The organism is Agrobacterium sp. S7/73, assembly GCF_019355535.1.
Classification (GTDB): domain Bacteria; phylum Pseudomonadota; class Alphaproteobacteria; order Rhizobiales; family Rhizobiaceae; genus Agrobacterium; species Agrobacterium tumefaciens.
In genome coordinates this window covers 1,846,393-1,903,031 of the sequence record NZ_CP072136.1, presented here as the reverse complement: position 1 = coordinate 1,903,031, position 56,639 = coordinate 1,846,393, and the positions used below count along the sequence as shown (strand labels likewise).

General features: G+C 58.9%; 55 protein-coding genes (1 of these 55 running past the window's edge). 25 read left to right on the top strand and 30 right to left on the bottom strand.

From position 1 onward, the window contains the following. The 3 genes from radA to alr all read right to left on the bottom strand — a co-directional run. Positions 1-899: the 5' portion of a DNA repair protein RadA gene (gene radA, locus J5276_RS09400; protein ID WP_003512347.1), read on the bottom strand. It extends 502 nt beyond the left edge of the window; only the first 899 of its 1,401 coding nucleotides appear in the window; the start codon lies at positions 897-899; its stop codon lies beyond the left edge, outside the window. Between the two features lie 197 nt (positions 900-1,096). Further along, positions 1,097-1,270 (bottom strand): hypothetical protein, encoded by a 174-nt coding sequence (locus tag J5276_RS09395; protein WP_174005625.1) that lies wholly within the window; start codon positions 1,268-1,270, stop codon positions 1,097-1,099. 69 nt (positions 1,271-1,339) lie between these two features. Next, entirely contained in the window at positions 1,340-2,515 is a 1,176-nt protein-coding gene (gene alr, locus J5276_RS09390; RefSeq protein ID WP_112154967.1) for an alanine racemase, read from the bottom strand. An 86-nt stretch (positions 2,516-2,601) separates the two neighbouring features. Here alr and J5276_RS09385 point away from each other — a divergent pair, with 86 nt between their 5' ends. The 3 genes from J5276_RS09385 to J5276_RS09375 all read left to right on the top strand — a co-directional run bounded on the left by J5276_RS09385 (position 2,602) and on the right by J5276_RS09375 (position 4,555). Then, complete coding sequence (locus J5276_RS09385; protein ID WP_162632956.1) at positions 2,602-3,459, top strand: AraC family transcriptional regulator; 858 nt, start codon at positions 2,602-2,604, stop codon at positions 3,457-3,459. A gap of 92 nt (positions 3,460-3,551) precedes the next feature. After that, complete coding sequence (locus J5276_RS09380) at positions 3,552-4,256, top strand: AzlC family ABC transporter permease (RefSeq protein WP_112154966.1); 705 nt, start codon at positions 3,552-3,554, stop codon at positions 4,254-4,256. After that, on the top strand, positions 4,253-4,555 hold the full coding sequence (locus J5276_RS09375; RefSeq protein WP_003512357.1) for an AzlD family protein: 303 nt from the start codon (positions 4,253-4,255) through the stop codon (positions 4,553-4,555). The genes J5276_RS09380 and J5276_RS09375 overlap by 4 nt, the downstream gene beginning before the upstream one ends. Before the next feature lie 91 nt (positions 4,556-4,646). Here J5276_RS09375 and J5276_RS09370 read toward each other — a convergent pair whose 3' ends face one another. Beyond that, on the bottom strand, positions 4,647-6,143 hold the full coding sequence (locus J5276_RS09370; protein WP_003512358.1) for a replicative DNA helicase: 1,497 nt from the start codon (positions 6,141-6,143) through the stop codon (positions 4,647-4,649). Between the two features lie 57 nt (positions 6,144-6,200). Here J5276_RS09370 and J5276_RS09365 point away from each other — a divergent pair, with 57 nt between their 5' ends. The 4 genes from J5276_RS09365 to J5276_RS09350 are packed head-to-tail and all read left to right on the top strand — an operon-like array spanning position 6,201 to position 9,692. Then, complete coding sequence (locus J5276_RS09365; protein WP_127966030.1) at positions 6,201-6,413, top strand: hypothetical protein; 213 nt, start codon at positions 6,201-6,203, stop codon at positions 6,411-6,413. A 40-nt stretch (positions 6,414-6,453) separates the two neighbouring features. Beyond that, positions 6,454-6,909, top strand: a complete 456-nt coding sequence (locus J5276_RS09360; protein WP_003512359.1) for a MarR family winged helix-turn-helix transcriptional regulator — start codon at positions 6,454-6,456, stop codon at positions 6,907-6,909. Further along, the gene (locus J5276_RS09355; RefSeq protein ID WP_162632957.1) at positions 6,906-8,606 is read left to right on the top strand and encodes an MFS transporter; all 1,701 of its coding nucleotides are present in this window, start codon (positions 6,906-6,908) and stop codon (positions 8,604-8,606) included. The genes J5276_RS09360 and J5276_RS09355 overlap by 4 nt, the downstream gene beginning before the upstream one ends. An 18-nt stretch (positions 8,607-8,624) precedes the next feature. Beyond that, the gene (locus tag J5276_RS09350; protein ID WP_003512361.1) at positions 8,625-9,692 is read left to right on the top strand and encodes an HlyD family secretion protein; all 1,068 of its coding nucleotides are present in this window, start codon (positions 8,625-8,627) and stop codon (positions 9,690-9,692) included. A gap of 270 nt (positions 9,693-9,962) precedes the next feature. On the opposite strand, the gene rplI is transcribed toward J5276_RS09350, so the two are convergent. From rplI to J5276_RS09325, 5 genes are all read right to left on the bottom strand, one after another. Continuing rightward, positions 9,963-10,538: a 50S ribosomal protein L9 gene (gene rplI, locus J5276_RS09345; RefSeq protein WP_003512362.1), complete on the bottom strand. Its 576-nt coding sequence runs from the start codon at positions 10,536-10,538 to the stop codon at positions 9,963-9,965. 14 nt (positions 10,539-10,552) lie between these two features. Beyond that, positions 10,553-11,527 carry a hypothetical protein gene (locus J5276_RS09340; RefSeq protein WP_025592960.1) on the bottom strand — a complete coding sequence of 325 codons (975 nt, stop codon included), beginning with the start codon at positions 11,525-11,527 and terminating at the stop codon, positions 10,553-10,555. 188 nt (positions 11,528-11,715) lie between these two features. Beyond that, positions 11,716-11,964 carry a 30S ribosomal protein S18 gene (gene rpsR, locus J5276_RS09335; RefSeq protein ID WP_003496832.1) on the bottom strand — a complete coding sequence of 83 codons (249 nt, stop codon included), beginning with the start codon at positions 11,962-11,964 and terminating at the stop codon, positions 11,716-11,718. Positions 11,965-11,977: 13 nt separating this feature from the next. Continuing rightward, positions 11,978-12,439, bottom strand: a complete 462-nt coding sequence (gene rpsF / locus J5276_RS09330; protein WP_003512373.1) for a 30S ribosomal protein S6 — start codon at positions 12,437-12,439, stop codon at positions 11,978-11,980. Between the two features lie 291 nt (positions 12,440-12,730). Next, a complete protein-coding gene (locus tag J5276_RS09325) occupies positions 12,731-13,774 on the bottom strand; it encodes an aldo/keto reductase (RefSeq protein WP_112154965.1) in 1,044 nt (347 codons plus the stop codon). A 223-nt stretch (positions 13,775-13,997) separates the two neighbouring features. Between J5276_RS09325 and fabD the strand changes: the two genes are divergently transcribed. The 7 genes from fabD to gmk all read left to right on the top strand — a co-directional run bounded on the left by fabD (position 13,998) and on the right by gmk (position 21,084). After that, positions 13,998-14,942, top strand: a complete 945-nt coding sequence (gene fabD / locus J5276_RS09320; RefSeq protein ID WP_111783178.1) for an ACP S-malonyltransferase — start codon at positions 13,998-14,000, stop codon at positions 14,940-14,942. 99 nt (positions 14,943-15,041) lie between these two features. Further along, positions 15,042-15,779, top strand: a complete 738-nt coding sequence (gene fabG / locus J5276_RS09315) for a 3-oxoacyl-[acyl-carrier-protein] reductase (protein ID WP_003512379.1) — start codon at positions 15,042-15,044, stop codon at positions 15,777-15,779. 350 nt (positions 15,780-16,129) lie between these two features. Beyond that, a complete protein-coding gene (locus J5276_RS09310) occupies positions 16,130-16,366 on the top strand; it encodes an acyl carrier protein (protein ID WP_003502080.1) in 237 nt (78 codons plus the stop codon). Between the two features lie 246 nt (positions 16,367-16,612). Beyond that, positions 16,613-17,875 (top strand): beta-ketoacyl-ACP synthase II, encoded by a 1,263-nt coding sequence (gene fabF, locus J5276_RS09305; protein WP_065661575.1) that lies wholly within the window; start codon positions 16,613-16,615, stop codon positions 17,873-17,875. A gap of 365 nt (positions 17,876-18,240) precedes the next feature. Further along, positions 18,241-19,461 (top strand): endolytic transglycosylase MltG, encoded by a 1,221-nt coding sequence (mltG, locus tag J5276_RS09300; protein WP_003512383.1) that lies wholly within the window; start codon positions 18,241-18,243, stop codon positions 19,459-19,461. A 68-nt stretch (positions 19,462-19,529) separates the two neighbouring features. Then, positions 19,530-20,417, top strand: coding sequence for a YicC/YloC family endoribonuclease (locus J5276_RS09295; protein WP_065688184.1), 888 nt, complete (start codon positions 19,530-19,532; stop codon positions 20,415-20,417). A 4-nt stretch (positions 20,418-20,421) separates the two neighbouring features. Then, entirely contained in the window at positions 20,422-21,084 is a 663-nt protein-coding gene (gene gmk / locus J5276_RS09290) for a guanylate kinase (RefSeq protein ID WP_003512388.1), read from the top strand. Positions 21,085-21,111: 27 nt separating this feature from the next. Here the strand turns inward: gmk and J5276_RS09285 are convergent, their stop codons facing one another. The 7 genes from J5276_RS09285 to J5276_RS09255 form a co-directional block, all read right to left on the bottom strand. Beyond that, entirely contained in the window at positions 21,112-21,726 is a 615-nt protein-coding gene (locus J5276_RS09285; RefSeq protein WP_065704790.1) for an alpha/beta hydrolase, read from the bottom strand. Between the two features lie 56 nt (positions 21,727-21,782). Beyond that, a complete protein-coding gene (gene rsmA, locus J5276_RS09280; RefSeq protein ID WP_065661160.1) occupies positions 21,783-22,613 on the bottom strand; it encodes a 16S rRNA (adenine(1518)-N(6)/adenine(1519)-N(6))-dimethyltransferase RsmA in 831 nt (276 codons plus the stop codon). Continuing rightward, positions 22,613-23,635: a 4-hydroxythreonine-4-phosphate dehydrogenase PdxA gene (gene pdxA / locus J5276_RS09275; RefSeq protein ID WP_065661159.1), complete on the bottom strand. Its 1,023-nt coding sequence runs from the start codon at positions 23,633-23,635 to the stop codon at positions 22,613-22,615. Before pdxA ends, rsmA begins: the two co-directional genes overlap by 1 nt. Before the next feature lie 19 nt (positions 23,636-23,654). Then, positions 23,655-24,602 carry a peptidylprolyl isomerase gene (locus J5276_RS09270; RefSeq protein WP_065704785.1) on the bottom strand — a complete coding sequence of 316 codons (948 nt, stop codon included), beginning with the start codon at positions 24,600-24,602 and terminating at the stop codon, positions 23,655-23,657. A gap of 297 nt (positions 24,603-24,899) precedes the next feature. Further along, a complete protein-coding gene (locus J5276_RS09265; protein WP_003512398.1) occupies positions 24,900-27,281 on the bottom strand; it encodes an LPS-assembly protein LptD in 2,382 nt (793 codons plus the stop codon). Further along, positions 27,281-28,369, bottom strand: coding sequence for an LPS export ABC transporter permease LptG (gene lptG, locus J5276_RS09260; protein ID WP_003512400.1), 1,089 nt, complete (start codon positions 28,367-28,369; stop codon positions 27,281-27,283). Before lptG ends, J5276_RS09265 begins: the two co-directional genes overlap by 1 nt. Next, positions 28,366-29,535 carry an LptF/LptG family permease gene (locus J5276_RS09255; protein ID WP_003512402.1) on the bottom strand — a complete coding sequence of 390 codons (1,170 nt, stop codon included), beginning with the start codon at positions 29,533-29,535 and terminating at the stop codon, positions 28,366-28,368. Before J5276_RS09255 ends, lptG begins: the two co-directional genes overlap by 4 nt. Positions 29,536-29,848: 313 nt before the next feature. On the opposite strand from J5276_RS09255, the gene J5276_RS09250 reads away from it, so the two are divergent. From J5276_RS09250 to J5276_RS09240, 3 genes are all read left to right on the top strand, one after another. Next, complete coding sequence (locus J5276_RS09250) at positions 29,849-31,342, top strand: leucyl aminopeptidase (RefSeq protein WP_065704783.1); 1,494 nt, start codon at positions 29,849-29,851, stop codon at positions 31,340-31,342. 25 nt (positions 31,343-31,367) lie between these two features. Next, positions 31,368-31,817, top strand: a complete 450-nt coding sequence (locus J5276_RS09245) for a DNA polymerase III subunit chi (RefSeq protein ID WP_003512404.1) — start codon at positions 31,368-31,370, stop codon at positions 31,815-31,817. 157 nt (positions 31,818-31,974) lie between these two features. Then, the gene (locus J5276_RS09240) at positions 31,975-33,003 is read left to right on the top strand and encodes a sensor domain-containing diguanylate cyclase (RefSeq protein ID WP_003512406.1); all 1,029 of its coding nucleotides are present in this window, start codon (positions 31,975-31,977) and stop codon (positions 33,001-33,003) included. A gap of 42 nt (positions 33,004-33,045) precedes the next feature. On the opposite strand, the gene J5276_RS09235 is transcribed toward J5276_RS09240, so the two are convergent. Next, positions 33,046-33,972 (bottom strand): Gfo/Idh/MocA family protein, encoded by a 927-nt coding sequence (locus J5276_RS09235; protein WP_003512408.1) that lies wholly within the window; start codon positions 33,970-33,972, stop codon positions 33,046-33,048. A 749-nt stretch (positions 33,973-34,721) separates the two neighbouring features. On the opposite strand from J5276_RS09235, the gene J5276_RS09230 reads away from it, so the two are divergent. Next, positions 34,722-36,659 carry a GGDEF domain-containing phosphodiesterase gene (locus tag J5276_RS09230; protein ID WP_112154981.1) on the top strand — a complete coding sequence of 646 codons (1,938 nt, stop codon included), beginning with the start codon at positions 34,722-34,724 and terminating at the stop codon, positions 36,657-36,659. A 25-nt stretch (positions 36,660-36,684) separates the two neighbouring features. Here J5276_RS09230 and abc-f read toward each other — a convergent pair whose 3' ends face one another. Both abc-f and J5276_RS09220 read right to left on the bottom strand, forming a co-directional pair. Next, the gene (gene abc-f, locus J5276_RS09225; protein WP_112154980.1) at positions 36,685-38,568 is read right to left on the bottom strand and encodes a ribosomal protection-like ABC-F family protein; all 1,884 of its coding nucleotides are present in this window, start codon (positions 38,566-38,568) and stop codon (positions 36,685-36,687) included. 70 nt (positions 38,569-38,638) lie between these two features. Then, entirely contained in the window at positions 38,639-39,685 is a 1,047-nt protein-coding gene (locus J5276_RS09220; RefSeq protein ID WP_003512413.1) for a GGDEF domain-containing protein, read from the bottom strand. 256 nt (positions 39,686-39,941) lie between these two features. Here J5276_RS09220 and J5276_RS09215 point away from each other — a divergent pair, with 256 nt between their 5' ends. Together J5276_RS09215 and ndk are read left to right on the top strand one after the other, a co-directional pair. After that, positions 39,942-40,637 carry a glutathione S-transferase family protein gene (locus J5276_RS09215; RefSeq protein ID WP_038490568.1) on the top strand — a complete coding sequence of 232 codons (696 nt, stop codon included), beginning with the start codon at positions 39,942-39,944 and terminating at the stop codon, positions 40,635-40,637. Positions 40,638-40,740: 103 nt separating this feature from the next. Further along, positions 40,741-41,163, top strand: coding sequence for a nucleoside-diphosphate kinase (gene ndk / locus J5276_RS09210; protein WP_003502118.1), 423 nt, complete (start codon positions 40,741-40,743; stop codon positions 41,161-41,163). 293 nt (positions 41,164-41,456) lie between these two features. Here ndk and J5276_RS09205 read toward each other — a convergent pair whose 3' ends face one another. Continuing rightward, positions 41,457-41,969 carry a hypothetical protein gene (locus J5276_RS09205; protein ID WP_065704779.1) on the bottom strand — a complete coding sequence of 171 codons (513 nt, stop codon included), beginning with the start codon at positions 41,967-41,969 and terminating at the stop codon, positions 41,457-41,459. Further along, positions 41,966-42,517: a CGNR zinc finger domain-containing protein gene (locus J5276_RS09200; RefSeq protein WP_065704776.1), complete on the bottom strand. Its 552-nt coding sequence runs from the start codon at positions 42,515-42,517 to the stop codon at positions 41,966-41,968. The genes J5276_RS09205 and J5276_RS09200 overlap by 4 nt, the downstream gene beginning before the upstream one ends. A 59-nt stretch (positions 42,518-42,576) precedes the next feature. Here J5276_RS09200 and J5276_RS09195 point away from each other — a divergent pair, with 59 nt between their 5' ends. Next, entirely contained in the window at positions 42,577-43,473 is an 897-nt protein-coding gene (locus J5276_RS09195; protein ID WP_112154963.1) for a branched-chain amino acid ABC transporter permease, read from the top strand. Positions 43,474-43,533: 60 nt separating this feature from the next. Here the strand turns inward: J5276_RS09195 and J5276_RS09190 are convergent, their stop codons facing one another. The 5 genes from J5276_RS09190 to J5276_RS09170 all read right to left on the bottom strand — a co-directional run bounded on the left by J5276_RS09190 (position 43,534) and on the right by J5276_RS09170 (position 47,774). Continuing rightward, complete coding sequence (locus J5276_RS09190) at positions 43,534-43,989, bottom strand: molybdenum cofactor biosynthesis protein MoaE (RefSeq protein ID WP_013635855.1); 456 nt, start codon at positions 43,987-43,989, stop codon at positions 43,534-43,536. Between the two features lie 4 nt (positions 43,990-43,993). After that, positions 43,994-44,248 carry a molybdopterin converting factor subunit 1 gene (gene moaD, locus J5276_RS09185; protein WP_019565410.1) on the bottom strand — a complete coding sequence of 85 codons (255 nt, stop codon included), beginning with the start codon at positions 44,246-44,248 and terminating at the stop codon, positions 43,994-43,996. After that, positions 44,248-44,835: a CDP-diacylglycerol--glycerol-3-phosphate 3-phosphatidyltransferase gene (pgsA, locus tag J5276_RS09180; protein WP_003512433.1), complete on the bottom strand. Its 588-nt coding sequence runs from the start codon at positions 44,833-44,835 to the stop codon at positions 44,248-44,250. Before pgsA ends, moaD begins: the two co-directional genes overlap by 1 nt. A 102-nt stretch (positions 44,836-44,937) precedes the next feature. Then, the gene (gene uvrC / locus J5276_RS09175) at positions 44,938-46,989 is read right to left on the bottom strand and encodes an excinuclease ABC subunit UvrC (RefSeq protein ID WP_013635857.1); all 2,052 of its coding nucleotides are present in this window, start codon (positions 46,987-46,989) and stop codon (positions 44,938-44,940) included. Further along, entirely contained in the window at positions 46,986-47,774 is a 789-nt protein-coding gene (locus tag J5276_RS09170; protein WP_013635858.1) for an SDR family oxidoreductase, read from the bottom strand. The genes uvrC and J5276_RS09170 overlap by 4 nt, the downstream gene beginning before the upstream one ends. A gap of 347 nt (positions 47,775-48,121) precedes the next feature. Between J5276_RS09170 and J5276_RS09165 the strand changes: the two genes are divergently transcribed. Beyond that, the gene (locus J5276_RS09165; protein ID WP_003512439.1) at positions 48,122-48,778 is read left to right on the top strand and encodes an outer membrane protein; all 657 of its coding nucleotides are present in this window, start codon (positions 48,122-48,124) and stop codon (positions 48,776-48,778) included. A 115-nt stretch (positions 48,779-48,893) separates the two neighbouring features. Here the strand turns inward: J5276_RS09165 and J5276_RS09160 are convergent, their stop codons facing one another. Next, positions 48,894-49,490 (bottom strand): glutathione S-transferase, encoded by a 597-nt coding sequence (locus J5276_RS09160; RefSeq protein WP_003512441.1) that lies wholly within the window; start codon positions 49,488-49,490, stop codon positions 48,894-48,896. Positions 49,491-49,523: 33 nt separating this feature from the next. Further along, the gene (locus J5276_RS09155) at positions 49,524-50,297 is read right to left on the bottom strand and encodes a ribonuclease (RefSeq protein ID WP_019565411.1); all 774 of its coding nucleotides are present in this window, start codon (positions 50,295-50,297) and stop codon (positions 49,524-49,526) included. Positions 50,298-50,496: 199 nt separating this feature from the next. Between J5276_RS09155 and J5276_RS09150 the strand changes: the two genes are divergently transcribed. After that, entirely contained in the window at positions 50,497-51,432 is a 936-nt protein-coding gene (locus tag J5276_RS09150) for a lysylphosphatidylglycerol synthase domain-containing protein (RefSeq protein ID WP_019565412.1), read from the top strand. A 9-nt stretch (positions 51,433-51,441) separates the two neighbouring features. On the opposite strand, the gene J5276_RS09145 is transcribed toward J5276_RS09150, so the two are convergent. Beyond that, entirely contained in the window at positions 51,442-52,305 is an 864-nt protein-coding gene (locus tag J5276_RS09145) for a 23S rRNA (adenine(2030)-N(6))-methyltransferase RlmJ (RefSeq protein WP_038490589.1), read from the bottom strand. A gap of 29 nt (positions 52,306-52,334) precedes the next feature. Between J5276_RS09145 and J5276_RS09140 the strand changes: the two genes are divergently transcribed. Together J5276_RS09140 and J5276_RS09135 are read left to right on the top strand one after the other, a co-directional pair. Further along, positions 52,335-54,554, top strand: coding sequence for a molybdopterin-dependent oxidoreductase (locus tag J5276_RS09140; RefSeq protein ID WP_162647873.1), 2,220 nt, complete (start codon positions 52,335-52,337; stop codon positions 54,552-54,554). A 66-nt stretch (positions 54,555-54,620) separates the two neighbouring features. Beyond that, positions 54,621-55,247, top strand: a complete 627-nt coding sequence (locus J5276_RS09135) for an NUDIX domain-containing protein (RefSeq protein ID WP_025593009.1) — start codon at positions 54,621-54,623, stop codon at positions 55,245-55,247. A gap of 412 nt (positions 55,248-55,659) precedes the next feature. On the opposite strand, the gene J5276_RS09130 is transcribed toward J5276_RS09135, so the two are convergent. After that, complete coding sequence (locus J5276_RS09130) at positions 55,660-56,595, bottom strand: omptin family outer membrane protease (RefSeq protein WP_112154962.1); 936 nt, start codon at positions 56,593-56,595, stop codon at positions 55,660-55,662. Positions 56,596-56,639: the final 44 nt, after the last annotated feature.

The following is a 56,639-nucleotide window of genomic DNA, read 5'->3' as shown; positions in this document are numbered from 1 at the left end:
ATGCCGGCAAAGACCGCGGCACCGGGAGATTTCTCGTTGCGCTCGCCAAGGAACAGTTCGGACGGGTTGGAGACCTCGCGCAATCCGCGGTCGGACATTTCAAACACGCCGATCTCGTCCGTCGGCCCGAAGCGGTTCTTGACGGTGCGCAGAATGCGGTAATGGTGGCCGCGGTCGCCTTCGAAATAAAGCACGGCGTCGACCATGTGCTCCACCACGCGCGGACCGGCGATCTGGCCTTCCTTGGTCACATGGCCCACCAGCACCATGGTCGCGCCCGTCTGCTTGGCGTAACGGATCATTGCCTGCACGCCGGTGCGCACCTGCGTTACCGTGCCGGGAGCGGAATCGGCTGTGTCACTCCATAGCGTCTGGATGGAATCGATGATGACGAGATCGGGGCGTTTGCCCTCGGAAATCGTCGCCAGAATATCCTCGACATTGGTTTCTGCCGCCAGCAGCACGTCGGTTTCCGCCGCACCCAGCCGCTGGGCGCGCAGACGCACCTGCGCTACCGCTTCTTCGCCAGAAACATAGATGACGCGATGTCCGCGCCGCGAAAGGGCAGCTGCCGCCTGCATCAGCAGGGTCGATTTGCCGATGCCGGGATCGCCGCCGATCAACACCGCCGAACCGCGCACGAAACCGCCACCGGTTGCCCGGTCCAGTTCGCTGATGCCGGTCGGAATGCGCGGCGCCTCCTCGATCTCGCCCGAAAGCGCCGTGAGCGCGACCGCCCGGCCTTTTTTCGGCGTCTTGCCGGGGCCGGAGCCGATACCGCCCATTGGGTCTTCTTCGACGATGGTATTCCATTCGCCGCAGCCTTCGCATTTTCCCGCCCAGCGGGTATGAACCGTGCCGCAGTTCTGGCACACGAATTGGGTCTTGGCTTTGGCCATCTATGTCAGTTTTCTTCTTGTTTGAAATCTTTGGCGGAATTGTCCTGGTGGCCGTGCAGCAAGCGCAGAACGGTTAGATCGGCCTCGTCAACACGAAAGAAGATGACGCGCTCACGATAGGCAATACTTCGAAGCCCGGCCCATGGTCTTCGGCAAGATCGCGCCTTGCCCGCGTGGTCCAGATTGGGGTCCGGATTTTAATGACCGGTCCCCGTTTTTTGCTGCACGGAAACGCGTTTGATATCGCTCAGGAAGACGTCTTGTGAGGCATAGCGGTGAACCCGGCCTGCTTCAGCGTCGCTATAGACACCCTCAGCCACCTGCTCTCCGATGAAATTTTCGTCCTGCTCGCTCAAATGGATTTCGGGCATTTCGATCTCCTTTTGTTCTCTTTTAGCACAGGTCGCTTCCGCTTTCCAAGAGCTAAAGACAGACGTGGTTCAGTCGTCAGCCATCAGATATTGCCGCTCGTAGCGCAAACCAAGCCCCGTCAGCATTTCGTAACCGATGGTGCCGGCGGCGCGCGCCACCTCATCGAGCGGCACTTTCGGGCCGAAAAGCTCGATATAATCGCCGGTGCGGACAGCGTTTGCCGGTATGTCCGTGATATCGAAAATAGTGAGATCCATGGTTACACGACCGGCGACCGGCGCCTTGTGGCCGTTGACTACGCCGTAAGCACCGCCATGGCCCATTTCGCGCAATGGAATGCCGGAACCGGAAAGCGACCGCTGGTATCCGTCCGCGTAACCAACGGAAGCGATGGCAAGGCGGCTCGCCCGTTTCAGCAAATAGGTGCCGCCATAGCTGACTGTCTGGCCTTCGCCGGCCTCGCGAATCTGGATGATCCGCGCTTCGGCCCTTGCGACGGGCCGCATCGGGTTTGCCACATCGTTGATTGCCTCGCCGCCGTAAAGGGCAATGCCGGGGCGGGTGAGATCGAAATGATAATCCGGTCCCAGAAAGATCCCGGCAGAGGCGGAAAGGCTTGATTCGATTCCTTCGAAAGCGGCGCTAACCTTGCGGAATGATTCGAGCTGGACCTTATTCATGGGCGAAGACGGCGTGTCGGCGCAGGCGAGGTGGGAGAGCACCAGAACCGGATCGAAACTCGCAGGCCGGGTCACGTCGTCTGCCAGAAACAGCGCGTCGTCCAGCGGCAGGCCAAGCCGGTTGAAGCCGGTATCCACATGCAGCGCGCAGGGGTGTTCGCCGCGTTCGGCAACTGTCGCCATCCAGAAGGAGAGCTGTTCCTCCGAGGCCAGAACCGGCACGAGATCATTGTCGAAGACCTGACGCTCCTGGCCCTGCCAGATGCCTGACAGCACGAAGATGCGCGCTTCCGGTGCATAGGATCGCAAGGTCGCACCTTCGGACACCGTTGCCACGAAGAAGTCGCGTGCGCCGGCATGGTAGAGCGTCGCGCCGCAATCCTCGATACCGAGCCCGTAGGCATCTGCTTTCACGACAGCCGCCGTCCGCGCCTTGCCGGACCGCTTTTTCATGTCGCGCCAATTGTCGGCAAGCGCGCCGAGATCGACGGTCAGCCTCAGCGGCGCATGTTCGAAAGCGTCGGTTTCGTGTTCGGAAAATGTGTCTTCGAAGTCGTCTGTCATGCCATGCGTCCGGTTGATTTGGAACCGGTTCGGACCCTAGCACTTTTGTTCAAGACGGTAATGACCGATTGGTTTAAAGTCGTTCTATGCACAATGTTTCGCAGGAACAGGCCATAGACGTCATGCCGGTTGCAGCGGCGGAAACGACGCGTTTCTGGCGCGACCCGCGTTTTGGCGGCATGGAATGTCTGAGCGCGACGTTCCTGACACATGAATATTCGCCGCACGCGCATGATACCTTCTCGATCGGCGCGATCGAAAGCGGCTCGCAGATTTCCACCATTCAGGGCACCAGGGAACAGACCGGGCCGGGGCATCTCTATCTCATCAATCCGGACGAGATTCACGATGGTGCGCCGGGTGGCGGCGGTTATCGTTATCGGATGATCTATCCCGACGCAGCGCTGCTGCGTGATATTATCGAGGATGTGACGGGCAGGGCTTTCCACGGAATGCCGTCCTTTCCAAAGTTTCTGCCGCGTGATCCGCAGATGGCCGCTGCTTTTCAGATAGCGCATCGCAGGCTGGAGGCCAAGTCCGGCGCTCTTGAGGCAGACGAGGGCATGTTCTCGGTTCTGACGGCACTGTTCGGCAGGCATGGCAGCGCCATTATCCTGGCCGTTGAAACCCGCGCGAAGACGGCGGTCCATACCGCCCGCGACTATCTCTCCGATAATTACGAGACCGATATCGGCCTTGAGGAATTGGCGTCCATCGCTGGTCTCAGCCGCGCCCATCTCATCCGGGCCTTCCGTAAGGAGTTCCACATCACCCCGCATGCCTATCTGACGGATGTGCGCATAAGGCGCGCGCGCCGTCTTCTGCGTTCCGGCGAAATGCCGGCCGAGGTGGCTGCGCTGTGCGGTTTTGCCGATCAGGCGCATTTTACGCGGCATTTCAAGGCGCGCACCGGCGTCACGCCGGGACAATTCCGGACGGCGTGATTTTGGTGGCCATTCCGAAGCGCAACGTCACTTTCATTCAAGACTGGAAAAACTTGCAGGCGTAATCGCATGTCTCTGAAAAGGAGAATGCAATGTCCGTGCTGGAAAAACGTGCAGAGCTTGGCGCAGGCCTGAGAGCTGCGGCACCCCTGCTGGTCGCCATGGTGCCGATCGGCGCCGTGTTCGGTGCAGTCGCGGTCGGCAAGGGATTGTCGCCGCTGGAAGCCTCGCTGATGTCGATTCTCGTCTTTGCAGGTGGCTCGCAATTCGTCGCCCTGGATCTGTGGACCCATCCGGCAAGCTGGAGCGCGCTCGGTTTTGCCGCGCTGCTGGTCAATCTTCGCCATGTGCTGATGAGCGCTTCCATCGCTGGCAAGCTCGATGATTTTACCGGCTGGCGAAAATATGCGGCCATGCTGGTGCTGACGGACGAATCCTGGGCGCTATCGGAATTCAGGGCAGTTGCCGGCAGGCTGACGGCCGCATTTTTCACCGGCGCTGCGCTGCCAATCTACCTCGTCTGGAACATCGCCACGCTCACGGGCGCGCTTTTAGGCTCGGTGATGGGCGACATGACGGTCATCGGTCTGGACTTCGCTTTTCCGGCCGTGTTCATCGTGCTGCTGATGGGGTTCTGGAAGGGCAGGGAAACGGGCCTGGTGCTGCTGGCAAGCGCTGCCGCCGCCTTTGTCACGCACGCGCTGGTCCCAGGCGCCTGGTACATAGCCGCCGGTGCGCTTGCGGGGCTTTCCGTCGCAGCCTTCGGCTGCGAGGACGAGGCGGAGCAGCCTGCATGACGCTTGATACGAACACCCTGCTGGCGATCCTCGCCATGATGGCGGCCACCGTCGCTACGCGTCTTGGGGGTCTGCTGCTGGTCAACCATTTCACCCTGACGCCGCGTCTGAAAAAAGCGCTCGGCGTGGTTCCGCCTGCGGTCTTGATGGCTGTGGTGACGCCAACGGCATTCTCAAGCGGAATGGCGGAAACAATCGCCTGCGCGGTGACGGCAGTCGCGGCACTCCGCCTCAGCCTGCTCCCAGCCGCAACGCTCGGCGTCGTCACCGTGGCGCTTTTGCGCGGAATCGGATTGTGAGGCAATCCCGCCAAAGTTCTGAAAAGATTCCTCAGTTTCGATTTAGAGCAGGCAGGGCGAAACGCTGACCCGGTTCCGCCCTCGGTTTAGATCAATGCTCTTCGTACTGGCTGAAGCTCGGGTCGGCCAGATCCGCGAAGCGGGTGAATTCGGACTGGAAGGCGAGTTTCACCGTGCCGGTGGGTCCGTGACGCTGCTTGGCGATGATGACGTCCGCGGTGCCTTTCACCTTGTCGAACAGGGCCTCCCACTCGGCATATTTCGGATCGGAAATATCGCGCGGCTCCATGTTCTTGACGTAATACTCTTCACGGAACACGAACAGCACCACGTCGGCGTCCTGCTCGATCGAGCCCGATTCACGCAGGTCGGAAAGCTGCGGGCGCTTGTCTTCACGGCTTTCCACCGCACGGGAGAGCTGTGAAAGCGCGATGATGGGAACATTGAGTTCCTTGCCGAGCGCCTTAAGGCCCGTGGTGATCTGGGTGATTTCCTGCACGCGGTTCTCACCGCTTTTGCCGGCGCCGGTCATCAGCTGAATATAGTCGACCACCAGGACGTCAAGACCACGCTGGCGCTTCAGTCGACGTGCACGGGCGGAAAGCTGGGCGATGGAGATACCACCGGTCTGGTCGATGTAAAGCGGCACCTTCTGCATCATCTGGGAGCAGGCGACGAGCTTCTCGAAATCGGCCTCGGTAATGTCACCGCGGCGGATTTTCGAGGAAGACACTTCCGTCTGCTCTGAAATGATACGGGTTGCCAGCTGTTCGGACGACATTTCGAGCGAGTAGAAGCCGACGACGCCGCCGTTTTTCGCCTTGAACGAACCATCAGGCTGTACTTCCTGATCGTAGGTCGCGGCGATGTTATAGGCGATGTTGGTGGCAAGCGAGGTCTTGCCCATACCCGGACGACCGGCAAGTACGATAAGGTCGGAACGCTGCAGGCCGCCCATGCGGGCGTCGAGCGAGTGGATGCCGGTGGAAATGCCGGAAAGATTGCCGTCACGCTCGAAGGCGGCGCCCGCCATGTCGATCGCCAGCGCCACCGCATCGTTGAACGACTGGAAGCCGCCATCGTAGCGGCCGGTTTCCGCCAGTTCGAACAGGCGGCGCTCGGTGTCTTCGATCTGCGCCTGCGGCGGCATGTCCAGCGGCGCATCATAGGCGATGTTGACGACATCCTCGCCGATCTGGATCAGCGCGCGGCGCAGCGCCAGATCGTAAATCGCCCGGCCGTAATCTTCCGCATTGATGATCGAAACGGCTTCTGCCGCCAGACGCGCCAGATATTGCGCCACCGTCAGGTCGCCGACCTTATCGTCTGCGGGCAGGAAGGTCTTGATGGTTACCGGATTTGCGGTCTTGCCCATGCGGATGATGTCGCCCGCCACTTCGAAAATCTTGCGGTGCAGCGGTTCGTAAAGATGCACGGGCTTCAAGAAGTCCGACACGCGGTAATAGGCGTCGTTGTTAACGAGGATGGCGCCCAGCAGCGCCTGTTCGGCCTCGATATTGTTCGGCGCCTCGCGGTAATGCGGTTCCGCCGGTTGCGCGGGGGTGATCTTTCTCACAGCGTCGTTCATGGTTTGCACGATCTCCCTTTGCCTTGCCACTACACTTCGGGTTTGGCTTCCTTGGCCATGGCAGTCAATGATATTGTTGCAACACTCTATGGCAGCCTGACGTCCTGTCTGCGAAGCTGGATCACATCTTCAGTTGTCCCCAGCAATCCACAGGCGGGTGGGGACAAGGTGCGGGAAATTCCCGGCAACGTGATTCGCTGCCATGAGTTTATCGCATGGCAGACCCGACGTGAAAGAAACTTGAAAATCGGCAGGCTTCCAAATAAATAGGCAGAAAATAAGTAGTGTGCTAATTATAAGGCTTGCTGACATGTCCCGCGAAACCGACAAGGAACAGCTTCTGGACGAGGTGTCCGCCTTCACCCGCAAGCTGCGCGCATTTTTTGACGCGCGGGTAGGGGAAAGCGGCCTGACTCTGGCGCGTGCGCGTGCGCTTTTCGCGCTGTCGCGACGTGGGCCGCTGACCCAGACGGAGCTTGCCGAGGAAATGGAAATCGAAACGCCGACGCTGGTGCGCGTGCTTGACGGCATGGAGAAACAGAACCTCATCGAGCGCCGCTCCGACGAAACCGACCGCCGTGCCAAACGCATCCACATGACGGAGGAGGGCGAGAAAACCTCCGAAACGGTGCAGGCGGTGGCAAAATCGCTCCGTTCTGAAATCGCCGCCGATGTTTCCTCGCAGGATCTGGCGATGGCGCTGGATGTCATGCGCAGGCTTTCGGCCAATCTGCAAAATCTGGCAAGCGGGAGGGCGCAATCGTGAGTACCGTGGTGCCGCAAACGGCAGATGAGACCGCCTCTGAAAATGCCGACGTGACGGTAAAGCCGGCGGGCGCGCCGGAATCTGCTGCTGCGGCCGCCGCGCCGCAACCGGTGGAGCGGCCAGTGTGGCTGCGGCTGTGTTTCATCTTCGCGGGCCTGGCGTTCTTCATCACCCAAGGATTGGGCATGAACCTCGTCATGGCCAATCTATACCAGTTGCAGGGCGAATTTTCCGCCACGGTGGCCGAGGTCGCCTGGCTTTCCGCCGCCTATATGGCCCCCTATGCCACGTTTTCCATCGCGCTGTTCAAGGTGCGAACGCAATATGGCCTGCGGCCCTTTGCCGAACTTTCGATCATCGTCTTCGTCGTCGCCTCATGCCTCAACCTGTTCGTGACAGATTTGCATTCGGCGATCGTCATCCGCTTCCTCAGCGGCATGGCGGCGGCACCTCTTTCTTCGCTCGGCTTTCTCTACATTCTGGAGGCCTTTCCGCCGGCACGGAAATTCTCGCTGGGCTTCAGCATCGCGCTCACCGGAACCTTGCTGTCTGCACCGCTCGCGCGCATCGTCTCGCCTTCCTTGCTGCAAATCGGCGGCTGGAATGCCCTCTACACGATGGAAATGGGCTTCGCGCTGATCTCGCTCGCCTTGATCTACCTGTTGAAAGTCACGCCGCCGCCGCGGGCGAAAGTCATCGAGCGCACGGATATTCTGAGCTACCTTCTGTTTGCGGGTGGCCTTGGCTGTCTTGCGGTCATGCTCACGCTTGGCCGGTTTTACTGGTGGTTCGAAACATGGTGGCTGGGCGTGCTTCTGGCCACGTCGATCACGCTTCTCACGCTGATGGTCGTCATCGAGTTGCCGCGCAAGAACCCGCTGCTTGACCTGCGCTGGATTTTTTCGAAAACCAACCTGCATGTCATAGCGGTCCTTCTCATCTACCGTGCAGTTTCCTCCGAGCAATCCTCGACGGCGGTGAGTTTCTACCAGCAGCTTGGCCTTTTGAACGACCAGACGATCACGCTTTATGCTCTGGTGCTTTTGGCGACGGTTCTCGGCGGTGCGGCCTGTGCTTGGCTGATGCTGACGAAATATGTCGATACCGCTCATGTGATTGCGCTTACCCTGATTGCGGCCGGCGCTTTTCTGGACAGCCAGTCCAACAATCTGACGCGGCCAGCGCAGATGTATCTGAGCCAGATGATGATCGCCTTCGGTGCGGCCATGTTCCTGCCGCCCGTTATGGCAAAGGGGTTCGCTGCCGCACTTGCGCGCGGAGCGCCCTATCTGGTGAATTTCATCACCATCTTCCTGTTCACCCAGATCACCGGATCGATGTTGATGACCGGGCTGCTCGGCAGTTTCGTGACGCTGCGCGAAAAATTCCATTCCAATATTCTGGTGGAAAATATCCTGCTCACCAACCCATTGGTCGCCCAGCGCGTGTCGCAACTTTCCGGCGCCTACAGCCACGTCATCACCGATCCGGCGCTGCTGAAGGCCGAGGGGCTTTCCCTCCTTGGCCAGCAGGTTACCAAGGAAGCCTATGTGCTCGCCTATAACGATACGTTCCTGTTGATTTCCACCGTTGCGGCGCTGGCGCTCATGGCGCTTTTGCTCCACCTTGCATGGCTGCGCATCCGTCCCCGCTTTTTCCGGGACAATGTCGATGCCGCGCCGGCGCCACAGTCTTGAACCTCCAAGAGTGATAATATGCTGAAGAAGATTTTTACCCCCGTTTCCATTCTCGTTCTGCTCGGTGGCCTCGCCGGCGTCGCGCTGGTGCTCTATGCATGGCGCCTGCCGCCATTCCTTTCCACCGTCGAAATGACCGACAACGCCTTCGTGCGTGGTTACGTGACGACGATGAGCCCGCAGGTGAGCGGTTATGTCGTGGATGTGCCGGTGAAGGACTATCAGGAGGTCAAACAGGGCACGTTGCTGGCGAAGATAGACGACCGCATCTACCGCCAGAAGCAGGCGCAGGCGGGAGCCGCGCTGGATACGCAAAAGGCGGCATTGGACAATTCCCGCCAGCAGGAAAACGCCGCCAACGCCAATATCCGTTCCAGCGAGGCGGCTGTCGATAGCGCGCAGGCATCTCTGAAACAGGCGCAACTGGCATCAGACCGTCAGGACAACCTCATCAAAAGCGGTGCCGGCACCTCCAGCCTGCAGGAAGAGGCGCATGCTGCGCTTGAAAAGGCGAGGGCATCGCTCTCGCAGGCGAAAGCGGCACTTGAGGTCTCGCGGCAGGATTTGCAGACGATCATCGTTAACCGCAGTTCCCTGCAGGCCGCTGTCGCCAATGCCGAGGCTGCGGTCGAACTCGCCAGGATCGATCTCGACAATACCGAAATTCACGCGCCGGTGGACGGCAGGCTCGGCGAAATCGGCGTGCGCACCGGTCAGTATGTGACGGCCGGAACGCAGTTGATGGCGGTTGTGCCGCATGATGTCTGGGTCATCGCCAATTTCAAGGAAACCCAGCTCGCGGGCATGCAGGTCGGCCAGCCGGTGACGATCTCGGTGGATGCCCTGCATCGCCGCAAGCTCAACGGCCGCGTCGAGCGGTTCTCGCCCGCAACGGGATCGGAATTCGCTGTCATCAAGCCCGACAATGCCACCGGCAATTTCGTGAAGATCGCCCAGCGTCTCGGCGTGCGTATCGCAATCGACGCCGATCAGCCGCTGGCAGCGGATCTGTCGCCGGGCATGTCGGTGGTCGTGCATGTGGACAAGAGCGTGGCGCCTGAGGGGGCGGAGACGGCGGCGAGGTAGTCTGGCTATTGGAGTATGCCGAGAGGCGCCCCCTCTGTCCTCCCGGACATCTCCCCCACAAGGGTGGAGATCGAATTGTGGCTTGCGCTCGACAACCTCAACGTTGCGGCTATTAGCGATGTGGGATCGCCCTGCTGATCTCCCTCCTTGTGGGGGAGATGCCCGGCAGGGCAGAGGGGGGGGTAACCTCTCCGCACACTCCAGTCACAAAACCAAAAAAACCCCGGATGTCGCCATCCGGGGTTTTCCTTATGACCACAAGGCCAAATCTTATTCGTCGTCGTCGTTGCCGTCAGCTTCCGGATCGAAGAAGTCTTCCGGACGCAGGGCGTCTTCGTCAACGCCGTAGATGGCGTCGGCGGAGGTGAGGCTTTCGCCCTTGGACTGACGCTCGGCTTCTTCGGCAGAACGGGCAACGTTCAGCTCGACCTGAAGCTCGACTTCGGCGTGCAGGTGCAGGGTAACGTTGTGCAGGCCGATGGTCTTGATCGGCGTGTTCAGTTCAACCTGGTTGCGGCCGATGTTGAAGCCTTCGGCGCCGAGGATTTCAACGACGTCGCGAGCAGCAACAGAACCGTAAAGCTGACCGGTTTCGCCAGCCGAGCGAACGACGATGAAGGACTTGCCTTCGAGTGCTTCGGCAACCTTCTGGGCTTCCGACTTGCGCTCCAGGTTACGGGCTTCAAGCGTTGCGCGCTCGGTTTCGAAACGGGTCTTGTTGGCGGCGTTGGCGCGCAGCGCCTTGCCCTGCGGCAGCAGGAAGTTACGTGCGTAACCGTCGCGAACCTTTACGGTTTCGCCCATCTGGCCGAGCTTGTTGATGCGTTCGAGAAGAATAACGTCCATCTTCTTGATCCTTTCTATGTGTTGGTTTCGTTCGTATTGTCAGTTTTCCGCGTTGGGGTGAGGGAGATCGTGCTGCGCACGTCGCTCAATCCCAAAACGAGAATGATAAGCAGCGGGAAGACAAAGACCGCCGAGAGATAGGCGAGGATGAGAACCGGCAGACGCCAGTCCTTTCCACGCGCGCGTTTGTGCAGCGAGGCGTAACCCGCCATCAGGAAGCCCGCACCGAAGGTGCCGCAGACGACTGCGCCGACCATCGCGGCGACGCCCCCGAAGAACATGGCGACGATGCCACAGAGAAAAACGAAGATGGCGTTGCGGTGCATGCGCAGTGCGGAAGGAATGTCCTCGCGTGGGCGAAGACCCTTGCCGAAGGAACCGACCAGCCGGGCCGCGAAATAATAGGCAGCAAACAAAAGGATGACCCACAGGCCGCCCTGAACGATCGGCAGCATCAGAACCAGCAGCGACTTCGTCTGCGCCAGTGCCTCGACATTGGGTTCGAACAGCGGTTCGCGGCTCTGCACGGAGGTCATCATCAGATCGACCATGCGCGCGACGAGATCGGGACCGTAACCGATCATCCAGCCGAGAATGACGACGGCAACCGAAACCAGAAGGCAGAGATGCAGGACGATGCCGGACAGCGGATACCAGGCAAGCAGGTCATCCGGGCCGCCGAGTTCCGAGGCCGGGCGCGCCAGATTGGCAAGATGCGAAAGCCAGCCCGCCGGGATCAGCGTGAAGATCGCAATGGTCAGCGAGAAAAGCGGCGATATGACGAGCGCGCCGATGATAGCCGTGGTGATGATCGCAACGACGGCTGCGCGATTGCCCCAGCCCATGCCGGCGATGAAGATGGGCATGGCGGAACCGGCGTAAAGCAGGAAGGAAAAGGACGACTGTGCCGTTGCGCCAAGCGTTAGAAACGCGGCGCATATGCCGGCGAGAACGCCGGTGATCAGCACTGTCTGGTTCAACTTTTGCACTTCGCTGTCCTGCTGGAAACTTGAGCAGTTAGAGGACCGGTCCAATCAGGATCGTCGTCCCCAACATGGGTTTTATGGTATCGATCCGCGCCCAACGCGGAAGGATTTGAACTCGCAACCTACTGATTAAAAGTCAGTTGCATCGTGGAAGACGAGGCCGCGCCAAAGCGCGGCCTCGTTTCAAATCATTACGCTACGACGTAAGGCAGCAGGCCGAGGAAACGGGCGCGCTTGATCGCCTGGGCGAGTTCGCGCTGCTTCTTCTGGGAAACGGCCGTGATGCGGGAAGGAACGATCTTGCCGCGCTCGGAAATGTAGCGCTGCAGGAGACGAACGTCCTTGTAGTCGATCTTCGGAGCGTTTGCGCCGGAGAAGGGGCACGTCTTGCGACGGCGGTGGAACGGGCGGCGTGCCTGGGAAGAGGATGTATCAGCCATTGGTCAATTCTCCTTATGCACGGTCTTCGCGCGGACGGCGCGGACGGTCTTCGCGGTCGCCGAAGCCACCTTCGCGCGGTGCGCGGGGACCACGATCTTCACGCGGGCCACGATCCGGACGGTCGCCATCGCGGCGCGGACGGTCGTCACGGTCGCGCTTCTGCATCATCGCGGACGGGCCTTCTTCGTGGGCTTCGACGGCGATGGTCATGTAGCGAAGAACGTCTTCGTTGATGCGCATCTGGCGCTCGATTTCGTGGATCGCAGGCGCCGGAGCGTCGATGTCCATGAGAGCGTAGTGAGCCTTGCGGTTCTTCTTGATGCGGTAGGTGAGGGACTTCAGACCCCAGTTCTCGACGCGTCCGACTTTACCGCCGAACGATTCGATAACGCCCTTGTACTGCTCGACAAGTGCGTCGACCTGCTGGGCAGAAATATCCTGCCGGGCAAGGAAGATGTGTTCGTAAAGAGCCATTTAAGCTTTGCCTTTCTTGCGTTTCGTCCTTCACCCGGCAACGGCGCTAAGCCTCAACGACTGCTCCTGGTTAGGCTGCGAAGCCTTAAAGCAAGAAAAGCGTTGTTCGAGACGGTCGAGAGCGGAGACACGGGAGGCCGGAAAAACCTTATGGTTCCTGCTGTTTCGTTACCGAAACCAGCCCTCCGTTCAGCCACCAGCCAATTGGACCGGGTGTTGTGAACAGCGCGCTTATACCCATTTTTGCCCGGAATGCAAGGACCGGAGGCGAAAAAGCGCGCTGCGCTGTCGTCAGATCGGCATCGGATATTGCCGATGGATCGCCGCAATACCCTTCAGCACCTCTTCCGATAGCGCCACATCGGCTGCTGCGATATCCACCTTCAGCTGCTCCATGGTCGTTGCGCCGATGATGGCGGAGGCCATGAAGGGGCGTGTCAGGCAGAACGCGATGGCGAGCTGTGCCGGATCGATGCCGTGTTGTGCGGCTAGCTCCAGATAGGCCTTGACCGGCGCTTCCTGATGCGGCTGCAGGCGACCGCCGAGGTCCTTGTTGATGGTGCCGCGCGAGCCCGCAGGGCGTGCGCCGTTCTGATACTTGCCGGTGAGCAGCCCCGCCGCCAGCGGCGAGTAGGCCAGCAGGCCGACATCTTCGTGATGCGCGACTTCCGCCATGTCGAGATCGAAGCTGCGATAGAGCAGGTTATATTCGTTCTGGATGGTTGCGACGCGCGGCAGGCCACGGGCCTCGGCAATATCGATGTATTTCTGCGTACCCCATGCGCTTTCGTTGGAAAGGCCGATAGCGCGGATCTTGCCGGCCTTTACCAGCTCGCCGAGCGTGTCGAGCTTTTCGGTGATCTCGGCAAGCGTGCGCTCCTTTTCCTGACCGGAAGCATCAAAGGTCCAGGCGCCGCGGAAGTGATAGGTGCCGCGGTTCGGCCAGTGGATCTGATAGAGGTCGATGTAATCCGTCTTCAGGCGCGTGAGGCTGGTATCTACTGCCTCGCGGATGGCGCTCGCATCGATATCGCGCCCGCCGCGAATATAGTCACGCCCGGAACCGGCGACCTTGGTGGCGAGCACGACCTGGTCGCGCTTGCCGGTCTTTTCGAACCATGTGCCGATATAGTCTTCCGTCCGTCCCTGCGTTTCGGCGGAAACGGGGGTGGTGGGGTAAAGCTCGGCCGTATCGAAGAAATTGACGCCGTTCTCCAGCGCGTAATCCATCTGCGCATGCGCTTCGGCTTCAGTGTTCTGCGTGCCCCACGTCATTGTGCCAAGGCAAATTTCGGACACGGAAATGCCCGTGCGGCCCAATAGTCTCTGTTTCATGGAAATGTCCCGGTGCTTGGCCAGATATTTTGAAAGGTGGCATGAAAGTAATGGGGAATTGCCGCAGTGCAAGAAAAAATATGATGAAAAGAAAGGGGAAAATAGATCGGCAAAACCGCGTCGATGGGGTGCCGAAGGGCTTCAAGCCTTGACTCCGCAGGCCGGAATGTGAATGGAAGTCGAAAAGAATAAAGGCAAGGCCAGACAAGAAGGACCACATCCCATGGGTATTGCATTCACATTTCCCGGTCAGGGAAGCCAGGCCATCGGCATGGGCAAGGAACTCGCCGATACCTATCCGGAAGCACGGGCTGTGTTCCAGGAGGTCGATGACGCGCTCGGCCAGAAGCTTTCCGACATCATGTGGAATGGCCCGGAAGAAACGCTGACGCTGACAGCCAACGCCCAGCCGGCGCTCATGGCGGTGTCCATGGCGGTCATGCGGGTTCTGGAAGCGCGGGGCCTGAAGCTCTCCGACGCCGTCTCTTATGTCGCTGGCCATTCGCTCGGTGAATATTCCGCGCTCTGTGCTGCCGGCACCTTCTCGATTGCCGATACCGCACGGCTTCTCCGCATCCGCGGCAATGCCATGCAGGCTGCCGTGCCGGTGGGCGAGGGCGCGATGGCAGCGATCATCGGGCTGGAGCACGATGCTGTTTCGGCAATCTGTGAAGAGGCTTCCATTCTCGGCGTCTGCCAGATTGCCAACGACAATGGCGGCGGCCAGCTGGTCATTTCCGGCGGCAAGGCGGCTGTCGAGAAGGCGGCTGCGATCGCTTCCGAAAAGGGCGCCAAGCGCGCCATCATGCTGCCTGTTTCCGCGCCCTTCCATTCCGCGCTGATGGCGCCGGCGGCGGAAGCCATGCGCGAGGCGCTGGCGGCTGTCGAAAAGAATAATCCGGTCGTGCCTGTTATCGCCAATGTGCGCGCCGCCCCCGTTTCCGACGCCAATGAGATCGCCGCTTTGCTGGTCGAGCAGGTGACGGGCCAGGTGCGCTGGCGCGAGACGGTGGAATGGTTCGCCGCCAACAATGTGACGCAGCTTTACGAGATCGGCTCGGGCAAGGTGCTGACGGGTCTTGCCCGTCGCATCGACAAGACGGTGAACGGCGTTGCCGTCAACGGCGCTGCCGATATCGACCAGCTTCTCGCCACTCTTATCGGTTGAGACGGGCTTCGCCCCGCATCGGCTTTTTGTTTTACGGTAATTCCCGATGCAATTCCGCTAAAAGGCTTTTGCGGAATTGCTCTAAAGAAGGAACGGAACATGTTTGATCTGACAGGCCGCAAGGCTCTCGTAACCGGCGCGACCGGCGGCATTGGCGAGGAAATCGCCCGCCTTCTGCACAGCCAGGGCGCAACCGTCGGCCTGCACGGCACGCGCGTTGAAAAGCTCGAAGCCCTGGCGGCGGAACTTGGCGACCGCGTCAAGATTTTCCCGGCCAACCTTGCCGATCGTGCCGAGGTCAAGGCGCTGGGCGAAAAGGCCGAGGCCGAGCTGGAAGGCGTGGACATTCTCGTCAACAATGCCGGGATTACCAAGGACGGCCTGTTCGTGCGCATGAGCGACGAGGACTGGGACAACGTCATCGAGGTGAACCTGACCGCGATGTTCCGCTTGACGCGTGAACTGACGCATCCGATGATGCGCCGCCGTTTCGGCCGCATCATCAACATCACCTCCATCGTCGGCGTCACCGGCAATCCCGGTCAGGCGAACTATTGCGCCTCCAAGGCCGGCATGATCGGTTTTTCGAAGTCGCTGGCACAGGAAATCGCCACCCGCAACGTCACCGTCAACTGCGTGGCGCCCGGCTTCATCGAAAGCGCGATGACCGGCAAGCTGAACGACAAGCAGAAAGACGCCATCATGGGTGCCATTCCCATGAAGCGCATGGGAACGGGCGCCGAAGTCGCTTCGGCCGTACTTTATCTGGCTTCCAATGAAGCTGCCTACATGACCGGCCAGACCTTGCACGTCAATGGCGGCATGGCGATGATCTGACGCCACCTGAAAGGCGTCTTGAAACGATTGCGGCGCTGTTTCTGCACCTTGTTTGGTGTCGGGCGCCGCAAGACCCTCCATGCCGGTTTCCGGCGAAATTGCCTGTCATACGTTGTGCTTAGCGCGTTTTCAGGCTTTTCGACCGGTTGAAACCGTGTTAATCGGGCCAAGACTGTGAACAGTCGTCCCGGAGAGACAGGAAGCCGTTGCGATTTTGCGCGACGATGTCTAGCTTGGACCGGGTTGAACGGGTTTGCCAGCAGTGCCGGATTTGAACGGCGCATGAGGGCTTCTAACAGGGCAGGGTGCCGTAAGGCATTCCCTTCAAAATAAAGGTCGAGGAAACCGACATGAGCGATATCGCAGAACGCGTAAAGAAAATTGTAATTGATCATCTGGGCGTCGACGCCGACAAAGTTGTTGAAGGCGCAAGCTTCATTGACGATCTGGGCGCTGATTCGCTCGATACCGTTGAACTGGTCATGGCTTTCGAAGAAGAATTCGGCGTCGAGATCCCAGACGACGCAGCTGACTCGATCCTGACTGTTGGCGACGCTGTCAAGTTCATCGAGAAGGCCCAGGCCTGATCGACCTGTATTGGGGAGGAGTAACAACCTCCCGTCTTGGCCCGGCTTGTCCGGGCCAATATTTTATCGTGAAACAGAACGCGCCCGAAAGACGTGCGTCCTGACGAATGCATAAGTTTCCGAACCGGCTCCGGCCTGCGGAAGATTATGCGGACATTCAAAATGGTGCAGCGCCTGTTCCCGCCATTCCATGGTGTGTGGCGTTGCAAAAAGACCGATGATTTGGATAAGGGCGGAGCGTTGGCGATGAGGCGTGTCGTTATCACCGGTACCGGCATGGTATCTCCTCTTGGATGCGGAACGGAAATCACCTGGGAACGGCTGCTTGCCGGCCAGAACGGTGCCCGTCTCGTGACTGAGTTCGAAGTCGAAGACTTGCCCGCAAAGATTGCCTGTCGCATTCCCGTCGGCGATGGCTCTAACGGCACGTTCAATGCCGACGACTGGATGGAACTCAAAGAGCAGCGCAAGATCGATCCGTTCATCCTTTACGGTGTGGCCGCCGCCGACATGGCGCTTGCGGACGCCGGCTGGCATCCCGAAACGGACGAGGACCAGATCGCCACGGGCGTTCTGATCGGTTCCGGCATCGGCGGTCTGGAAGGTATTGTCGAGGCGGGTTATACGCTGCGCGACAAGGGCCCCCGCCGCATTTCTCCATTTTTCATTCCCGGCCGTCTGATCAACCTGGTTTCCGGCCACGTCTCAATCCGTCACAAGCTGCGCGGTCCGAACCACGCCGTAGTGACGGCTTGCTCGACCGGTGCGCATGCCATCGGCGATGCTGCCCGGATGATTGCGTTCGGCGATGCTGAGGTCATGGTCGCAGGTGGTGCCGAATCGCCGGTCTGCCGCATCGCGCTTGCCGGCTTTGCCGCCTGCAAGGCGCTTTCCACCCAGCATAACGACGATCCGCAGAAGGCATCGCGTCCCTATGACCGCGACCGTGACGGTTTCGTCATGGGCGAAGGTGCCGGCATCGTCGTTCTGGAAGAGCTGGAACATGCCAAGGCGCGCGGCGCAAAGATTTATGCCGAAGTCGTCGGTTACGGCCTTTCCGGTGATGCCTATCACATCACCGCACCGTCGGAAGATGGCGATGGCGCGTACCGCTGCATGGCGATGGCGCTGAAGCGCGCCGGCCTCACGCCTGACGATATCGACTACATCAACGCCCACGGCACCTCCACCATGGCCGATACGATCGAGCTTGGCGCGGTCGAGCGGCTGGTTGGTGACGCGGCGTCGAAGATTTCCATGTCTTCCACAAAGTCGGCCACCGGCCATCTTCTCGGAGCAGCTGGCGCTATCGAGGCGATTTTCGCCACGCTTGCGATCCGCGACAACATCGTTCCGCCGACGCTGAACCTCGACAATCCCGACGTGGAGACGAAGATCGATCTGGTGCCGCACAAGGCGCGCAAGAGGCAGGTCAACGTCGCCTTGTCGAACTCCTTCGGGTTTGGCGGCACCAACGCCTCCCTCGTACTGCGTCGCTACGAAGCATAAATCACGACGAAAACCCGGCGCCGCAAACCGCCTAAAGCGGTGCGGCTCCCTCCCGCCGGGTGCCTGAGAGCGCTCTTCTTTGAAGAACGCATTGCGGCTCGCGAAAGCCATTTCGATTTTCGCGCCGATATTGTAGTCGTTTACGGAAGACGGTTTGCCGGTTTCGGAATGATTTCCTGCTGCGGGTGAATTTCCCGCCGCAGATGGCTTTCCTTGACCGGCTTTGCCGGAAACGACGATTCGTGAAGGAGGACAATGAGGTCTTCACGATGTCTCTATGTGGTGCAGGAAGGCATTCCGAACCTGTTTTTGCCGCATTACCTGCGCAAAAAGCGCTGACAACGCCGAACTGAAAAGGACCGACGGTGAGCGACACGAACCAGAACAGCCAGGGACCATACGGACGAGACGGCGCGGGTGAGGGCAATCGCGGCCCGATCATCCCGAAATCCCCGACCGAAGCGCTTCGGCCGGAAAAAGTGCCGGCTCCACCGAAGCGCTCCCGCAAGGCCCATGGCCAGCTGGTGATCTTCCTGAATTTTCTGATGACGCTTGCGGTTGCCGTCTGTGTGCTTGCTGTCGCAGCCTTCTATTACATGATCAATGCGTTCCAGGAGCCCGGTCCGCTTCAGACGAACACACATTTCACGGTGCGCAACGGCGCAGGCCTCATCGAGATCGCCAATAATCTCGAGCGCAATGACGTCGTATCCAATGCCCGTGTCTTCCGCCTGATGACGGGCAGCTACCTGCAGAAGGACCAGACGCTGAAGGCGGGCGAATACGAAATCAAGGCCGGCGCATCGATGAAGGATATCATGATGCTCTTGGAGTCGGGCAAATCGATCCTTTATTCCGTATCGTTGCCGGAAGGTCTGACCGTCAAGCAGATGTTCGCGCGGCTTGCCGCCGACGAGGTGCTGGATGGCGAATTGCCCGCCACCCTGCCGCCGGAAGGCAGCCTTCGCCCCGATACCTATCGCTTTACCCGTGGTACGAAGCGTGAGGAAATCATCAACCAGATGAGTGCGGCGCAGGAGAAGCTGATCGACATGATCTGGGAACGTCGTGACCCCGACCTGCCGATCAAGACGGTCGAGGAATTCGTGACGCTCGCCTCGATCGTGGAGAAGGAAACCGGCAAGGACGACGAGCGCGCCCATGTCGCTTCGGTGTTCTACAACCGGCTGAAGAAGGGCATGCGCCTGCAATCCGACCCGACGATCATCTACGGTCTCTTCGGCGGCGACGGCAAACCGTCCGACCGTCCGATCTACCAGTCGGACCTGCAAAAGCAGACGCCGTTTAACACCTATGTCATCAAAGGCCTGCCACCGTCTCCCATCGCCAATCCGGGCCGGGCCGCACTCGAGGCGGTTGCCAACCCGTGGCGCACCGATGACATCTACTTTGTTGCCGATGGCACCGGCGGCCATGTGTTTGCAAAGACGCTGGACGAACATAACGCCAATGTGCGCCGCTGGCGCAAGATCGAGGCCGAAAAAGCGGCTTCCGGCGCCAATCCCGATGTTGTCGTGGATGGTCAGCCCGGCGGCACCGAGGCGGAAAAACCGGCCAATAACTGATAGTTCTGACCGGGCCTTGTCATCACAAGGCCCGGTTTTTTGCACGGCATGATGGGGGCTTTCTGAATATGACATTGCAATCGATGACCGGGTTCGCGCGCAGCGAAGGAACCTCCGGCCGTTACCGCTGGGCGTGGGAATTGCGCTCGGTGAACGGCAAGGGGCTTGATGTGCGCCTGCGCCTGCCAAACGGTCTGGAAGCGCTGGAAACGGGCCTGCGGGAAATCGCGGCACAGCATCTTTCCCGCGGCAATATTCAGGCGGGATTGACGCTGGCGATTGCGGAAAACCGGCTGGAGGCGGTGATCAACCGCGATGCTCTTGCCGCAGTTCTCGCTCTCAAGAAAGAACTGGGCGACGTCGTCGACGACAAGCCGCTGAGCTTCGATACGCTACTGTCGCTGCGCGGGCTCGTCGATTTTCGCGAGGCGGAAGATGATGCCGAGGCGCAGGCCGCGCGCAACGCCGACGTGCTTGCGGGCTTTGCCGCCGCCGTCGAGAAGCTGAAGGACATGCGCGAGCGGGAAGGGGCGTCCCTGTTTGCCATCCTGTCCGGGCAGATCGACAGGATCGAGCAACTCGTGAACCTCATCGAAAACGATCCTTCCCGCCAGCCGGAACAGATCGCTGCAAGGCTTGCCCAGCAGATTGCCCTTATTGGCGATGGCATGCACGGGCTCGATCGCGACCGTCTGCACGCCGAGGCCGCATTGATCGCTACCAAGGCGGATCTGCGCGAAGAGGTCGACCGGCTACACGCACATGTCCAGGCATCGCGCGAACTTTTGGCTCATGGCGGGCCAGTTGGCCGCAAGCTCGATTTTCTTGCACAGGAATTTAACCGCGAGTCGAATACAATCTGTTCCAAATCGAACGCCAGTGCGGTAACCGCAGCAGGCATAGAGCTGAAAGTGGTTATCGACCAGTTCCGCGAGCAGGTCCAAAATCTGGAGTAGACCCATGGTTCCGGTGAACAATTCCCCTGTTACGATTGCCCGCAGAGGGCTGATGCTGGTGATTTCATCGCCATCGGGCGCTGGTAAATCCACGATAGCGCGCAACCTGCTCGACAAGGACAAGAACATCAGCCTGTCCGTCAGCGTGACGACGCGCCCGCGCCGCCAGAGCGAGATTGAAGGCATCCACTACCACTTCATCTCCAAGCGCGACTTCGAGCGCCTGCGTGACAGCGATGAGCTTCTGGAATGGGCCGAGGTTCACGGCAATTTTTACGGCACGCCGCGCGAGCCGGTGGAAGTGGCGATGGCGGCCGGACGCGACATGCTGTTCGACATCGACTGGCAGGGCGCCGAACAGCTTCAGGACAAGATGAAGGCCGACGTCGTGTCGATCTTCATCCTGCCGCCAACCATGACCGAGCTGCAATCGCGCCTGCACCGCCGCGCCGAGGACACCGAAGCGGTGATCCAGACCCGGCTTCTCAATTCCCGCGCCGAGATCGAGCACTGGCGCGATTACGACTACGTCATCCTCAACGACGACCTGCAGGCGGCCTTCGAGGCCGTAGAAGCGATAGTCAAGGCCGAACGTGTGCGCCGCGACCGCCGCCACGGCATGTTCGATTTCGTGCGCGGACTGCTTGCGGAAGAACCGCAGCTCTGATTTGGCAGTTAAAGCGGCGTGTTATCTCTAATGCTGACGTAGCCATTGCCGGGACACGCGCTCGTCTGCCGCGTCTGTTGCCCAGCCGTGGCCTGTGTCGAGTGTCTCCAGTACCACATCCGCGCCCGCAATCGAAAATTGATCGGCCAAATGGGGCGCATCATCGCGATGCCGCCGCTCATCATGTGCACCTGCAAGCAGGAGCGCAGGATATCCGGTGAGCTTCGGAAAATGCTCGTTATTGCGTGGGGATAGTGGCCGAAGCAGAATGGCACCCCTCGACAGATGACGATTCTGGCAGATTGTTTCAGCCGCGATGATCGCACCGTTTGAATATCCCGCGAGAAAGGGTCTTTGCCCCGTCTGCTGAAATACGAATTCGATAAACCGGCAAAGTCCGGCGGCTTGATGTTTCAGGTCGTCGATATCGAGTTGTCTGTCGGGCTTTCTGCGAAAAAACGCAAAGCCATTTTCCCATCGCACAATGCCTCTCGGAGCATACAGAATGCCGTTGGGAAAAACGGTACGGCCAAACGAAGCGAGATCTTCCTCCGTTCTTCCCGAACCGTGTAGCAACACGACCGCGCAATCAGGCGATCCGACGGGCATGTGGAGCTTGTAGTGAAAACCGGCACTCTCCACGCGCTTGTCCCCTAATTCCGTCGCCCGCGTTAGAAGTGCCGAAACGTCGCCTTCAATTAGAGGCAGTTCGCCAGCGTCACAAATTCCCCGACCGACAGCGTCTCAGCCCGTCGTGTCGCGTCAATGCCTGCCTTTTCCAGCAGAACTTCACCGCCAAGGCTTTTCACGCTCTGGCGCAGCATCTTGCGGCGTTGGCCGAAGGCGGCTTCCGTTACCTTTTCGAGCTTCGCGACATCGCAGGGCAGCGGCTTTTCCTTTGGCAGCAGATGCACGACCGTCGAGGTAACCTTAGGCGGTGGGCTGAAGGCCTGCGGCGGGACGTCGAAGGCCATTTCCGAAACCGTGCGCCAGCCGGCGAGAACGCCAAGGCGGCCGTAATGGTTGTCGCCTTCTTCTGCCACGATGCGCTGGCCGACTTCCTTCTGGAACATCAGCGTCATGGAGAGCCAGAAAGGCGGCCATTCTCTCGGCAGCAGCCAGTTGACCAACAATTGCGTGCCGACATTGTAAGGCAGGTTGGCAATGATCCGCACCGGTTCGCCAGCGGGAACCAAAGCCTCGAAATCGGTCTTCAGCGCATCACCCTCGATGACCTCAAGACGTCCGGGATAATGCGCTTCGATCTCCGCAAGTGCCGGCAGGCAGCGGCTGTCCCGCTCAATGGCGATAACCTTTTTGGCACCGAGCGATAGAATGGCGCGGGTGAGGCCGCCAGGCCCGGGGCCAACCTCGATGACCGTCACGCCGTCAAGCGGCCCAGCGGTTCGGGCGATCTTCTGGGTGAGGTTGAGATCGAACAGGAAGTTCTGCCCGAGCGACTTCTTAGCGTCTAGCCCATGGCGCTGAATGACATCGCGTAGCGGCGGCAATCCGTCAATGGCGGCCATTATGCGCCGACCCGGCTGCGAAGAGAAATCTCCGCCGCCATCTTCAGCGCTGCGACAAGGCTCGTTTCGCTGGCAATGCCCTGGCCGGCGATGCCGAAGGCGGTGCCGTGGTCGGGCGAGGTCCGGATGAAGGGCAGGCCGAGCGTGACATTGACGGAATCGTCAAAGCCAAGCGCCTTGGCCGGGATAAGGGCCTGATCGTGATACATGCAGACGGCGACATCATAGCGCCTGCGGGCAGCATCGTGGAACATCGTATCGGCGGGCAGGGGGCCGAAAGCGTCGATCCCGTCTTTCCGCAACCGTATGGTCGCAGGGTGAACCACATCGCGGTCCTCTGTGCCCAATGCCCCATCTTCACCCGCGTGTGGATTGAGACCGGCGACCGCCAGTCGTGGTGCCTCGATGCCGAATTTCTGCCGCAGATCAGCATCGATAATGCGGCAGGTCGTAACGATCAGCTCTTCCGTCAGTGCCGAAGGCACGTCTTTTACTGGGATATGGATCGTTACTGGCACGACGCGGACCTTGGGTCCGGCAATCATCATCACCGGCATCACCTGTTTGCCGGTCAGGCGCAAAGCCAGATCGGCGAGAAATTCCGTGTGACCGGGAAAACCGAAGCCTGCTTCGTAAAGCACGGATTTCGCAATCGGATTGGTGACGACGGCGGAAGCCTTGCCCTCGACCGTCAAGGCAACGGCAAGCTCGATCGCCTTGATCGTCGCATGAGCGGCTCCGACATGCGGCTGGCCGGCCTGAACCTCGAAACCGACGGGAAGAGGAAGAACGGGAAAAGCACGGTCAAACACGCCGACGGCATCCGCCGCTTCGCAGTTCTCGATATTGACCGGTATGCCAAGCAGCGCCGCACGGCTCGCCACCACATCGGGATCGCCGATGAAGATGAAGGGCGCCACGCCGTTCTCCCGGCGCTTGGCCCAGGCGGCAATGGCGATATCAGGGCCGATACCGGCTGGATCTCCCTGTGTCAGGGCAAGCGGCAGGGATGCATGTGTCACGGAAAGGCCGGCTCTCGTATCAGGTGTTGACGATCTGCGCCTTCTTGCGCAGCTCATCCATATATTTCTTCTCGTTCGGGTTTTCGCCACCCTTGGCCTTCATCAGGTCTTCGGACTTGAACACCATTTCCGCTGCGTAATCGTCGGAAACCTGACGCTGCTTGCAGATTGCCAGATATTCGACGCCCTTTTCGGTCACGCGTGTTCCTGTGGTGCCGCCTTCCTTGGTCTTTTCCACGAGAGGCTTCCACTCTTCCGGCAGTTCGGGCGCCAGAATCCGTCCAAGATCCTTGATCGCCACGTCCCGCATGGTGGCCGCGAAAGTCATGGCCTGGTCGCAGCCCGGATAACGCTTGCGCGAGGCTTCAGCCTCGGCCTTACGCTTGCCAGTGATGGCATTGCGCTTCGATTCCGGAATGACGAAAATCACCTGTTGCAGGAAATATTCCGTCGTTACCGGCTTGTCGCCGCGTTCCCTCAGGCGGGTGACGAGGTCCTGGTTAGACATCTTGCCACGCGCACCATAACGGGCGTTAACAAGGCGCGGCCAGCTCATCTGCACGGCGATGAAGGCTTTGAAGTGGTCGGCGCCGACACCGGCCTTGGAGAGGACCTGAGACAGCTGCTCCGGTTTCATTTTGTTGTTGCCGGCAAAGCGCGCAAAAGCCGCATCGACCTCTTGGGTGCTGACGGACATTTTCACGCGACCGATTTCTTCGCGTTTCAGCGCCTCATCAACCAGCTGCTCGCGGGCTTTTTCGTTGAGATTGCCAGATTGGCGCTGCAGCTTCAGGAAGGCGACGCGCTTGGCAATATCATCATTGGTAATGGGGGTCTTGTTGACGACGATTTTGACCGTGCTGTCGGCGAAGGCCTGGCTGGCAAAGGGCGCAACGGCCATGGGAACGGCGAATATCGCAAAGGCGAAAGCAGCGCCACGCAAAGCCGTCTTTCCGAAATTCATCATATCCTTCTCCCTTTCGTCGGGCGGGGGTCTGTTTCCCCGTCCCGCCAATCTGTTCTGTCTGCCAATGGGGAATATTCCTTACCCTAGCTTTTCAGATCTGCACCTGTGCATCCGCACCGCGAATTTGCCACGTATATATCATCGCGATCTGCAAGACGGCAATGTGTCGGTTTGTTGAAAGAAACCCGATGGTCCTATACCGGACGGACCCTGGCGCGTTGTTGCGGCAAAACCGTGACTTTTACTGGCTGGATGGCAAAAAGGCAGGCCACGATCCTGTCTGGCCTGCCTTTAAACTCAGTAATTGTTCGGTTTCCAGCCGATATCCATATCGGCCCAGTCCTCGTTTGCGGAACCGATGCTGACATCGCCGAGCGTGCGGAATGCCAGACGGGCATTGATCGACCAGTCATTGGCGGCCTGCCGGCTGGAATTGATATTGCCCTCGTCGGAGTAGCTGACCGTCAAGATCGTGCATTCATCCTGATAGGCGATGCCAATACGGCGCTCGGCGGCAAATTTTCCGTTCAGATCGTAGTTGATCGAGCCGAACAGCGACCAGTTGTCGTCCATGCGCAGCGTACCGGACGCCTGAACGATATCGCGGTCTTCATTGTAGCCGTACTGCGGCTGCGCCTTGACCTGCGTATAGCTGAGCTTGCCGGTGAGGCGGCGGTCCGAATAGCTGACGCCTGTCTCGGAACGGTTGATTTCGAGATTGTCCTTGTCGAAGCGCAGGCTCGATGACAGCGATAGGCCGATTGGCGCATCGAAGGCTGCCATGGCGACGTAGTCCGAGCGGTCGGATTCGAGACCGGAATTCGCGCCGACATTGACGAGATCGTAGGAGGCGAAAGAATTGTCGCCCGCCAGGTGGAAAGACTGACCGGCAATGGCGCGAATGCCGTAGCCATTGTCGAATGTGCCGTTGTAGCGCAGACCGATGTTTGCGCGCGTGCCGCCTTCGATCCGGTCGAAACCGGAGAACTTATCACGTTCGAACAGGTTGGTCGCGTCGAACACGAAAGCCTGCGAATCTTCGTTGGGGAAGCGGCCGGCATATTGTTCGTTCGGACGCACGAAAATCTGCGCAATCGGCTCGATCACGTGGTTGCTGTTAAGCGCCGTGAACAGCCAGGGGTAACGCACTTCCAGACCGCCGGTTACCATGCCTCGCAACGCCGCATCGTCCTGCATCATACCCTGATAGGCATAGGACGTGCCACCCGATGTAAAGCTTGCCGCCGACATATCCGTCCACAGCGCATCACCACGGGCGGCAAGGATCGGCGTGATCTGCAGGCCGCTATCCATCGTGAAGGTGCGCTTCCATTCGGCTTCGGTGGAAAGGCGCGTATAGTTTCCTTCAAGCCCGTTGAACCGCGAATAGCCTCCAAGCGCGTAGGCATCCTGTTTCTGGCGGGTGATGCTGGTCAGGTTGGTGGTCAGCGAAAGTTCGCCGCCATAGATCGGATCCGGTACGAAATAACGGTAGTCGACAACCGGATGAACGATGGCCTGCTTGCGTTCGTTGGATTCGTTGTTGTCCGTATCCTGAACGTTGAAATAATAGCCGCGGGCATCGAAGCTGTTCCGCTCGCCTGCGCCAGCCAAATAGATCTGATTGGTCTGGACGTCGTTCTTGTAACCCTTCAGCCCATAGGTACGCGAAAAGTTGTTGTCGGTCTGCACCATGGCATCCCAACCGAACGCCCAGCGCGGATTGATGGAGAAGTTACCCTTGCTGGCAATCATGCCGCGATTGTCGTTGAGGGCGTCACTGGTTCCGGCAGTAAATGTATCGGACTTCAGCTGGCTGATGCCGGCGACGGTCACGGTGTGCATGCCGGTTTCGAAACGCTGGCGCAGTTCCGCCTGCAGAAGCAGACCCTGCGTCGTGTAATAGGTCGGGGTAACGGTCACATCCGAGGTGTCGGACAGAACCTGGAAATAGGGCACGCCGATGCCGAAACCGAGGTTGTCGGTAATGCTCATCTGCGGAAACAGGAATCCGGACTTCCGCTTCACCGTATTGTCCGGAACCGTCAGGAACGGGACGTATGCGATCGAATGGCCGAAAAGCTGCAAGCGGGCTTTTTCCAGCCGGATCGTATGGGTCTTGCCGTCCTGAATGACACGTTCAGCCTTGACCTGCCACAACGGCGCCTTTTCGGGCCGTTCGGCGCAGGGCAAACAGGCGGTATAGACGCCGTTATTGAGGACCATGCGGTCGCCTTCGAGCCGTTCGGCGCTTTCACCCGCGATGCGGGTATTGTCCGGGGTCTCGACGCGCAGCGCATTGACAAAGCCCTGACCGAAATCGTCAGTGACATCCATCTCGTCGGCATAGATCTTGTTGCCGCCGGGCTCGATCAGCTCGATGTTGCCGTGCGCAATCACGCGGCCCGTCTGCTGATTATATTCCACTTGCTGGGCCACCATACGGTAGCCCGAATAATGCATGCGAACCACACCCTTCGCGATGACCCGCTGGGAATCGCGATTATAGGTCAGTTCATTTGCCGTAAGCAGGAGTTTCGAATCGTCTTGGCTTCCGGGCGCAAGCAAACCACCCTGGCCGAAAGCGACCGGGCTGGATGCCAAATATGCGCACACAGCGGCACCTGTCAGAAGGGCCGTCCAAAGCCGCCTGATATTCCCGCGGTCATATACCGCCACTAGCCGTCCTCCTGATGAAGCAGAATGGTTGCCCCCAAAGCCAACGCCACGATGACTGGAACCCAGACCGCGACGGTGGGAGGGACAACGCCACCACTCCCGAATGCCCTTACGAGCACGGTTACTACATAAAGCACGAAGCCGGAAACGATTCCACCCAGAATCACGGAGCGCGACTGGGCGAAGCGGCTGAACTTTAATGAAACTGTCGCGGCGATCAAGGTCATCGCAACCAGAAGCAGGGGCGTCGATAGCAGGAAATGATACTGCGTCTCAAGCGCTTTCGAAGACAGTCCAAAAGACTTTGCAACTTCGATCTTGTGAGAAAGATCAAAGAAAGCAACGGTTTCCGTCTGCGTCATACGTTCCTGAACGAATTCTCGTCTCAGATTGGTACTGATCCGCGTGCTCTCTTGCCGAACTGGCACATGTCCCGCACGGGTTTCCGCGACGCCGTTAAGAAGCCAGTAACCATCTTCCAACTTTGCCGACTTCGCGTCCTGCCGGGAGACGATGTTGCCGGCCTTGTCGAGGTGTATCAGAACCACGTCGAGAAGCATGGTCCCGTTGTCTTCGAAGCTCTTAGCGCCGATGATCGTATCCTGGCCGCCGCTCGACTGGCGCATCCAGGGAATGATGTCCTGCTGGCGTCCGCCGCTGCCTTCGTTGCGCCAGCCCGCCTCCATCGACAGCGACTGGTTTTGCCCCCAGGCGGCGATAGGGTTGAGGACGAGGACGGACAGGATTCCAAGAAAGACCGCACCAAGGACAAAAGGAAGGATGAATTGCCAGGCGGAGACGCCTGCCGCACGCGTGACGACGAGCTCGTAACGCCGGTTGAGCGAGATCAGCGTCGTCATGCCGACGAAGAGTGCAATGAAGGGAATAGTCTGCTGCAGGATCAGCGGCAGGCGAAGCGCGGTGAGGCCAAGTGCGCCTGGAACAGAATAGCCTGGCACGCTGGACATGCGCCGCGCCGTTTCGCTGAAATCGGCAAGATAGATAATTGCCGATACGCCGAGCAGGAACCAGATGGCCGTGATCAGATACCGTTTGAGGAAATACCGGGCGAGGGTGCTGAAAATCATGCGTTACCGCTCCCCGAGCTTCGCGCCAGCCGGCTGGAGAAAAGACGGCGCAGACGGCTGGCCGTATCCGCGATGATCTTCGGCATTCTCGGCTTGCGACCCGTGATGAGAATAAAGGCGGCGGCGGCACCGCTGAGGCCCGGCACGGCATAGACCAGCGGAATGAAGGCCGCGCTCTGCTTGACCTGGTTGGTGACGTAAAAACCGAGCCAGCGCAGCATGAAGGCCGTCACCAGCGCAGCGACCATCGGATGCATCCGCGCTTCACGATGCGAGCGCGCATCAGCGGCTATGACCAGCGATATCAGTGCGAAGGCGAAGGCGAACATCCAGTCCGACAGGCGCTTGTGCAACTCACTGCGGAAGCTTTCGGGAGACCGCTTGTAACTCGCGTTGTTCTCGTCTGGCGAGAGAAGGAAACCGAGGCTCGCATCGCCCGGAGAAAGCGACGGTTCGGAAGTCTGCTTTTCCGACATGGTCGAAAGGTCGAAGGCATAGGACAGGAACTTGACGATGGAGACCTTGCCATCAGGTGTTTTCTGCTGGACTTCGCCGTCGCGCATCGTCAGCGACGTGCCGCTTTCATCGATCATGCCTTCCTTGGCGTAATAGATAAGATCGAAATTCGGATCGCGGCGATCGGCGACGAACAGGCCCTTGAGGATACGGCCCTGACGTTGGGCGATCTGCACATAGAGGCCGTCCTGAACAGCGCGGAAGGTCTTTTCCTCGATCACCGACGAGAGGAGGTCGGCATAGGCAGCCGCCACCATCTGCCTGGCCGAATTTCGGGCAGGCGGCTCGATGAAGTTGGTGATGGTGAAGGAAAGCGCACTTAGAACGGCAGCCAGAATGATAACCGGGCGAAACATCACAGAGCGCGACGATCCGGCCGCATCGATGATGGCAAGCTCGGAATCGTTGTTCATCGCCGTGAATGTCTGGGTGATGCCAATGACGAGGGCGAAAGGCAACACGACGGGAATCAGCGTCGGCAGGATCATCGTCGCCAGCGCCATGAAGGAGCCCATCGACTGGCCGGTATCGGTGACGAGGTTGATTCTCTGGAGAACCTGGATGGTCCAGATGATGGCCAGCACCGGCAGCAGCGCGACCAGAAACATCTGCGTTGTCCGTCGCAGGATATAGTTCTCGAGAAGCTTCATACTGCCCTTGTCGACATTGTTTTTCTGCGCGATCGCTCGCCGGATTTCCGCCTATCTAATCGCATCGTTTGCAATTGGCTATTCCGGCACGCTCACAAAAATGTTTTGCACGATGATTTTTCCACCGCCTGTGTCTTTTTGTGGAACAAGCTGTCGGTTTCATGACGCGATCGGCCATTCCACAAAAATGCCTTTCCTTTAGCGAATGTCGGCCTTTAAAGAATGTGAGCCTTTAAAAATGCAGGGTTGCGCCGGGGGCCGAAAAGGCCATGATCGGGCGCACACGCAAGTTATCCACGAAGAGCAGGAAAACATGTCCGCCAAATTCGATATTTCTTTCGCCAATTCCGCCTCGCTTGAAAATACCCTTGCCGTTGTGCTGCAAGCCTCGGGTGAGGCGCAGGCAGCTGCCGGCGCATCGGAAGCCGATCCGGGTGGCGTGCTTGAACGGGCGGCAAAGATTTCGGGCTTTTCCGCAAAGTCCATGACCACACTCGACGTGATTGCGCCGCAGGGTTCGGGCGCCGACCGGCTTCTCGTCATTGGCCTCGGCAAGCCGGCGAAACTTGTCGCCCATGATTGGTTGCGTGCCGGCGGCACCGCTGCCGCCAATTTCAGGAAGGCGGACAAGGTTGCCGTCTATCTAGATGCCCCGGGCGTCGATGTCGGTGCGCAGGCGGCTGCGGATTTTGCGCTTGGCCTGCTGCTGCGTGCCTATAGCTTCGATGCCTATAAGACCAAGAAGAAATCCGATGATGAGAAGTCGCCGAAGAAAGTAGAAATCGTCATCGTGACGGCAGTCCATCAGGAGGCGGAAAAGGCCTTTGCCGTGTCGGAGGCCGTCGCGGGCGGCGTTGTCCTGGCGCGTGATCTCGTCAACCTGCCGCCGAATGTTCTCGGTCCTGTCGAGTTCGCTGAAAAGGCGGAAGAGTTAAAGAAGCTCGGTGTCGAGGTCGAAATTCTCGGCGAGAAGGAGCTGAAGAAGCTTGGCATGAACGCGCTTCTCGGTGTGGCGCAGGGTTCGGCGCGTCCGCCCCGGCTTGCGGTCATGCAGTGGAACGGCGGCTCCAAGAAGGACGAGCCTATCGCCTTCGTCGGCAAGGGCGTTGTGTTCGATACCGGCGGTATCTCGCTGAAGCCCGGCCTTAACATGGAAGACATGAAGGGCGACATGGGTGGCGCTGCCGCCGTGACCGGCCTCATGCACACGCTCGCGGCCCGCAAGGCGAAAGCCAATGTGATCGGCGTCATCGGTCTGGTGGAGAACATGCCTGATGGTAACGCCCAGCGTCCCGGCGATATCGTCACCTCCATGTCCGGCCAGACCATTGAGATCATAAACACCGACGCCGAAGGCCGGCTGGTTCTCGCCGATGCGCTCTGGTACGCCAAGGAGCGTTTCAACCCGAAATTCATGATCAACCTCGCCACCTTGACGGGAGCGATCACGGTTGCACTCGGCAATCTTCAGGCTGGCCTTTTCTCGAATGATGACGAGTTGGCTGCACGTCTTTCGCAGGCAGGCGATGTTACGGCGGAAAAGCTGTGGCGCATGCCGCTGGGCAAGGATTACGACAAGATTATTGATTCCAAATTCGCCGACATGAAGAACAGCTCTGGCCGTCTGGCGGGCTCTGTCACCGCCGCTCAGTTCCTCAAGCGTTTCGTGGGCGAAACACCCTGGGCGCATCTCGATATCGCCGGCACCGCCATGGGTTCGCCGTTGACCGAGATCAACCAGTCCTGGGGATCCGGCTACGGTGTGCGGTTGCTGAACGAACTCGTTCGCGCCCACTACGAAGATTGATGCGACCGGAGCTGCAAGTCCGCAGATGACTGAAATCCTGTTCTACCATCTGACGGAATCGAAGCTGGAGGATGCATTGCCGCCCTTGCTCGAAAAATCGCTGGAACGCGGCTGGAAGGTCGCGATCCAGACGGTGGACGAGGAGCGCCGCGATTTCCTCGACACGCATCTGTGGACCTTTCGTGACGACAGTTTTCTGCCGCACGCAACGGATAGCTCTGCCGCGCCGCAAAACCAGCCGATTCTTTTGACGGCGTCGAATGCGAACGGTAACGAGGCGAGTGTGCGGTTTCTCGTCGACGGTGCCGAACCGCCGGCGGTGGAGGGCTATGAGCGGATAGTGTTCATGTTCGACGGATATGATGCCTACCAGCTGGAAATGGCGCGGAACCACTGGAAAAGGCTGAAGACCGAAGGTCATGCGCTGACCTATTGGCAGCAATCGCCGGAAGGCCGCTGGCAGAAGAAAGCCTGATCACAGTTTCCCACACAAAAAGACTGGCAAAAATTCGCATGTGGCGCAGCCTGCCGGTTTTCGCATTATGAGCCGAATCAGACATAGCTGTCTGATCCGGCCGACAGGTGACGGACGGTGGCGGCTGCCACAGACCAAACAGCAGAAGGACATCATCATGGGACAGGCGATTTCACGGCCCGACGGGGAAATAGAGCGTCTGGTCGCGGTGCGGTCAATCATGTCCGTCAAGAATGCCGAGATGCCGGAACTGGAAGTGCTGTCTCGATTGGGGCAGGGCGTCTTTGACGTCCCGCGTGCGGCCGTCCATATCGTCGATGAGGACTGGCTCCATATTGCCGAACAGGCGGGAATGCAACTTTCGGAATGCCCGCGCGATCTGTCGATATGCAACCGAGTAATTGCCAGGCAGGATGTCGTGGTCATTTCCGATCTGACCCAGCATCCGGATTTCCGCTTCATGTCCTATGTGAAGGGCGGTCCCGGATTGCGTTCCTATGCTGGCGCGCCGATCGAGCTGGAACCGGGTCTTGTGGTCGGCGCCTTTTGCCTTGTCGATACGGTGCCGAGAAAATTCTCTCAAAGCGAAATTGACAATCTGAAGCACTTTGCGCTGCTGGCGGCCGCACTCCTGCGTCTACAGAAGGCCAATTTCACAATGAGTCTGGCGGAGCGTGAATTGCGGGATGCGGTGATGACTGATCCGTTGACCGGCTTTTACAATCGCAAGGCGCTGGAGGCGATTGTCGATGGCCAGCTTGGCGCGGCTCTGCGTGAGAACGAGGCCTTCGGCGTGCTCTATCTCGATCTGGACGGTTTCAAGGCGATCAATGACACGTTCGGCCACCCGGCGGGTGACAGGGTGCTGACCGCTGCCGCCGACCGCATTCGCAATTCGATCCGCAGCGAAGATACGGTGGTGCGCATGGGGGGCGACGAATTCGCCATTTTCATTCCCCGTCCCAGCAGGTCTGAGGTGATGAACGGACTGGCAGACAGGCTTCTGGCAGCCTTCCGTGAACCCTTTGATGTTGACGGGCAGGCGGTCGGTGCGCGTCTCAGCATTGGCGGCGCCATCGCCCCTCAGGCCGGTGCTGACCGCGCCACGCTTTTGCGCAGCGTTGACGAGGCACTGTATCAGGCAAAAAAGTCAGGGCGCGACCGTTTCGTCAGCCGCGCCCTTTGATGCACCTGTCTTCCGGAAGGCTTCCAAAAGCCTTTCGGCTCCTCAGTCGTAGAAGGAATCCACGAATTTGTGGCGGCCGAGCAGGAAGGCATCGGCCACATGAGTCAACGGCGCAAGATCGACATCAGAGCGTCCGGCCTTGATGATTTCCGCAAAACGCTCGTAGAGCGCCGGATATTCCCGCTCAGGTTCCGACACCGCCTGCTCGCCATTGATGGAGAGCTTCGCGCCGCCTTCCGAAAGCACCATCTGCCCGGCCGCCGTTTCGGCAACGATATCCCAGCTCTGCTTGCCGGTCTGGCGCCAGTCGAACTCGGCGCGCACGGGCATTTTCGTAACATCGGAAAAATGCAGCTCGGCAGCGATGGGCGCGTCGCGGTTTTCCGGGAACTCAAGCGTTGCCTTGGTCAGGAACAGCGCGCGGGGCAGGATGTGGGTGATGATCGACAGCGCATTGATGCCGGGATCGAACACACCGAGACCGCCCGCCTGCCAGATCCATGCCTGGTTGGGGTGCCAGTGGCGCACATCCTCTTTCCAGATGACATGCACGCTGTCGATTTTTGTCGAGGCGAGAAACGCCTTTGCAGCTTCAACGCCCGGCGCATAACGCGAGTGCCAGCTTGCAAATAGCGAAAGACCCTTCGAATCCGCAAGACGAACGAGATCCTGAACTTCTGAAAGCGTTGCGCCCGGCGGCTTTTCGAGGAAAACGTGCTTGCCGGCATTCAGCGCCGCATATGCAGCCTCGTAACGGTACTGCGGCGGCATGCAGAGCGATACGGCCTCGATATCCTCGACGGCCTCCAGCATGGTCTCGATGGTGCCGTAAGAAGCGACGCCATCCACGGTACCGTGGCGACTGGCCGTGCAGATCAATTCAAAATCCGGATTGCCTGCGATGGCGGGAAGGTGCTGGTCGCGAACGATTTTGCCGACGCCGACGATGGCAAGCTTGGTGGCTGACATGAAGTGGGACCCATTTGTATGATGCGTGGGATAAAGTGTGACTTTACGAGTTTTTTAACAGAAACGATCAAAGGAGCAAGGCGATCGTCCTTGCAGGTCTCGTCTTTTTTCGGTGCGTAACCGCATGGCAAAAATCGGTATGCATATTTTATGTTGCCTAATATTTGAAATGTGAAAATATTGTTTCAAATTTAAAAGTATTGATTTTTATAACTTAATGCTTTTAAAATTCGAACTCGAAGTTAAGTTCCAAAATATTAATGTATATTTTATATGTAAATCAATTTCAATTTCATCATTAAATGTATTATAGTCAGAATTTAAAATACATATTTATACAAATTTTGTAATTATTTAAACGAAGGCAATTGTAAACTAAATACATACAGCGTAATTCTTGCATATTTATCTACGATAAGTTCTTTAGTGTCGACGTAAAATTCGTTCGTTAGACTGTCTAGATGGTTTTTTTCGTTCGGTTGTTGGTTGGCGCTTCGCTTCGTTTCTTGATTTTCCTGCTCGGCATTGTGCGACGCCGGCGGTGAGGAGGTACTCAAACTCGTGTCTTGTCAGTCGCTTGCTGTTGGCACCTGTCCGGCGATTTCGCCGAGGGCAGCCCGCGGTGGAGCGAGAGGTCGTGTGGAGCGATTGGCTATATGTACTGATTTTCCTGCGTAAACGCGGGATTTGTGAAGGTCAAACGCCGGAACCACGGCAAAAGAATAGTAATGACCGGGGGACATGCAGAGATGATGGAATTGATCGCCGCCCAGGCGGCCGCGTCAGCCGCCGAGTTGCCGTTCCTGCTGCTCCAGGCTGCGGCGCTTGTCGGCATGGTGTCGGTGCTGATCCTTCTGCAGCGAAACATCGCTCTCGATGACGCTCGTTATAAAATCTACTACGGCATCATCTTCGGGGTTACCGGTTTCTTGCTGACGCTACTGGTATCCGAGTTCATCAAGCTGCCTTCCAAGCCCTATATCCGCTCTGACCTGCTGTTCCTGGCTGGCGTGTTGGGGTCCTGGCAAGGCGGCTTGATAAGCCTGGCGCTCGTCTCCGCAGGGCGATTTTTGTTTGGTGGTCCGGCACTCTTTGGGGCCGCTTTTCTGGATATGAGCATTATCTCGGCTTTCGGGATGGCAATGTATGGCTGGATGCGCCGGCGCAGTCTCACTGAACTCGGCGTCCGCGAGGTCTTCGGCGTATTCGCGGTCAGGATTTTCGCGGCGTTGTTCGCTGTGTGCGTGACCTATAGTCTCAGCATGATAAATCAGGACGTTTTTCTCAGTAACGTCGGACGGCGCATCTTCGGCTCGTTGGTCGGGTTGCCGATGATCGCCTGTCTGTTTCTGTTACTGCGCAGCGAGGCTCGGGCGCGTGAAGAGGCAAGGAAACGCGATGCTGCGGCGCGGACGGATTCGTTGACGGGCCTTCCCAACAGGCGCGCCCTCAAAGACCATATCGAAGTCGTGATGCGGCAGGAGCCGGCCGTTCCGCACGCTCTCCTTCTCATAGAAATCGTCAATATGGCTGATGTCGCCGCCTGCCAGGGCGAGGATTGGGGCGATCTTTTCTGGCCGAGGCTGGCACAGGAAATCTGCAACGATGACAACGGCCTGCTGTCGAGTTCCAATGCACCGCGCAGCTTCATGTTCGGCGATACCACGCTTGCAGTCGTCATGTCGGGGATTTCGCTCGAGAAGTCGGAAAGCACAAGGCTGATAATGCGTCTCCACGACGGGTTAAGTACATTTTCACGGTCTGCGGATCCAGAACCGGTGCCGCATCTGAAAATCGGTGCCGCTAATCTGGATAAGCTTTCCCGGCAGAACGTGGCTTCCTTCCTCCGGCAGCTTAGTCTTGCGCTGCGAGGAAGCGAAAATCCGGTGCAGATATTTCCCTTCTCCTTTGCCGATAAGGCCACGCGGGACGAGGGGGTGCGCCAGATGCTGGTCAACTGGATCAGATCCGGCAAGCCGCCGATATTTTATCAGCCGAAATTCGAAATGCACAATCGCCGCATGATTGGCGCGGAGGCTCTTTTACGGGCGGTGGATGCGTGCGGACAGCCGCTTTCGCCCTATTATGTGCTGGAGATTGCCGAGCGTCACCGGCTGCTGGTGGAGTTTGAATGGTCGACGATCGAAGCCGTCGTCCGCGATCTCATCGACCTGCGGGGCCTCGACCCGGACTTTCATTTGGCGGTGAACATTTCCGCATCGTCTTTTGCCACTGCGGGCTTCGGAGGGCGGGTTGTGGCCTTTTTGAACGAGATGGGGGTCCCGGCGCACCGTCTGTCGATCGAAGTGACGGAGATGAGCAGGATACCGGCCATCGACATCGTGCAGCAGAATTTCGACAGGCTGAGCGAAGCGGGCGTGCGGCTGGCGCTCGATGATTTTGGCACCGGTTATGCGGCACTCACCCTGCTTGCGCGGTTCCCCTTCGAGGAGGTCAAGATCGATCACTGGATGACGTCCCGGCTTGAACAGTCGCGGTTCCGGGAGGCCATCGCGCTCGCCTTCGAAAGCGCCGAACGTTACGGCGCCACGCTGGTGACGGAAGGTATAGAAACGGAAGAGCAGAGCAGGCTGCTCATGCAGATGGGAATCCGTTTCGGTCAGGGCTATCTTTATTCGCCGGCCGTGCCGCTCGAGCGGCTGCAGCCTCGCAGGGAATGCGCTTAGATTTTCGCACCAGCTTGATGACGCATCACTGCGTCATCGCATCCTCATATTCGCTCGAAAGCATCAGCCACTGCTCCTCGGCGTCTGAAAGCTTGCTCGCGGCTTCGCCACGCTCTTTGACTTTCTGCGCGGCCTTGGCAGGTGCCTTTTCGTACAAAGCAGGGTCCGCCAGTTCCTTGTCGAGCGACTGAATCACTTTCTCAAGCTTCGCCGTCAAAGATTCGATTTCATTGATCTTTTTCTTCAGCGGCGCAAGCTGGGCGCGTTTTTCGGCGTTGGCCTTGCGCTGGTCGGCTTTCGATGTCTGGTCGGCGGCGGCTTCTGTCTTCTCTTCCTTCTTTTTTCCGGAAGAGACGACGAGGTCGCGATATTCCTCCATGTCGCCTTCAAAGGTCTTCACCGTGCCGTCGGCCACCAGCCACAGGCGGTCGACAGTTGCCTCGATGAGGTGCCGGTCGTGCGAGATGAGGATGACGGCGCCGTTATAGTCGTTCAGCGCCTCGATCAGCGCCCGGCGACTGTCGATGTCGAGATGGTTGGTCGGTTCGTCTAGAATAAGCAGATTTGGCGCATGGAAGGCCGCAAGTCCCATCAGCAGCCGGGCCTTTTCACCGCCGGAAAGGTCTTTCGCCGCCGTCGCCATCTTCTCCGTCGCAAGTCCCATCTGCGCAACCCGCGCCCGCACCTGCGCTTCAGACGCCAGCGGCATCATCTTGCGCACATGTTCGACCGGTGTCTGGTCCGGCACGAGATCGTCCAGCTGATGCTGCGCAAAGAAGCCGATCTTCAGGCCGGGGGCGATGCGAAGATCGCCCGCTTGCGGCGCAAGCCGACCGGAGATGAATTTCGCAAAGGTCGATTTGCCGTTGCCGTTGGAACCGAGCAGCGCGATGCGGTCGTCATTATCGATGCGGAGATTGAGCTGCTTCAGAATGGATTTGCCCGGCTCGTAACCCACGGCACCGCCATTGATGGCGACGATGGGTGAGGCGGGCTGCTTTTCCGGCTCCGGGAACGTGATCGGCTGGACGTGGTCCTCGATCACGGCGGCGACGGTGCCCATGCGCTCCAGCGCCTTGATACGGCTCTGCGCCTGGCGCGCCTTGGTGGCCTTGGCGCGAAAACGGTCGATGAAGCTTTGCAGATGTTTGCGCGCGGCGTCGTTTTTCACCTTCGCCTTCATCTGCAATTCGTCTGCTTCGGCTTTCTGGCGCTCGAACTGGTCATATCCGCCGCGATAGAAGGTCAGTTTCTTCTGGTCCAGATGCACGATGGAATTGACGGCATTGTTCAGCAGATCGCGGTCGTGGCTGATGATGATGACGGTATGCGGATAACGCCGGATATAGTCTTCCAGCCAGAGCGTGCCTTCAAGGTCGAGATAGTTGGTCGGCTCGTCGAGCAGCAGGAGGTCGGGTTCGGCAAACAGCACGGACGCGAGCGCCACGCGCATGCGCCAGCCGCCGGAGAACGAAGAGGCGGGGCGAAGCTGCGCCTCGTGATCGAAGCCAAGACCGGCAAGAATGCTGGACGCACGGGCTTCGGCCGAATGCGCGTCGATATCGACCAACCGCACCTGAATTTCCGCGATCCGGTGCGGGTCTGTTGCGGTTTCCGCCTCGGCCAGCAGCGCGCTGCGCTCCTTGTCGGCGGAAAGCACGATGGAAATCAGCGATTCTTCCGTTCCCGGCGCTTCCTGCGCAACCTGGCCGATGCGCGCGAGTTTCGGGATCGTTACCGAACCGCTTTCCGCTGAAAAGTCACCGGTGATGACCCGGAAAAGAGTGGATTTGCCGGCGCCGTTGCGGCCAACGAGGCCCACCTTCACGCCAGCCGGAAGCGTCACGCTGGCGTGGTCGAGAAGCAGGCGCCCGGCGATGCGGGCGGAGAGATCGGTAATCGTAATCATGGCGCCGTTTTGGCCGAACTGCGTGGCCAAGGCAAGAGCGCGCGCGCCACACCAGATCAGATATGCAGCTTCAACAGCCGAGCTGCGCCAGATAGCTGCTGCGGCTGCGTTGAGCCACGTCCCGGGAGTAGCCTATGACGCAATTTCGCGTGCCGCAGCGTGCGGACAGCAGGGCGAGCTCGGCATGGCTGAAAAACTCGGCTGATGTCGCGGTGCAGTCCACTGCCGCAACGCCGATCGACACGGTCAGATGCTCGCCGTCGCCCTCACTGGTGACGAAACGTAGCGCCTCGACGTTCTGCCGCAACCGCTCTGCAATTGCTTCAGCTGTATTTTGCGAGACGCCGGCAAACAGAAAAGCGAACTCGTTTCCGCCGATGCGGGCAACGAAATCGTCCTTCTTGATCGTCTTGCGGAAAAGCGCTGCCAGCCGGCGCAGCGCCTTGTTGCCGGCGGTGGGGCCGTATTTGCCGTTGATTTCGCGGAAATGGTCGATGTTGAGCAGCACAAGCGATGTAGCTGATGCCCCCTGAGCGCCCGAAAACAGGTCGCCGAGCTTCTCGAGGAAAGCCGCCCGGTTGGGAAGCGCCGTCAAGGCATCACGCAGGGAATTCGCCTGAAGATCGGTCCGGCTTTTCTCAACCTCGCGGATTTTCATCAGCCCCATGGAAACGAAATGCCGGAGACTCGTTTGTTCCTCGTGAATATCGCCCATCAATTGCGCAAGCCGCTCCGTTGCAGGCAGCTCGGAGTGATCTTGCCCGGAAAGACTGGCAATAAATGTTTCGGTGCGTTGCAGGCCGGCTTCCAGTCGCGCGGAAATCTGCTTCAGCGTCTCGAAGGCCGTCGCTGCCATCTGCTCGGCCTCGATCTTCGAAAAACCCGGCAGATTGTGTCTCTGGCCGACAATATCGATTTCATGCTGTTGCGGCGCGTTGCCAAGGGCGAGAATATCGCGTCCCATCGCCGGGTTATGCCCCGACAATATTTCGTAGATCAGTTCGTAGTTTCGCGGCAGCGGTGCAATATTCATCTTGTCGATGAACTGAGCAATTTTTGTAAAGACGAGACCGTTCCTTGCCTTCTCGCGTTTTTTATCGCCCGCCGTTGACGTCACTGACAGCCCCAATACCAATAAATTATGAATGCACCGGTGATAACCGATTGTTGAACACGATTATTCTTACAAGCAACGGTTTAAAATAGGCTAAACCTGACGAGGTTTTCATTGCCGTGAGACCCCCATTCTCGTGGAGGGGACTGTTGCGCGCCGGATGCGGTTTTTGATCAGTAGTATGACAAATCCTGATTTGATTTCACGCGGCGGTCGTTTTTATATCGCATCATCGATGTAGCAGAAGAGGGTGCAGCCTATGACGACCTCCAGAACCTTATATTCACTTTGCGGAAGCGATAGCGCACGGCCGTTTTCTCCCCATTGCTGGAAAACCGTGCTTTCGCTGGCGCATAAGGGGCTGGATTTCGAGGAGCGTCCCTTGCCCTTCACGGTCATCCCGACGGTGGAGGACGGTTTTTCGAGGACCGTGCCGATCCTTCGTGATGGCGACCAGCTGGTGAGCGACAGTTTCGAGATCGCCCTTTATCTGGATGAGGCCTATCCGGAGCGGCCGTCGCTGTTTAACGGGGAAGGCGGCAAGGCGATGGCGCGTTTCGTTGAAAGCTGGTCGCAGACGGTACTGCACCCGGCCATCACCCGCATTGCCGTGCTCGATATCCACAATATGCTTGATGAGCCTGACCGCCTTTATTTCCGCGACAGCAGAACGAAGGCGCTAGGCCGGACGCTAGAGGATGTGGTGGCGAACCGTGAGGCGGAAATCGCGGCCTTCCCAGCGCTCCTGGCGCCGATCCGCCGCATGCTGGGCTTCCAGCCTTTCATCGGTGGCTCATCGCCGCTGTTTGCGGACTACATCGTTTTCGGTGCGCTGCAATGGGCAAGGATTACCACCGGAGCGGATCTGTTTTCCGAAAACGACCCCGTCCGTGACTGGTTCGAAGGCTGCCTAGACCTCCACGACGCCAGAGGCCGCAGTGTGACAGCGGCGTGAAATGTCTGCAGCCATCGTCGCAATGTGGTTGATCCCCCTTGTTTTCGGGCCTTTGGGCGGGTAAAGACCGCCCACTTTCTCTATAGGAAAAGGAAACGGACACATGGCGATTGAACGCACATTTTCGATGATCAAGCCGGACGCAACCAAGCGTAACCTGACTGGCGCGATCACCAAGGTATTTGAAGACAACGGTCTGCGCATCGTCGCCTCCAAGCGCGTCTGGATGAGCAAGCGCGAAGCTGAAGGCTTCTACGCCGTTCACAAAGAGCGTCCCTTCTTCGGCGAACTCGTTGAAGGCATGACCTCCGGCCCGACCATCGTTCAGGTTCTGGAAGGCGAAAACGCTATCCTCAAGAACCGCGAAATCATGGGCGCAACCAACCCGGCCCAGGCTGCTGAAGGCACCATCCGCAAGAGCTTCGCGCTTTCCATCGGCGAAAACTCCGTTCACGGTTCGGACGCTCCTGAAACCGCCGCACAGGAAATCGCCTACTGGTTCGCCGAAACCGAAATCGTCGGCTGATTCAAAATATCAACGGCTTGAATCGCCATCTCAGGCGATGGCATGAAGCCGCTGAAAAGACTCGATGAAACGGAGCCGAAAGGCTCCGTTTTTTTGTATTATTTGCAGGTAGATTGTTTCCTGTGCCGAGCATCCGCCCCCCTCATTCCTGTGCTTGTCACAGGAATCCAGCCGACGCGCGTCCGCGCGGCGAAAGAGTCTGTCCAGCCCAAGGACGTGGGCTGGCTAGATTCCTGTGACAAGCACAGGAATGAGGGGAGGTTCAATTTTCGCTTCGTCTACTCCGACGATCGTCACGACGCCGGACACCCCTCGACTGGCCGCATATCCGTCGTGCCGTCCGCTTTGAACACGTCCGGGTTGGGCGTGTAGAGCGGCCCTACCGTCAGCGGTTTGGCGGGAAGGAGCGATTGGTCTGTGTCGGAGCGGATGGTGGTCTCTATCGTCTGCAGTACATCGCCTTCCGGCCCTTTGATGCGGATCGTGACCTTGTAGGGGCGGTCCTGCTTCACGCATTCGACCGGCGGACTTTGAACGGCGATCTTTTCATCTGCCGGGAAAATCTTCTCCCTGGTCGTCAGCTCGGTGCCACCGCGGGGATTTTCGAAGGTCGCTTCCAGCGTGCTGCCGTCGCGGATGGGGGCGATGCGCTGCAAGGTCACGAGATAGGTGGCAATCGCCACACGGTAGTTAAAGACGAACATGCGGCCGGAAACCTTCGCGACATCGCGCGGCTCGTCCCGCTGACAACCGGAAAGACCGAGCACAGTAGTGATCGCCAGCAACGGAATGGTTATTCCTCTCATGCCTGCGCCTCCTTCTTGCGGTGGTAATGCCGGCTGGCTTTCTGGCGGTTGCCACACACCGTCATGTCGCACCAGATGCGGCTTCTGTTCTTGCTGCGGTCGATGAAAAGCCAACCGCAATTGCCGCAAATCCGCAGCCGTTTCCGCGTTTCCGCCGCAAGCAGCGACAGAGCTGAATGGGCGGTCGCATTGGCAAGGCTCTCTCGCAGGGGAAACAACCGTAGTGCCGTGCCGCATGCGAAGAGAAGCCCGGCCAGCCGACCGTCGTCATCGTCGCCACTCGTCATCGAAGAGCGGAAATAATCGTCGATCGCCTCGCGAAGATCGAGAAATACCTGCCTCCTGTCCGCTCCGGGCGCGATGAGGACGGGAAACCTGTCGCGCTCCGCTCCGAGTCGGGTCGACGCCTCGGCAAAAGTGGCGATTTGCTCAGGCACAGCAAAACGGTCGACCGATTTTGCCGCGTCCGCGCGCAGGATGACGCTATTGGCGACATCGAGGGCCAATGCGCCGCCTGCGAAACGATGTTCTGTCCAGCGAAATGTCATGGCGACATTATAACTATCAAAATGGATTTTAACAGTTATAATGCGATGGGGAGGACGGATTGGCTTATTTCCTGCAACAATTGCTGAATGCCGTACCGGTCGCCTCGCTTTATGCGGTTCTGGCGTTCGGCTATGCCATCGCCTTTTCGGTCACGAAAAGGGCCGATGTCACCTATGGCGCGATCTTCGCTTTTGCCGGTCAGACCTGTCTGCTGTTTGCCGATTTTGGCTGGAACCGGCTGTGGCTGATCTTGCCTGCGACACTCGCGCTTGGGGCAGGGGCCGGTCTTTTCGGCGGTCTGTGGGCGGCGGCTTTCATCGGCAGGGCGGTGATGCGGCCCCTGGCTAAAGCCTCCCCCAATGCGGTGACGGTCGCCTCCATTGGCGTGCTGATCGCGCTCACCGAAAGTGCCAGACTTGCCGCCGGCACGCGACAATTATGGCTGCCGCCGCTTTTGTCCGAACCGGTGCGATTCTGGGCCGATGGAAGCTTCGCCGTCACCCTGACGTCGATGCAGATGCTGAACACGGCTGTCTTCTGCCTGCTCGTTCTCACAGGCACTTTCTACCTCCAGCGTTCCGGCTTTGGCAGACGCTGGAAGGCGGTGTCGGACGATGCTTTCGCCGCGTCACTGTGCGGGGTAAATGCAGGCAGGGTGTTCCTGCTGTCCTACTGTGCAGCGGGTCTGCTTGCCGCCATCGCCGGCGTCCTCGCCACGTTTTATTACGGCACCATGGATTTCGGTGCCGGTCTGGTGTTCGGCCTGAAGGTCGTGCTGATTTCGGCAGCGGGCGGTTATGCAAGCCCGCTCGTCTGCGCGCTCGGGGCTGCTGCCGTCGGATTCGCGGAAACGCTATGGGTCGGTTACGGCCCGGTTATCTGGCGTGATGCGGCGGTTCTGGCGCTTCTGGTGGGCTGGCTGATCGTCGTGCGTAGCAGGGTGGAAGCGCCCTAGAGCATTTCCAGGAGGGGTGGCGTCCGGTTTTCGTCCGGAAGTGCGGGAAAACACAAAGCGTTACCGCCATTTGTCCTTGGCCGTGTCGTCGGTCGTCTTTGCGGCAACCCAGTCGCCCTTCGTGCCATCCTTGCCATGTTCCTTTTTCCAGAACGGGGCGGACGTCTTGAGGTAGTCCATCACGAAATTTGCGCCGTCGAAGGCGGCCTGCCGGTGCCGGGAAGCGGCAATGACGAGGACGATATTCTCGCCGGTGGCGATCTTGCCATGGCGATGAATGGCGGTGAGGCCGAGGAGGTCGAAGCGTTCGATGGCGAGTTGCGCGATACGGGTCATTTCCGCTTCGGCCATGCCGGGATAATGCTCGAGTTCCAGCGCCGCGAGCGTGCCGCCATCATCGCGACAAAGCCCGGTGAAGGCCACCACCGCGCCAATGCTCTTGTCGCCTTCCGTCAGCCTGCGGGTTTCTTCCGCAGCGTCGAAATCCTGTGCCTGCACGCGGACCGTCGGCTGCATCCGGTTATCCCCCCGTCATTGGCGGGAAGATGCCGATCTCGCGCGCACCGGCAATGCTCTCGTCATGTTCAACATGTTCCTGATTGACCGCAACGCGGATCACATCTGGAAATTCGAAAGCGGCTTCGTAGTTTTCACCAAGGGTTGAGAGATAGGCGATCAGCTCACCGGCCGTGGTAACGGAGGAGGGGATATCCAGCTCCTCCTCCGCCGTGCCGATCTTTTCGCGAACCCAGGCGAAATAAACGATCCGCGCCATCATTCTTCGTCCACGATGTGCTTGAGACCCGCCTTGAAGTAGTCGTAGCCGGTGTACATGGTCAGCGCTGCTGCTAGCCAGAGAAGCGTAATTCCCATCTCGGTCGTGTAGGGCAGAACCTTGTCGCCCGCGGGACCTGCGAGAAGAAAGGCGATGGCCACCATCTGGATGGTGGTCTTCCACTTCGCGATGCGGGTGACGGGAACGCTGACCTTCAGCGCCGCCAGATATTCACGCAAGCCCGAGACCAGAATTTCGCGGCAGAGAATGGTGATGGCGGCCCAGAGCGACCAGCCGGCAATGGTGCCGTCCGCTGCCATCAAGAGCAGCACTGAGGCGACCAGCAGCTTGTCGGCGATCGGGTCCAGCATGCGGCCGATATTGGAGGTCTGGTTCCAGATACGCGCCAAATAACCATCCAGAAAATCGGTCAGCGAGGCGACGATGAACAGCCAAAGTGCCGTCCAGCGCGCAAAATCCGAGCTTTCCAGCTTTCCTTCGATGTAAAAACACAAAACGATGACGGGAACCGCCAGAATGCGGGCATAGGTGAGAAGGTTGGGAATGCTGTATGCGCGCGAAGCCATGGGAAACCTGTCAGTCTGGATAAGCTGCCTTGATGCCGCCCCTGACGCATAGGGTCAACACGTTATTATGTTTTTTTAGCAGTTCGTTGCGACAGTGCGCCTTCAATCGCCACTGCTCTCATGGAAGTGATTGTAGATTTGCCGCGCTACGGCTTCTGAAATGCCGGTGACATTCATCAGATCGTTGAGGCCTGCGCGTGAAACCGCCTTGGCCGTACCGAAATGCTGCAGCAGCGAGCGCTTGCGTCCTGGGCCGATCCCCGAAATTTCATCCAGCGGATTGCGCACCATTTCCTTCTTGCGTCGCGCCCGGTGTGAGCCGATGGCAAAACGGTGGGCCTCGTCGCGCATGCGCTGGATGAAGTAAAGCACGGGATCGCGCGGCGGCAGGGAAAAATCGCTGCGGCCATCCGCAAAGAAGCGCTCGCGGCCCGCCTCGCGGTCCACACCCTTGGCGACACCGATGGCAATCACGCTGTCGCGAATGTCGAGCTCATCGAGGATGGCACGCACCGCCGTCATCTGTCCCTGACCACCATCGATCAGGATAACGTCCGGCCAGGCGGGGAAGGGCATGTCCGCGGCTTCCTCGGGTGTGGGCGTCAGCGTCTGCGCGCGGTCGGGCTTGCCCTCTTCCTTCAACAGGCGCGAGAAGCGGCGGGTCATGACCTCACGCATCATGCCGAAGTCGTCACCGGGAGTGATGTCAGTCGATTTGATGTTGAACTTGCGATACTGGTTTTTCACGAAGCCTTCCGGCCCCGCCACCACCATGCCGCCGACGGCATTTGTGCCCATGATGTGCGAGTTGTCGTAAATCTCGATCCGGCGCGGCACGTAGGGAAGGTTGAAGGTTTCCGCGAACCCCTTCAGCAACCGCGCCTGAGACGAGGTTTCCGCCAGCTTGCGGCCATGCGCCTCGCGGGCATTGGCAAGAACATGGTCGGTGATGTCCTTTTTCTCGCCGCGCTGCGGCACGCTGATCGTGACCTTGTGTCCGGCTTTTTCGCCGAGAGCAGCGGCCAGCAATTCCTGTTCCTCTACGGTTTCGGAAAGCAGGATCTGCTTCGGCACCGGTTTGTCGTCGTAAAATTGCGCCAGAAACGCATTGAGGATTTCCGAGCCGGGCAGGGACGGGTCGGCCTTCGGGAAATAAGCGCGGTTGCCCCAGTTCTGGCCGGTGCGGAAAAAGAACACCTGGATGCAGGATATGCCGCCCTCGTGATGGATGGCGAAAACATCCGCCTCCTCGATGCCGGCCGGATTGATGCCCTGATGGCTCTGGACGTGCGAGAGCGCTGCCAGCCGGTCGCGATAGACGGCGGCGCGCTCGAAGTCGAGATCCTCGGCCGCCTCGTTCATCTGCCGGGCAATCGCGGTCTTGACGCTCTGGCTCTTGCCGGACAGGAAATCCTTGGCTTCCTTGACGAGTTCCGCATACCCCTCATCGCTCACCTCATGTGTGCAGGGGCCGGAACAGCGTTTGATCTGGTAAAGAAGACAGGGACGCGTGCGGGTTTCGAAAACGCTGTCGGTGCAGGTGCGGATCAAGAACGCGCGTTGCAGTGAATTGATCGTGCGTCCAACGGCTCCGGCAGAGGCGAAGGGCCCGAAGTAGTCGCCCTTGCGCGCCCGCGCACCCCGGTGCTTGAAAATCGCCGGTGCACGATTGTCTGCTGTGATCAGGATATAGGGAAATGACTTGTCGTCGCGCAAAAGCACGTTAAAGCGCGGCCGCAAGCGTTTGATGAGGTTAGCTTCCAGGAGAAGCGCCTCGGTTTCCGTGCGGGTGGTGACGAATTCCATATGGGCGGTCAGCCGCACCATCTGCGCAATGCGGTTGGAATGCACGCGACCCTGGGCATAGTTGCCGACGCGCTTCTTCAGCGAGCGCGCCTTGCCGACGTAAAGAACGTCGTTCGCCTCGTTGAACATGCGGTAGACACCCGGCGAGTTCGGCAGGTGTTTGACGAATTCGCCGATCAGATCCATGCCCTTCAGGCCGGATTCGTTTTTCCAGCCGGCATTCCAGTCCATGCCGGCAACGTCGCGCGGTGCCTCGGCCGCGTCTGTCGCGGCAAGGTTTGCATCGTCGTCTTCGTCATCGGTTTCATCGAAGAGAATACCGCCGTCAGGCAGCTTCTTTCCGTTCATTCAGGTATCTCCGCCACATCAGGGGTTTCCCAGCCAAGATGCTGGCCGCCATCGAGCGCGATCATTTGTCCGGTGACCGACGGCGTATCAAAAAGAAAGCGAATCGTCCGCCCGAACTCGTCGGGTTCCGGACCGCGCTTTAATATAAGGCCGTCGATCTGCGCCTGAAAGTCCTCCGGCGCCTGTCTTTCGCTTTTGAAGGAGGGACCCGGCCCGATGGCGTTGACGCGCACCCGCGGCGCAAAACTCTGCGCCATCGTCCGTGTGGCTGTCCAAAGGGCCGATTTCGAAAGCGTATAGGAGTAAAAACGCGGCGTAAGCGCAAGTACGCGCTGATCGATGATGTTGACGATCAGTCCCGATTTATCCTGAGGCAATTGCTGAACGAAGGCGGCCGCGATGAGGGAAGGCGCCCGCACATGCACGGAAAAATGCGCGTCGAAGATTGCCGGATCGGGCGTTTCTGCCGAATCGTCCAGAAAAATGGATGCATTGTTGACGACGACGCCTATCGGGCCGAGCGCCGAAGATGCCTGTTCGACAAGCGCCATTGTTGGCGATGATTGTGTCAGATCCGCCTGAACGGCAACGGCCTTGCCGCCTTTTTGCCTTATTTCGTTAGCGAATTCCTCGGCTTGCCCCATGGAGGCATTGGCGTGGACGGCAATCGCAAAGCCATGCGAGGCCAAATCCGTGGCGATCGCCCGCCCGAGCCGCCGGGCGGCACCCGTTATCAAGACTGTCTTCGGTATATTTTCTTTCACAGCGGACCTGCATTTGCTCATACACGCCCTATTTGCTGGATATAATCGCAAATCGCAAGCTGTCCGTGGGCCGTAAAAGAATTGTGTGGATTTTTATTGGTAATGTAATTTAAATTTAATTTGAATATAACTAAGTTTAAATTCGATATATTGGAAATTAAGTTTCCAGTAGGGTTAATAAAACCCTTGTGGCAATTAGGCAACGTCTAATTCTAGTCACGTGTCTGCCCCAAACAATTCACATTTTGGCTCTTTGATCTCCGCATTCTCCCATCAAATTCAATTTTCAGAGGGGCGATTAACCCGACGAATTTACCGCGTCTAAAAACAATGTTTTGAGTACGGCGCGGTCCTGAAAGGAGAATAACATGCGTATTTTCGTAGCAACCATTATGGCTTCGACCATTGCAGCCGCCGGTTTCTCGGCTGCTCACGCCGCTGACGCCGTAAACGACGTGCCGCAGGCACCGGTAGCCTACGACCAGCCCGCTCCGGTCAAGAACTGGACCGGTGCTTACCTCGGTGGTACCGCCAACTACGATTGGGGCCGTTTCAGCTCCAGCAACGACGGCCGTGACGCCAAGGGCGCCGGCGGCGGTATCTACGGCGGTTACAACATGCAGAACGGCCAGATCGTTTACGGTGCCGAAGCAGACGTTAACCTCGGCCGCGAGCGCGGTTCCGCTGGTACGGTTGGTGGCAACGCCGTCGAAGGCAAGCAGGGCGTCAACGGCTCGCTGCGTGCTCGCGTCGGTTACGACATGAACCCGTTCCTGCTGTACGGTACGGCTGGTCTCGCAGCCTCCGACAACAAGGTACGTGACGCGACCTCCAAGGACAGCGCAACCGCCCTCGGTTACACCGTTGGTGCCGGCGTTGAAGCCATGGTTACGGACAACATCACTGCCCGTCTGGAATATCGCTACAGCGACTACCAGAAGAAGGACTACAGCCTGGACTCCGGCGCGTTCTCGCGCGGCTTCGACGACCACTCCGTCAAGGCCGGTATCGGCGTCAAGTTCTGATCCTTCAAGGATCGGTAAAGAAAAGCCGGGGTTTACGCCCCGGCTTTTTCGTTTTTGCCATCAGCTACAGCATCCATGCCCGGCGATCAGGCCAGGCATGGCGCTCACATTGGCGTCAGGCGGCAGCCCTCATGTCCTTATAGGCTTCGAAACGCTTGCCGAATGTTTCCGGCCATTGCGCCAGCGCCTCGTGCCCTTCTGCCCATTCACCTGCAAAACGCAGATCGAGATAACCGATCAACGCCGCAAGGGCGAAATGTCCGCCATGCAGCTTCTTGCCGGTTTTCGGCAGGTTGGCGTTGAGATGATCCAGACCCTTCACCGCCTTTTTCCACTGCTTGTCGATCCATGGCTGGTGAACTCTGTCCTCCGGGCGGGAACGGCGCTCGTAAACGATGGCCAGCAGGCAATCCATGATGCCGTCGCAGAGCGCTTCCAGAATTTCCGCTTCGGTGCGCTTGCCGTTCTTTTTCGGGTAGAGCTTGCCGCCCGAAAGGCGGTCTAGATAGTGCATGATCGCGACGCTGTCATAGACCGAGCCGCCATCGTCCAGAAGCAGGACCGGAATTTTGCCGAGCGGATTGTTGTCAACCAGCGTCGCGGGCTCGGCATTGGTGTCGACGGCGACGTTGGTAATGTCGATGCCGAGATGGCGGGCGGCCATGCGCACCTTGGCGGAGTAGGGGGAAGTGACGGAGTAAAGCAGTTCCATAGCCGGGTCCTGACGTATGTTGATGTGTGGGTATTAGCGAATGGGGACGATTTCGGTAGCGCTGACGCGGCAGCCCTTGCGGTCAAGCTCAGGGCAATCGCGGAATGTCATGTCCTTGTTGAGGCAGATACGGACTTCCTCAAGGCGTTTTCCGTCGCAGCTGATCGAGACGCCGCGTTTCGACATGCCGGGGTTGGCGTCGGTGAAGGCGGTTTCGATGGCTTCGGCGGAAAGGGTGGCGCCTTTAGCGCCCGAGGCAATCGTCTCCGGCAGCTTGACCGCCTCGAAGGCGGTTCGTGTTGCCGAAAAATAATCCTTTTGCGAAAGGCCGGAGCAGGCGCCGTGCTTGCGCCACTGGTGGCCGATCAGGCCCATGGAGGGCATGATGTCGAACATCGTGCGGCCGATTGCGTCGGGCACACGGTCCGGCTCGCTGCTCGTGCAGAATTCGGGGTATCCGGTTTCGTTTTGCGGCCAAAGCCCGTGTACGACGAAACCGTACCGCCTGTTGCTGCCGCATTGCTGGCGATTGCCGGAACCTTCGGAGCTGGCGCAGAACGCCGGCGACCAGGAGAGCGAAAGCACATAAAAATCGAAGCCTGTTCCGGCGGGCACAGGGTTTTTGCCCGTGTCTCGTCGGGCAATTTCCGGCTGGGATGTTTCGGGCCTGGAATTGCCGGCGGGCTGCGTTTGGGATTGGGTCTGCCGGTTGCTTGCAGAACCGGTCGGGGCCGGGTTTTCCCGCGAAAACCAAAGGGCCGCAAGCGACAGAAGACCGAGGGCGATGAAACCGGCATAACGCTTCATTTCGTGCACGTTCTCCGGAAAATGGACGACCTCGTATCGCCCGCAGACGACAAAGCGGTCTTACATAAATTTGTGAACGAGGCAAACGGGCAAAAAGGTTGAAAGCTTCGCCGCATAACGAATAGAGTCGAACGAATCTTCTGCGGAGTGCGGAAATCGGGTTGGGGTGAAGCTGGGGGAAATAGGCGGGCATGACCGCATGACATTGAAGAAATACATCTGGCCCGTCATTGGTCTGGCAACGATCGGTTTTTCGGCCTGGCTGCTCTATCACGAGCTGCGCGGTCTTTCACTCGATGATCTATGGGAAAGCCTCACGGCCATTCGCGCGCGGGACTGGGTGTGCTCCGGCCTGTCGACGCTTGTCGCCTATGCCGCCCTTGCAGGTTACGACCGCATCGCTCTCCAGCACCTCGGCCGGAAGGTAAACTGGTTCTTCATCACGCTCACCTCCTTCACCACCTACGCGCTTTCCCACAATGTCGGGGCATCCGTGTTTTCCGGTGCCGTCGTCCGATACCGGGCCTATACGTCCAAAGGGTTGAGCGCTGCCGAAGTCGGCATTCTTGTCGGCCTTTGTTCCTTCACTTTCATCATCGGAACGATCATGCTCATCGGTCTGGTGCTGGTCTACGAACCGGACATTACCGAGCGATTTACCGGGATCCTGCCCGTGGAAGCATCAACGACAACCGGCGTCCTGCTGCTCGCCATCGTCGCACTTTATGTGCTCGGCAGTCTTTTGAAGTTGCGGCCGCTGAAAATCGGTTCGTTTTTTCTGCCATATCCCGTGCCGAAACTGGTGGCGCAACAGCTTGTCATCGGTCCGATCGAACTGATCGGAGCCGCAGGCATCATCTATTTCGCGCTGCCGGAAGCCGGAAATCCCGGTTTCATGATCATTCTCGGGATTTTCCTGATTTCCTTTTCAGCGGCGCTCATCTCGCACGCGCCGGGCGGGCTTGGCGTGCTGGAGCTGGTGTTCGTCACCGGCCTGCCTGATATGAACCCGGCTGACGTGATTGCGGCGCTGCTGGTGTTCCGGCTGTTCTACCTCATCATCCCGTTCATCATGGCGCTTTTCGTGATCCTGTTCTTTGAGCGATCGCAGCTTGCACAGGCGCGGAAGGGGTGAGGTAAGCCCTCAATCCTCTTCCGGCTTTTCCTCGCCGCGCAGCCAGAAGGCGCGGTGCGAGGCGTATCTGTCCTGCGCCATCACCGTCTTCAGGAATGGCAGCAGCGTGTGCAGCTCGTCCTTCAGCGTGTAGGGCGGGTTGACGACGATGAGGCCTGAGCCGCTCAAGCCTTCCAGCCGGTCGCTTTTCACGGAAAGTTCCGCGCACAGCATCTTCGGAATATCGAAGGATTGCAGCCGCTCGTGAAAATCCTTGATCGGTGCGCCTTTTTTGAGCGGATACCACAGGCAATAGGTGCCGGTGGAGAAACGCCGATATGCCTTGTTCAACCCATCCGCCAGCCGCTGATATTCATTTTCAAGCTCGAAAGGCGGATCGACGAGGATGAGGCCGCGTTTTTCCTTCGGCGGCAGATGCGCGCCAAGCGATAGCCAGCCATCGAGCTCCGTCACCCGAACCTGATAATCTCCCTCGAACAGACGCGCCAGCGCGCGTGCGTCGTCCGGGTGCAGTTCCATGGCCGAAAGCCTGTCCTGCGGGCGGAACAGCATGCGCGCGAGCTTCGGCGAGCCGGGGTAGAACTGCATGCCGCCTTCGGGGTTGAGTTCCCTGACGGTGGAAAGATAGGGTTCCAGCAATTCAGCGACAGGGGCCGGCAGATCGGCGCCCATCAGCTTGCCGATGCCGGTCTGCCATTCGCCTGTCTTCTGCGCCTCTTCCGACGACAGGTCGTAGAGGCCGATGCCGGCATGAGTATCCAGCACCCGAAACGCCTTGTCCTTGTTCTGCAGGTAACGGACGAGACGGGCGAGAACGGCGTGTTTGAGAACATCCGCGAAATTGCCGGCGTGGTAGATGTGGCGATAGTTCATGGGATGTGTCTCGCTTCCCGATGGGGATGATGAATATTCTTGATGGACGTCACTTCGGCCTTTTTGCCGCGTCGCTGATGCAATATAGAAAAGACATGAACCTTGCGACCCCGATTTCCGCTAAAAACGCCACCCCGAAAGCCGAAAGTGCCACGCGCATCGGCCACACGGTCTGTCCGCACGACTGTCCGAGCGCCTGCGCGCTGGAAGTGGACATCAATGCCGATGGCCGCATCGGCCGCGTGCGCGGCGCCAATGCCAATACATACACTGCCGGCGTCATCTGCGCCAAGGTGGCGCGTTACTCCGAGCGTATCTATCATCCCGGCCGTCTTTTGACCCCGAAGCGCCGCAACGGTGCGAAGGGTGCCGGCGACTGGCAGGAGATATCCTGGGAAGCGGCATTGGACGAGGTTGCCGACGCCTTCGTCAAAGCCGAGGCAAAGCACGGCGCCGAAGCCATCTGGCCTTATTTCTATGCCGGAACCATGGGACAGGTTCAGCGCGATTCCATCGAGCGCCTGCGTCACGCCAAGAAATATTCCGGCTTTTTCGGATCGATCTGCACCAACATGGCCTGGACGGGTTATGTGATGGGTACAGGCGCGCTGCGCGGGCCCGATCCGCGCGAAATCGGCAAGGCCGATGTCGTTGTCATCTGGGGCACGAATGCTGTCGCCACGCAGGTCAACGTCATGACCCATGCGGTAAAAGCCCGCAAGGAACGTGGCGCGAAGATCGTCGTCGTCGATATCTATGACAATCCGACCATGAAACAGGCCGATATGCGGATCGTTCTGCGTCCCGGCACCGATGCGGCGCTCGCCTGCGCCATCATGCACATTGCCTTCCGCGATGGTTATGCCGACCGCGATTACATGGCGCGCTTCGCTGACGATCCGGTGGGACTTGAAGAGCATCTGAAATCGAAGACGCCGCAATGGGCGTCCGAAATCACCGGTCTTTCCGTGGAGGAAATCGAGGATTTCGCAAGGCTCGTGGGCACGACGAAAAAGACGTTCTTCCGGCTCGGTTATGGTTTCGCCCGCCAACGCAACGGCGCGGTCGCCATGCACGCGGCTCTTTCTATCGCCACCGTTCTTGGCTCCTGGCAATATGAAGGCGGCGGCGCCTTCCACAATAACGGCGATATCTTCCGGCTCAACAAGGCGGAACTGATGGGCACAGCCTATGCCGACCCCAACGTGCGCCAGCTCGACCAGTCGCAGATCGGCCGCGTGCTGACGGGGGATGCGGAAGCGCTGCGACATGGTGGCCCGGTGACGGCGCTGCTCATCCAGAACACCAACCCCGTCAATGTCGCACCCGAGCAGCGGCTGGTGAAACAGGGTTTCCTGCGCGACGATCTTTTTGTTGCCGTGCATGAGCAATTCATGACGGAGACGGCCGAGTTGGCCGATATCGTGCTGCCGGCCACCATGTTCCTTGAACATGACGACATCTACCGCGCCGGTGGCCAGAACCACATTCTGCTTGGCCCCAAGCTTGTGGAGCCGCCGGAAACCGTGCGCACCAATCTCTTCGTCATTGAAGAACTGGCGAAACGTCTTGGTATTGACCATATGCCGGGCTTCGGTCTTTCAGCCCGCGACCATGTCGATCATATGCTGAAAGTCAGCGGCTGGGGCGATTTCGATACGTTGGCGGAAGAAAAATGGATCGATGCGCAGCCCTCTTTCGAGGTGGCGCATTATCTCGAGGGCTTTGGTTATGGTGACGGAAAATTCCGTTTCAGCCCCGAATGGGCGACAGGGCCGTCTCCAAACAAACCGCCGAAAAACATCGGCGTGATGGGGCCGGTTGCGCAATTTCCGAAATTCCCGGATCAGGTAGATGTCATCGAAACCGCCGACGGAGAGCATCCTTTCCGACTGGCGACATCGCCAGCGCGCAACTTCCTCAACTCCACCTTCGCGGAAACGAAAACCTCCGTGCAGAAGGAAGGCCGTCCGGAAGTGATGATCTGTTCCGAGGACGCCACCCGCAACGGTATAGCCGATGGCGACATCGTGCGTATCGGCAATGGCCGCGGCGAAGTGCGTCTTCACGCGAAAATCGTGGAGGGTGCGAGGCCCGGCGTTCTGGTTGCCGAAGGGTTGTGGCCCAACAAGGCGCATCTGGACGGCGAGGGTATCAATGTTCTGACGGGCGCCGATGCCGTCGCCCCCTATGGCGGCGCGGCTTTCCACGACAATAAGGTGTGGCTCCACCGCGACGACGAAGCCTGAAAGGCTTGATATTGCACCGCAACAGGGCCAAGCTGAACACTTCCGCGACAGGCAAGGGAATATCCGGTGACACAGACGCAAGCGAAAAACGTTCCGGCCGACACTGATTCCGGCAGGGTCCGGCTGGTGGAAAAGGAAACGGTGTGGAAGGGCTTCGTGCATATGCAGAAGCTCATTTTCGATCAGCGCATGCCGGATGGCAAGACAATCCGCATCATCAGGGAAGTCCACGATCACGGCAGCGCCGCCGCCATCCTTCTATACGATGCCAAACGCGACAGCGTGGTGATGGTGCGCCAGTTCCGCCCTGCCGTCTTCGTGAACGGCGATCCAAGCTTCATGATCGAAGTGCCAGCGGGGCTCCTCGATGACGACAACGCCGCCGACGCCATTCGCCGTGAGGCGATGGAAGAATCTGGCTACGCGGTGGAAAAGGTCGAATACCTGTTCGACATGTATGCCAGCCCGGGAACGCTCACCGAAAAAGTCAGCCTCTTCGTCGCCCGCATCGATCTCGACGTGCAGGCCGGCAGCGGTGGCGGTCTGGAAACCGAAGGCGAGGATCTGGAGGTTCTGACCTACGGCCTCGACGAAGCCTTCGCGATGATCGCGTCCGGCGAAATCACCGATTCCAAGACGATTATTCTGTTGCAGTGGGCCATGTTGAATCGAGCGGCTCTACGCAAACCTTAAGCGAACGCAACGTTTTCCAACTTTGCCGCAGCCGCAAGCTTCCTATCATGTGTTGCTAAAGGCACATTGTGCGAAATCGCAAGCGAGAGGTAGGCAGCATCATAGGCGGGAAGCGCATGTTTTGTGCCAGGCGGATGATAGAGACGTGATCGGCGATTGTGCCGTCCTCGTCAGACAGGAACCAAGCCGCGACTACCGAGGCGTCCGCGACAAAGGCCATTACTTGCGGCCTTCTTCTTTCCACGCCTTGACCTCATCCGGAGTTGTCTTTTTTCGTTGCGACCGTTCTGTCCGCATCGCAGAGATGAGGTGTCGACGAGATTGAGGATCGCTCGCTTTTACGAGGCATGCCACAGCTTCGTTCTGCGTGCGATAATAACATCTTCTCCCGCCTCAACCGGAAGCCTTCAACTCAGAATCTGCCCTTTACGCCGGCCCCAACGAAAAGCGACTGCATATCGCCGCCCGCCGTATCTTTATAAAACAGGCCGGTAGTTCCGCCAGTCGGTGTGAGGGTTTTGTCACCGCGACCGAAGCTCGTATATTCGTATGCGCCATCCAGGTAGAGGGAGGCATTCTCAGTCAGGGCATAGGCGATGCCCGCTTTTGCTCCGAACATGCCGCCAACATGGAATTTGTCGGTGAAGCGGATCGAACGCATCCAGTGATCGTCCGTAGCTTTCGCATAGATCATTGCGCCGCCTTCGAGGCCGGCATTCAGCGACCAGTTCCCTAATTTGCGCCCACCGGTCACATTGCCGTAAAATACGGGGATTTGCTGCCGGTAGGTGATGGCTTTTTCGCTATTGTTGAACTCACCGACATTATTGCGAAATCCTCTCCAACTGTAGATGTAGTCACCGCCATAGGCGGACCACTGCACGTCGGTATAGCGAAAGCCGATACCGGCACTGAGGTGCTGCAGCGGGTCTTCCAGCAGTGTTCTGTTGATTTCGATGCTTCCGGTCAGGTAGTGGTCGAGGCGGGTGTCGCTGTGCTGTGAGCGGTCGCTCCATCCAGTTTTCGATGTATCCCTGTAATAAGGAGGCAGCCAATCGTAGTCGGTCATGTAGCCATCGCCAGCAAAGCCGATTCGACCTTCCGTTTTTATGCGCCACTCGGGTGACAGCTCAAGTCCAAGCGATCCGCGTAACGCCATGGCATTTGTTGTTTTCCAGTCAAGTTGACTGTTTTTGTGGCTTCCGTTGTAAAAGGTCTCGGTGGCCTTGATGTTTAGAACGCCGGCATCCAATGAGGCTGTGATGCCGCTTTGCTCGGCGGCGAGCGGCAGGCTCGTGCCCACCAGTAAAACGGCCGAAAGCGGCAGGGAAAACCTCGAAAATAGCATAATCGCTCCTGAATGACCGGAGGGCTCCAAAATGCGGGGCCGTT

Bases quoted from the DNA above. Each gene is read 5' to 3' on its own strand.
- J5276_RS09160 (WP_003512441.1), bottom strand. From the start codon at position 49,490: ATGGAACTGCTTTACTCCGTCACTTCCCCCTACTCCGCCAAGGTGCGC.
- J5276_RS09350 (WP_003512361.1), top strand. From the start codon at position 8,625: ATGCTGAAGAAGATTTTTACCCCCGTTTCCATTCTCGTTCTGCTCGGT.
- ndk (WP_003502118.1), top strand. From the start codon at position 40,741: ATGGCGATTGAACGCACATTTTCGATGATCAAGCCGGACGCAACCAAG.
- J5276_RS09295 (WP_065688184.1), top strand. From the start codon at position 19,530: ATGACATTGCAATCGATGACCGGGTTCGCGCGCAGCGAAGGAACCTCC.
- fabF (WP_065661575.1), top strand. From the start codon at position 16,613: ATGAGGCGTGTCGTTATCACCGGTACCGGCATGGTATCTCCTCTTGGA.
- J5276_RS09375 (WP_003512357.1), top strand. From the start codon at position 4,253: ATGACGCTTGATACGAACACCCTGCTGGCGATCCTCGCCATGATGGCG.
- lptG (WP_003512400.1), bottom strand. From the start codon at position 28,369: ATGATTTTCAGCACCCTCGCCCGGTATTTCCTCAAACGGTATCTGATC.
- J5276_RS09145 (WP_038490589.1), bottom strand. From the start codon at position 52,305: ATGAACTATCGCCACATCTACCACGCCGGCAATTTCGCGGATGTTCTC.
- J5276_RS09130 (WP_112154962.1), bottom strand. From the start codon at position 56,595: ATGCTATTTTCGAGGTTTTCCCTGCCGCTTTCGGCCGTTTTACTGGTG.
- rplI (WP_003512362.1), bottom strand. From the start codon at position 10,538: ATGGACGTTATTCTTCTCGAACGCATCAACAAGCTCGGCCAGATGGGC.
- J5276_RS09200 (WP_065704776.1), bottom strand. From the start codon at position 42,517: ATGACATTTCGCTGGACAGAACATCGTTTCGCAGGCGGCGCATTGGCC.
- J5276_RS09365 (WP_127966030.1), top strand. From the start codon at position 6,201: ATGGCAGTCAATGATATTGTTGCAACACTCTATGGCAGCCTGACGTCC.
- J5276_RS09255 (WP_003512402.1), bottom strand. From the start codon at position 29,535: ATGAAGCTTCTCGAGAACTATATCCTGCGACGGACAACGCAGATGTTT.
- J5276_RS09140 (WP_162647873.1), top strand. From the start codon at position 52,335: ATGAATATTCTTGATGGACGTCACTTCGGCCTTTTTGCCGCGTCGCTG.
- J5276_RS09270 (WP_065704785.1), bottom strand. From the start codon at position 24,602: ATGATGAATTTCGGAAAGACGGCTTTGCGTGGCGCTGCTTTCGCCTTT.
- fabG (WP_003512379.1), top strand. From the start codon at position 15,042: ATGTTTGATCTGACAGGCCGCAAGGCTCTCGTAACCGGCGCGACCGGC.
- J5276_RS09370 (WP_003512358.1), bottom strand. From the start codon at position 6,143: ATGAACGACGCTGTGAGAAAGATCACCCCCGCGCAACCGGCGGAACCG.
- J5276_RS09215 (WP_038490568.1), top strand. From the start codon at position 39,942: ATGACGACCTCCAGAACCTTATATTCACTTTGCGGAAGCGATAGCGCA.
- J5276_RS09245 (WP_003512404.1), top strand. From the start codon at position 31,368: ATGACTGAAATCCTGTTCTACCATCTGACGGAATCGAAGCTGGAGGAT.
- J5276_RS09170 (WP_013635858.1), bottom strand. From the start codon at position 47,774: ATGAGCAAATGCAGGTCCGCTGTGAAAGAAAATATACCGAAGACAGTC.
- pgsA (WP_003512433.1), bottom strand. From the start codon at position 44,835: ATGGCTTCGCGCGCATACAGCATTCCCAACCTTCTCACCTATGCCCGC.
- J5276_RS09325 (WP_112154965.1), bottom strand. From the start codon at position 13,774: ATGAAACAGAGACTATTGGGCCGCACGGGCATTTCCGTGTCCGAAATT.
- J5276_RS09230 (WP_112154981.1), top strand. From the start codon at position 34,722: ATGATGGAATTGATCGCCGCCCAGGCGGCCGCGTCAGCCGCCGAGTTG.
- J5276_RS09235 (WP_003512408.1), bottom strand. From the start codon at position 33,972: ATGTCAGCCACCAAGCTTGCCATCGTCGGCGTCGGCAAAATCGTTCGC.
- J5276_RS09205 (WP_065704779.1), bottom strand. From the start codon at position 41,969: ATGAGAGGAATAACCATTCCGTTGCTGGCGATCACTACTGTGCTCGGT.
- J5276_RS09155 (WP_019565411.1), bottom strand. From the start codon at position 50,297: ATGAAGCGTTATGCCGGTTTCATCGCCCTCGGTCTTCTGTCGCTTGCG.
- moaD (WP_019565410.1), bottom strand. From the start codon at position 44,248: ATGGCGCGGATCGTTTATTTCGCCTGGGTTCGCGAAAAGATCGGCACG.
- alr (WP_112154967.1), bottom strand. From the start codon at position 2,515: ATGACAGACGACTTCGAAGACACATTTTCCGAACACGAAACCGACGCT.
- J5276_RS09310 (WP_003502080.1), top strand. From the start codon at position 16,130: ATGAGCGATATCGCAGAACGCGTAAAGAAAATTGTAATTGATCATCTG.
- J5276_RS09165 (WP_003512439.1), top strand. From the start codon at position 48,122: ATGCGTATTTTCGTAGCAACCATTATGGCTTCGACCATTGCAGCCGCC.
- J5276_RS09250 (WP_065704783.1), top strand. From the start codon at position 29,849: ATGTCCGCCAAATTCGATATTTCTTTCGCCAATTCCGCCTCGCTTGAA.
- J5276_RS09380 (WP_112154966.1), top strand. From the start codon at position 3,552: ATGTCCGTGCTGGAAAAACGTGCAGAGCTTGGCGCAGGCCTGAGAGCT.
- rpsF (WP_003512373.1), bottom strand. From the start codon at position 12,439: ATGGCTCTTTACGAACACATCTTCCTTGCCCGGCAGGATATTTCTGCC.
- J5276_RS09395 (WP_174005625.1), bottom strand. From the start codon at position 1,270: ATGCCCGAAATCCATTTGAGCGAGCAGGACGAAAATTTCATCGGAGAG.
- J5276_RS09150 (WP_019565412.1), top strand. From the start codon at position 50,497: ATGACATTGAAGAAATACATCTGGCCCGTCATTGGTCTGGCAACGATC.
- rpsR (WP_003496832.1), bottom strand. From the start codon at position 11,964: ATGGCTGATACATCCTCTTCCCAGGCACGCCGCCCGTTCCACCGCCGT.
- J5276_RS09240 (WP_003512406.1), top strand. From the start codon at position 31,975: ATGGGACAGGCGATTTCACGGCCCGACGGGGAAATAGAGCGTCTGGTC.
- abc-f (WP_112154980.1), bottom strand. From the start codon at position 38,568: ATGATTACGATTACCGATCTCTCCGCCCGCATCGCCGGGCGCCTGCTT.
- fabD (WP_111783178.1), top strand. From the start codon at position 13,998: ATGGGTATTGCATTCACATTTCCCGGTCAGGGAAGCCAGGCCATCGGC.
- gmk (WP_003512388.1), top strand. From the start codon at position 20,422: ATGGTTCCGGTGAACAATTCCCCTGTTACGATTGCCCGCAGAGGGCTG.
- J5276_RS09360 (WP_003512359.1), top strand. From the start codon at position 6,454: ATGTCCCGCGAAACCGACAAGGAACAGCTTCTGGACGAGGTGTCCGCC.
- J5276_RS09385 (WP_162632956.1), top strand. From the start codon at position 2,602: ATGCACAATGTTTCGCAGGAACAGGCCATAGACGTCATGCCGGTTGCA.
- uvrC (WP_013635857.1), bottom strand. From the start codon at position 46,989: ATGAACGGAAAGAAGCTGCCTGACGGCGGTATTCTCTTCGATGAAACC.
- J5276_RS09190 (WP_013635855.1), bottom strand. From the start codon at position 43,989: ATGCAGCCGACGGTCCGCGTGCAGGCACAGGATTTCGACGCTGCGGAA.
- rsmA (WP_065661160.1), bottom strand. From the start codon at position 22,613: ATGGCCGCCATTGACGGATTGCCGCCGCTACGCGATGTCATTCAGCGC.